At 70.5% G+C, this 54,546-nt stretch carries 57 protein-coding genes, 3 pseudogenes and 1 riboswitch (1 of these 61 only partly in view); of the genes and pseudogenes, 22 read left to right on the plus strand and 38 right to left on the minus strand.

The window, feature by feature from the left end:
* Positions 1-140: 140 nt before the first annotated feature.
* A pseudogene (gene nagE, locus ACOFKS_RS11025) lies at positions 141-1,848 on the plus strand (N-acetylglucosamine-specific PTS transporter subunit IIBC).
* A 157-nt stretch (positions 1,849-2,005) separates the two neighbouring features.
* Here the strand turns inward: nagE and nudC are convergent.
* Genes nudC through ACOFKS_RS11040 form a run of 3 tightly spaced genes read right to left on the minus strand, consistent with a single transcriptional unit; the run spans position 2,006 to position 5,261 of the window.
* The gene (gene nudC / locus ACOFKS_RS11030) at positions 2,006-2,869 is read right to left on the minus strand and encodes an NAD(+) diphosphatase (RefSeq protein ID WP_419809300.1); all 864 of its coding nucleotides are present in this window, start codon (positions 2,867-2,869) and stop codon (positions 2,006-2,008) included.
* Positions 2,870-2,877: 8 nt separating this feature from the next.
* A complete protein-coding gene (locus ACOFKS_RS11035) occupies positions 2,878-4,263 on the minus strand; it encodes a serine hydrolase domain-containing protein (protein WP_419809301.1) in 1,386 nt (461 codons plus the stop codon).
* The gene (locus tag ACOFKS_RS11040; RefSeq protein ID WP_419809380.1) at positions 4,260-5,261 is read right to left on the minus strand and encodes an A/G-specific adenine glycosylase; all 1,002 of its coding nucleotides are present in this window, start codon (positions 5,259-5,261) and stop codon (positions 4,260-4,262) included. The genes ACOFKS_RS11035 and ACOFKS_RS11040 overlap by 4 nt, the downstream gene beginning before the upstream one ends.
* Before the next feature lie 47 nt (positions 5,262-5,308).
* Here ACOFKS_RS11040 and ACOFKS_RS11045 point away from each other — a divergent pair, with 47 nt between their 5' ends.
* From ACOFKS_RS11045 to ACOFKS_RS11060, 4 genes and pseudogenes are all read left to right on the plus strand, one after another.
* Positions 5,309-5,848, plus strand: a complete 540-nt coding sequence (locus tag ACOFKS_RS11045) for a DUF721 domain-containing protein (RefSeq protein WP_419809302.1) — start codon at positions 5,309-5,311, stop codon at positions 5,846-5,848.
* A complete protein-coding gene (locus ACOFKS_RS11050; RefSeq protein ID WP_419809303.1) occupies positions 5,848-6,516 on the plus strand; it encodes a thioredoxin domain-containing protein in 669 nt (222 codons plus the stop codon). The genes ACOFKS_RS11045 and ACOFKS_RS11050 overlap by 1 nt, the downstream gene beginning before the upstream one ends.
* Positions 6,517-6,540: 24 nt before the next feature.
* Positions 6,541-7,287 carry a DsbA family protein gene (locus tag ACOFKS_RS11055; RefSeq protein ID WP_419809304.1) on the plus strand — a complete coding sequence of 249 codons (747 nt, stop codon included), beginning with the start codon at positions 6,541-6,543 and terminating at the stop codon, positions 7,285-7,287.
* Between the two features lie 280 nt (positions 7,288-7,567).
* Positions 7,568-8,276, plus strand: a pseudogene (locus tag ACOFKS_RS11060) (AAA family ATPase); the annotation flags it as partial.
* Here the strand turns inward: ACOFKS_RS11060 and ACOFKS_RS11065 are convergent.
* On the minus strand, positions 8,198-8,800 hold the full coding sequence (locus ACOFKS_RS11065; protein WP_419809385.1) for a hypothetical protein: 603 nt from the start codon (positions 8,798-8,800) through the stop codon (positions 8,198-8,200). The pseudogene ACOFKS_RS11060 and the gene ACOFKS_RS11065 sit on opposite strands and share 79 nt — an antisense overlap.
* Here ACOFKS_RS11065 and ACOFKS_RS11070 point away from each other — a divergent pair.
* From ACOFKS_RS11070 to ACOFKS_RS11095, 6 genes and pseudogenes are all read left to right on the plus strand, one after another.
* Positions 8,790-8,969, plus strand: a pseudogene (locus ACOFKS_RS11070) (hypothetical protein); the annotation flags it as partial. The gene ACOFKS_RS11065 and the pseudogene ACOFKS_RS11070 sit on opposite strands and share 11 nt — an antisense overlap.
* Positions 8,970-9,010: 41 nt before the next feature.
* Complete coding sequence (locus ACOFKS_RS11075; protein WP_419809305.1) at positions 9,011-9,553, plus strand: hypothetical protein; 543 nt, start codon at positions 9,011-9,013, stop codon at positions 9,551-9,553.
* 104 nt (positions 9,554-9,657) lie between these two features.
* Complete coding sequence (locus tag ACOFKS_RS11080; RefSeq protein WP_419809306.1) at positions 9,658-10,902, plus strand: putative DNA modification/repair radical SAM protein; 1,245 nt, start codon at positions 9,658-9,660, stop codon at positions 10,900-10,902.
* Between the two features lie 16 nt (positions 10,903-10,918).
* On the plus strand, positions 10,919-12,103 hold the full coding sequence (locus ACOFKS_RS11085; RefSeq protein ID WP_419809307.1) for a parallel beta-helix domain-containing protein: 1,185 nt from the start codon (positions 10,919-10,921) through the stop codon (positions 12,101-12,103).
* A complete protein-coding gene (locus tag ACOFKS_RS11090; protein WP_419809308.1) occupies positions 12,100-13,173 on the plus strand; it encodes an SO2930 family diheme c-type cytochrome in 1,074 nt (357 codons plus the stop codon). The genes ACOFKS_RS11085 and ACOFKS_RS11090 overlap by 4 nt, the downstream gene beginning before the upstream one ends.
* Positions 13,174-13,188: 15 nt before the next feature.
* A complete protein-coding gene (locus ACOFKS_RS11095) occupies positions 13,189-14,610 on the plus strand; it encodes a UdgX family uracil-DNA binding protein (protein WP_419809309.1) in 1,422 nt (473 codons plus the stop codon).
* 4 nt (positions 14,611-14,614) lie between these two features.
* Here the strand turns inward: ACOFKS_RS11095 and ACOFKS_RS11100 are convergent, their stop codons facing one another.
* Positions 14,615-15,226, minus strand: a complete 612-nt coding sequence (locus ACOFKS_RS11100; protein WP_419809310.1) for a hypothetical protein — start codon at positions 15,224-15,226, stop codon at positions 14,615-14,617.
* Positions 15,227-15,326: 100 nt separating this feature from the next.
* Complete coding sequence (locus ACOFKS_RS11105; protein WP_419809311.1) at positions 15,327-16,130, minus strand: aldo/keto reductase; 804 nt, start codon at positions 16,128-16,130, stop codon at positions 15,327-15,329.
* A gap of 88 nt (positions 16,131-16,218) precedes the next feature.
* On the opposite strand from ACOFKS_RS11105, the gene ACOFKS_RS11110 reads away from it, so the two are divergent.
* Positions 16,219-16,869 (plus strand): DedA family protein, encoded by a 651-nt coding sequence (locus ACOFKS_RS11110; protein WP_419809312.1) that lies wholly within the window; start codon positions 16,219-16,221, stop codon positions 16,867-16,869.
* On the opposite strand, the gene ACOFKS_RS11115 is transcribed toward ACOFKS_RS11110, so the two are convergent.
* The 13 genes from ACOFKS_RS11115 to ACOFKS_RS11175 form a co-directional block, all read right to left on the minus strand.
* Positions 16,835-17,518 (minus strand): DJ-1/PfpI family protein, encoded by a 684-nt coding sequence (locus ACOFKS_RS11115; protein WP_419809313.1) that lies wholly within the window; start codon positions 17,516-17,518, stop codon positions 16,835-16,837. The two genes, ACOFKS_RS11110 and ACOFKS_RS11115, sit on opposite strands and share 35 nt — an antisense overlap.
* Positions 17,519-17,538: 20 nt before the next feature.
* A riboswitch (ZMP/ZTP riboswitch) is annotated at positions 17,539-17,615 on the minus strand.
* Entirely contained in the window at positions 17,602-18,999 is a 1,398-nt protein-coding gene (locus tag ACOFKS_RS11120) for a hypothetical protein (protein ID WP_419809314.1), read from the minus strand. (Overlaps the previous riboswitch by 14 nt.)
* Positions 19,000-19,092: 93 nt before the next feature.
* Entirely contained in the window at positions 19,093-19,536 is a 444-nt protein-coding gene (locus ACOFKS_RS11125) for a hypothetical protein (protein WP_419809315.1), read from the minus strand.
* A gap of 11 nt (positions 19,537-19,547) precedes the next feature.
* Complete coding sequence (locus ACOFKS_RS11130) at positions 19,548-20,081, minus strand: demethoxyubiquinone hydroxylase family protein (protein WP_419809316.1); 534 nt, start codon at positions 20,079-20,081, stop codon at positions 19,548-19,550.
* The gene (locus ACOFKS_RS11135; protein ID WP_419809381.1) at positions 20,078-20,551 is read right to left on the minus strand and encodes a disulfide bond formation protein B; all 474 of its coding nucleotides are present in this window, start codon (positions 20,549-20,551) and stop codon (positions 20,078-20,080) included. Before ACOFKS_RS11135 ends, ACOFKS_RS11130 begins: the two co-directional genes overlap by 4 nt.
* 128 nt (positions 20,552-20,679) lie before the next feature.
* Positions 20,680-22,047, minus strand: coding sequence for a S41 family peptidase (locus tag ACOFKS_RS11140; RefSeq protein WP_419809317.1), 1,368 nt, complete (start codon positions 22,045-22,047; stop codon positions 20,680-20,682).
* Positions 22,048-22,119: 72 nt separating this feature from the next.
* Entirely contained in the window at positions 22,120-23,256 is a 1,137-nt protein-coding gene (locus ACOFKS_RS11145; protein WP_419809318.1) for a murein hydrolase activator EnvC family protein, read from the minus strand.
* 1 nt (position 23,257) lies between these two features.
* Positions 23,258-23,680: a 23S rRNA (pseudouridine(1915)-N(3))-methyltransferase RlmH gene (locus tag ACOFKS_RS11150; RefSeq protein ID WP_419809382.1), complete on the minus strand. Its 423-nt coding sequence runs from the start codon at positions 23,678-23,680 to the stop codon at positions 23,258-23,260.
* Positions 23,680-24,015, minus strand: a complete 336-nt coding sequence (gene rsfS / locus ACOFKS_RS11155; RefSeq protein ID WP_419809383.1) for a ribosome silencing factor — start codon at positions 24,013-24,015, stop codon at positions 23,680-23,682. The genes ACOFKS_RS11150 and rsfS overlap by 1 nt, the downstream gene beginning before the upstream one ends.
* A gap of 74 nt (positions 24,016-24,089) precedes the next feature.
* Complete coding sequence (locus ACOFKS_RS11160; RefSeq protein WP_419809319.1) at positions 24,090-24,686, minus strand: nicotinate-nucleotide adenylyltransferase; 597 nt, start codon at positions 24,684-24,686, stop codon at positions 24,090-24,092.
* The gene (locus ACOFKS_RS11165) at positions 24,683-24,967 is read right to left on the minus strand and encodes a type II toxin-antitoxin system RelE/ParE family toxin (protein WP_419809320.1); all 285 of its coding nucleotides are present in this window, start codon (positions 24,965-24,967) and stop codon (positions 24,683-24,685) included. The genes ACOFKS_RS11160 and ACOFKS_RS11165 overlap by 4 nt, the downstream gene beginning before the upstream one ends.
* A complete protein-coding gene (locus tag ACOFKS_RS11170) occupies positions 24,964-25,200 on the minus strand; it encodes a CopG family ribbon-helix-helix protein (protein ID WP_419809321.1) in 237 nt (78 codons plus the stop codon). Before ACOFKS_RS11170 ends, ACOFKS_RS11165 begins: the two co-directional genes overlap by 4 nt.
* 46 nt (positions 25,201-25,246) lie before the next feature.
* Positions 25,247-26,503: a glutamate-5-semialdehyde dehydrogenase gene (locus ACOFKS_RS11175; RefSeq protein WP_419809384.1), complete on the minus strand. Its 1,257-nt coding sequence runs from the start codon at positions 26,501-26,503 to the stop codon at positions 25,247-25,249.
* Positions 26,504-26,614: 111 nt separating this feature from the next.
* On the opposite strand from ACOFKS_RS11175, the gene ACOFKS_RS11180 reads away from it, so the two are divergent.
* On the plus strand, positions 26,615-27,679 hold the full coding sequence (locus ACOFKS_RS11180; protein WP_419809322.1) for a DUF3667 domain-containing protein: 1,065 nt from the start codon (positions 26,615-26,617) through the stop codon (positions 27,677-27,679).
* Positions 27,680-27,683: 4 nt separating this feature from the next.
* On the opposite strand, the gene ACOFKS_RS11185 is transcribed toward ACOFKS_RS11180, so the two are convergent.
* From ACOFKS_RS11185 to tsaD, 9 genes are all read right to left on the minus strand, one after another.
* Positions 27,684-28,061, minus strand: coding sequence for a hypothetical protein (locus ACOFKS_RS11185; RefSeq protein WP_419809323.1), 378 nt, complete (start codon positions 28,059-28,061; stop codon positions 27,684-27,686).
* A 227-nt stretch (positions 28,062-28,288) separates the two neighbouring features.
* Positions 28,289-30,271 (minus strand): ATP-dependent zinc metalloprotease FtsH, encoded by a 1,983-nt coding sequence (gene ftsH, locus ACOFKS_RS11190; protein WP_419809324.1) that lies wholly within the window; start codon positions 30,269-30,271, stop codon positions 28,289-28,291.
* A gap of 68 nt (positions 30,272-30,339) precedes the next feature.
* Complete coding sequence (locus ACOFKS_RS11195; protein WP_419809325.1) at positions 30,340-30,699, minus strand: hypothetical protein; 360 nt, start codon at positions 30,697-30,699, stop codon at positions 30,340-30,342.
* A 3-nt stretch (positions 30,700-30,702) separates the two neighbouring features.
* Complete coding sequence (gene tilS, locus ACOFKS_RS11200; RefSeq protein WP_419809326.1) at positions 30,703-31,725, minus strand: tRNA lysidine(34) synthetase TilS; 1,023 nt, start codon at positions 31,723-31,725, stop codon at positions 30,703-30,705.
* Positions 31,707-32,678 carry a hypothetical protein gene (locus ACOFKS_RS11205; protein ID WP_419809327.1) on the minus strand — a complete coding sequence of 324 codons (972 nt, stop codon included), beginning with the start codon at positions 32,676-32,678 and terminating at the stop codon, positions 31,707-31,709. Before ACOFKS_RS11205 ends, tilS begins: the two co-directional genes overlap by 19 nt.
* Positions 32,679-32,711: 33 nt before the next feature.
* Positions 32,712-33,524, minus strand: a complete 813-nt coding sequence (locus ACOFKS_RS11210) for a helix-turn-helix domain-containing protein (protein WP_419809328.1) — start codon at positions 33,522-33,524, stop codon at positions 32,712-32,714.
* Between the two features lie 95 nt (positions 33,525-33,619).
* On the minus strand, positions 33,620-35,893 hold the full coding sequence (ptsP, locus tag ACOFKS_RS11215; protein WP_419809329.1) for a phosphoenolpyruvate--protein phosphotransferase: 2,274 nt from the start codon (positions 35,891-35,893) through the stop codon (positions 33,620-33,622).
* Positions 35,894-36,171: 278 nt separating this feature from the next.
* Positions 36,172-37,164, minus strand: coding sequence for an NAD(P)H-dependent glycerol-3-phosphate dehydrogenase (locus tag ACOFKS_RS11220; RefSeq protein WP_419809330.1), 993 nt, complete (start codon positions 37,162-37,164; stop codon positions 36,172-36,174).
* On the minus strand, positions 37,161-38,186 hold the full coding sequence (gene tsaD / locus ACOFKS_RS11225; protein ID WP_419809331.1) for a tRNA (adenosine(37)-N6)-threonylcarbamoyltransferase complex transferase subunit TsaD: 1,026 nt from the start codon (positions 38,184-38,186) through the stop codon (positions 37,161-37,163). Before tsaD ends, ACOFKS_RS11220 begins: the two co-directional genes overlap by 4 nt.
* A gap of 63 nt (positions 38,187-38,249) precedes the next feature.
* Between tsaD and hemC the strand changes: the two genes are divergently transcribed.
* The 3 genes from hemC to ACOFKS_RS11240 are packed head-to-tail and all read left to right on the plus strand — an operon-like array spanning position 38,250 to position 40,692.
* On the plus strand, positions 38,250-39,152 hold the full coding sequence (gene hemC, locus ACOFKS_RS11230; RefSeq protein WP_419809332.1) for a hydroxymethylbilane synthase: 903 nt from the start codon (positions 38,250-38,252) through the stop codon (positions 39,150-39,152).
* The gene (locus ACOFKS_RS11235; RefSeq protein ID WP_419809333.1) at positions 39,152-39,835 is read left to right on the plus strand and encodes a uroporphyrinogen-III synthase; all 684 of its coding nucleotides are present in this window, start codon (positions 39,152-39,154) and stop codon (positions 39,833-39,835) included. Before hemC ends, ACOFKS_RS11235 begins: the two co-directional genes overlap by 1 nt.
* Entirely contained in the window at positions 39,832-40,692 is an 861-nt protein-coding gene (locus tag ACOFKS_RS11240) for a hypothetical protein (protein ID WP_419809334.1), read from the plus strand. Before ACOFKS_RS11235 ends, ACOFKS_RS11240 begins: the two co-directional genes overlap by 4 nt.
* Here ACOFKS_RS11240 and ACOFKS_RS11245 read toward each other — a convergent pair.
* Positions 40,676-41,479, minus strand: coding sequence for a DUF72 domain-containing protein (locus tag ACOFKS_RS11245; protein WP_419809335.1), 804 nt, complete (start codon positions 41,477-41,479; stop codon positions 40,676-40,678). The genes ACOFKS_RS11240 and ACOFKS_RS11245 overlap by 17 nt on opposite strands.
* A gap of 121 nt (positions 41,480-41,600) precedes the next feature.
* Between ACOFKS_RS11245 and ACOFKS_RS11250 the strand changes: the two genes are divergently transcribed.
* Positions 41,601-42,293: a PEPxxWA-CTERM sorting domain-containing protein gene (locus ACOFKS_RS11250; RefSeq protein ID WP_419809336.1), complete on the plus strand. Its 693-nt coding sequence runs from the start codon at positions 41,601-41,603 to the stop codon at positions 42,291-42,293.
* A 28-nt stretch (positions 42,294-42,321) separates the two neighbouring features.
* Here the strand turns inward: ACOFKS_RS11250 and ACOFKS_RS11255 are convergent, their stop codons facing one another.
* A complete protein-coding gene (locus ACOFKS_RS11255; protein WP_419809337.1) occupies positions 42,322-44,646 on the minus strand; it encodes a DNA translocase FtsK 4TM domain-containing protein in 2,325 nt (774 codons plus the stop codon).
* A 185-nt stretch (positions 44,647-44,831) separates the two neighbouring features.
* On the opposite strand from ACOFKS_RS11255, the gene ACOFKS_RS11260 reads away from it, so the two are divergent.
* A complete protein-coding gene (locus ACOFKS_RS11260; protein WP_419809338.1) occupies positions 44,832-46,046 on the plus strand; it encodes a UbiH/UbiF/VisC/COQ6 family ubiquinone biosynthesis hydroxylase in 1,215 nt (404 codons plus the stop codon).
* Between the two features lie 19 nt (positions 46,047-46,065).
* On the opposite strand, the gene ACOFKS_RS11265 is transcribed toward ACOFKS_RS11260, so the two are convergent.
* From ACOFKS_RS11265 to sucC, 7 genes are all read right to left on the minus strand, one after another.
* Positions 46,066-46,458 (minus strand): hypothetical protein, encoded by a 393-nt coding sequence (locus tag ACOFKS_RS11265; protein WP_419809339.1) that lies wholly within the window; start codon positions 46,456-46,458, stop codon positions 46,066-46,068.
* The gene (locus ACOFKS_RS11270; protein WP_419809340.1) at positions 46,455-46,625 is read right to left on the minus strand and encodes a Trm112 family protein; all 171 of its coding nucleotides are present in this window, start codon (positions 46,623-46,625) and stop codon (positions 46,455-46,457) included. The genes ACOFKS_RS11265 and ACOFKS_RS11270 overlap by 4 nt, the downstream gene beginning before the upstream one ends.
* A 19-nt stretch (positions 46,626-46,644) precedes the next feature.
* Positions 46,645-47,265, minus strand: a complete 621-nt coding sequence (locus tag ACOFKS_RS11275) for an LON peptidase substrate-binding domain-containing protein (protein ID WP_419809341.1) — start codon at positions 47,263-47,265, stop codon at positions 46,645-46,647.
* Positions 47,262-48,176: a tetratricopeptide repeat protein gene (locus ACOFKS_RS11280; protein WP_419809342.1), complete on the minus strand. Its 915-nt coding sequence runs from the start codon at positions 48,174-48,176 to the stop codon at positions 47,262-47,264. Before ACOFKS_RS11280 ends, ACOFKS_RS11275 begins: the two co-directional genes overlap by 4 nt.
* Positions 48,177-48,761: 585 nt before the next feature.
* Entirely contained in the window at positions 48,762-49,694 is a 933-nt protein-coding gene (locus tag ACOFKS_RS11285; RefSeq protein WP_419809343.1) for an electron transfer flavoprotein subunit alpha/FixB family protein, read from the minus strand.
* Positions 49,691-50,437 (minus strand): electron transfer flavoprotein subunit beta/FixA family protein, encoded by a 747-nt coding sequence (locus ACOFKS_RS11290; RefSeq protein ID WP_419809344.1) that lies wholly within the window; start codon positions 50,435-50,437, stop codon positions 49,691-49,693. The genes ACOFKS_RS11285 and ACOFKS_RS11290 overlap by 4 nt, the downstream gene beginning before the upstream one ends.
* Positions 50,438-50,542: 105 nt before the next feature.
* Positions 50,543-51,742: an ADP-forming succinate--CoA ligase subunit beta gene (gene sucC, locus ACOFKS_RS11295; RefSeq protein WP_419809345.1), complete on the minus strand. Its 1,200-nt coding sequence runs from the start codon at positions 51,740-51,742 to the stop codon at positions 50,543-50,545.
* Between the two features lie 96 nt (positions 51,743-51,838).
* On the opposite strand from sucC, the gene ACOFKS_RS11300 reads away from it, so the two are divergent.
* Both ACOFKS_RS11300 and ACOFKS_RS11305 read left to right on the plus strand, forming a co-directional pair.
* Positions 51,839-52,372 carry a sterol desaturase family protein gene (locus ACOFKS_RS11300; protein ID WP_419809346.1) on the plus strand — a complete coding sequence of 178 codons (534 nt, stop codon included), beginning with the start codon at positions 51,839-51,841 and terminating at the stop codon, positions 52,370-52,372.
* Between the two features lie 13 nt (positions 52,373-52,385).
* Positions 52,386-52,733, plus strand: coding sequence for a pilus assembly protein PilZ (locus tag ACOFKS_RS11305; RefSeq protein ID WP_419809347.1), 348 nt, complete (start codon positions 52,386-52,388; stop codon positions 52,731-52,733).
* A 131-nt stretch (positions 52,734-52,864) separates the two neighbouring features.
* On the opposite strand, the gene ACOFKS_RS11310 is transcribed toward ACOFKS_RS11305, so the two are convergent.
* Positions 52,865-53,797: a ribose-phosphate pyrophosphokinase gene (locus tag ACOFKS_RS11310; protein ID WP_419809348.1), complete on the minus strand. Its 933-nt coding sequence runs from the start codon at positions 53,795-53,797 to the stop codon at positions 52,865-52,867.
* Between the two features lie 99 nt (positions 53,798-53,896).
* Between ACOFKS_RS11310 and ACOFKS_RS11315 the strand changes: the two genes are divergently transcribed.
* Positions 53,897-54,151, plus strand: coding sequence for a type II toxin-antitoxin system Phd/YefM family antitoxin (locus tag ACOFKS_RS11315; protein ID WP_419809349.1), 255 nt, complete (start codon positions 53,897-53,899; stop codon positions 54,149-54,151).
* Positions 54,148-54,546, plus strand: the 5' portion of a protein-coding gene (locus ACOFKS_RS11320; RefSeq protein ID WP_419809350.1) for a type II toxin-antitoxin system VapC family toxin. Its footprint extends 18 nt past the window's final position; only the first 399 of its 417 coding nucleotides appear in the window; the start codon lies at positions 54,148-54,150; its stop codon lies off the right edge, out of view. The genes ACOFKS_RS11315 and ACOFKS_RS11320 overlap by 4 nt, the downstream gene beginning before the upstream one ends.

Consider the following 54,546-nt stretch of genomic DNA (forward strand, 5'->3'; position numbering starts at 1 on the left):
CTCTCCGCCGTCCCCGCCGCGGTGCCGGCGGTCAAGGCGGCGGTGCGCGCGACGACGCTGGCGGGTGCGGCGACGCTGGCCGAGCGCGCGCTCGCGGTCGGCTCGGGTGCCGCGGTGCGCGCGCTGATCGAGGAAGTGGCATGAGGGGCGGGACGGTACTGGCACGGCTGCAGCCGCTCGGCCGCGCGCTGATGCTGCCGATCGCGGTGCTGCCGATCGCGGCGCTGTTGCTGCGGTTGGGGCAGCCGGACATGCTGAACGTCGCATTCGTGGCGGCGGCGGGCGAGGCGATCTTTTCCAACCTCGGCCTGTTGTTCGCCGCCGGCGTCGCGGTCGGGCTGGCGCGCGAGAACCATGGCGCCGCCGCGCTGGCGGGCATCGTCTGCTTTCTGGTCGCGACCGAGGGCGCCCAAGCCGCTGCTGGCGGTCCCGCCCGACGTGATGAAGGACATGACCGGCGACGCCGCGCGCGCGCTGGCCGACGCGGCGTACCGGGCGAAGGAGATCGGCAAGCTCGGCGTCCCCGCCGGCATCGCCTCCGGGCTGATCGCGGGCGCGCTCTACAACCGCTATGCGACGATCACCCTGCCCTCCTATCTGGGCTTCTTCGGCGGACGGCGGTTCGTGCCGATCGCGGCGGGGATCGCCGGCATCGGGCTGGCGCTGGCGTTCGGCGGCGGCTTTCCGCTGTTCGAGGGCGGCATCGACGGGTTGAGCCGATCGGTGGTGGCGGCGGGGCCGTTCGGGCTGTTCCTCTATGGGTTGCTCAACCGGCTGTTGCTGGTGACCGGGCTGCATCACATTCTCAACAACCTCGCCTGGTTCGTGCTCGGCGATTACCACGGCGCGTCGGGTGACCTGAAGCGGTTCTTCGCGGGCGATCCGAGCGCGGGGGCGTTCATGTCGGGGTTCTTCCCGGTGATGATGTTCGGCCTGCCCGCCGCCTGCCTGGCGATGTACCGCGCCGCGCCGCCGGAGCGGCGCGCCGGCGTCGCGGGCTTGTTCCTCAGCCTCGGGCTGACCTCGTTCCTGACCGGCATCACCGAACCGATCGAGTTCACCTTCCTGTTCCTGGCCCCTGCGCTGTTCGCGATCCACGCGGTACTTACCGGGGTGGCGATGGTGGTGATGGACCTGATCGGCGCGAAGCTGGGGTTCGGGTTCTCGGCGGGGCTGCTCGATTATGTCCTCAACTTCGGTCTCGCGACCCGGCCGCTGCTGCTGATCCCGGTCGGGCTGGCCTATGCCGGCATCTATTACCTGACGTTCAGCTGGACGATCCGCCGCTTCGACCTGAAGACGCCCGGCCGCGACGTGGCTGCCGCGGTCGAAGCGGTGCCGGCCGACGAGCGCGCCAACGCCTTCGTGGCGGCGCTCGGCGGGGCGGGGAATCTGCTCGCCATCGATGCCTGCACGACCAGACTGCGCCTCCACCTTGCGGATCCCGCCCGATCCGATCCGCAGCGGCTTGCGGCCTTGGGCGCGCGAGGCACGCTCGACCTGGGCGGCGGCCGTGTCCAGGTCGTGGTCGGGCCGGAAGCCGACACGATCGCGAGCAGGATGCGCGCGATCGCCAAGCCGTCCGGCGGATCGCCGGCGCGATCGGACCGTCCGGACGCGCCAGCCCTGTCGCCGGACGACCGGGCCATGCGCCTGATCGAGCTGATCGGGCCGGAGTCCGGTCAGGCGACCGCGCGCGGCCGCCGTCTCATCGTCTCATCGGCGCCGCAGGCAGTGGATAACGCGTCCGGCGTTCGCACGGTCGTGAGAAACGCCCGAACGGTTCACATCCTGCTCGACTTCCCCGCCGATGCAGTGGCGCGCAGCCTCAACGGGGTGCGAAGCTGATCGCATCGGGATGTGACGACACCCGCGCCGGCTTGATGCGGCCGCCGCCTCCCGCTTGCAGCGCTCACACCGGCCTGGGGCAATGCGGCGCCGATATGAATTGCCCCCGTGCCTTGCCCTGACGCCCAGCGACGATCGCGACTACCAACCGCTGTAGCTACCCCGCCCACCGCGTCAGCAGCGTATGCGCGATCGCATGCGGCGGCGGCGCGATGAACGATCCCTCACCCCCCGCCAGCACCGCGCGCACCTCGTCGCGCGACACCCAGATCGCGTCCTCCAGCTCGTGCGTATCAAGCGTCAGCGCATCGTCCTCGGCCTGTGCGACGCAGGCGATCATCAGCTGCGAGGGGAACGGCCAGGGCTGACTGGCGACATAGCGCACGTCATGCACGCGCACGCCCGCCTCCTCGTGCAGTTCACGCGCGACCGCTTCCTCGATCGCCTCGCCCGGCTCGAGGAACCCGGCCAGCGCCGAATAGCGCCCCGCCGGCCACGCCGCCTGCCGCCCCAGCAGCGCGCGGCCGTCATGCTCCGCGATCATGATGACGACGGGATCGGTGCGTGGGAAATGCTCGGTGGCGCACGCCTCGCATTTGCGACCCCAGCCGGCACGGAACACCGTCGTCGGCGTCCCGCAATTGGCGCAGAACCGATGCCGCGCGTGCCAGTCGAGTACCGACCGCGCCGCCGCCCAGGTCGCCGCCTCTCCCGGCGCCAGCTCCGCCAGCGCCATCAACAGGCGCGGCGAGCGGAACGCGGCACCGCCCGGCTGATAGGTGATCGCCGCGACATGCGCGCGTCCGTCCGCCAGCCCGAGCAGCACCAGCTCGGCATCCTCCGGCGCCTGCGCCAGCGAGGTCCAGCCCAGCCGTCCGCCCTCGTCGACCTCCGGCTCATATCCCGGCCCCAGCACCAGCAGCCGCGTCCGCCAGTCGAGCGCCGCCGCCAGCACATCCGGGTCGTGCCGCAGCCGATCGGCGCGATCCAGCGCCCCGCCGGTAAAGCCCGGCGGACTCATCGCCGCGCTCACCGCCGGAACCGCGCCGCGTCCTTCGCCAGCGCCGCGACCAGCTCCTGACGCACCGGCCAGCGATCGGCGGGGAAGTAATTGACCATCACCGTGCCGCGGAACCGCGTCTTGGGATCGACGAACGCGATCGTCCCCGCCGCCCCGCCCCAGCCATAGGTGCCCTTGCCCGGAAAGCCGCCCGGCCCGTCCGCCAGATAGACCGAGCCGCCCGCGCCGAATCCCATCGGCGTCGCGGCCTGCGTCCCGCCGGTGGTGCCGCCGATCCCGCCGAAGGTGACGCCCGCCGGCAACAGGTTCGACATCATCGTCGCCACCGTCGCCGCCTGTGCGACGCGCACCCCGTCGACCGTGCCGCCGTCCTGCAGCATGCGGAGGAAGGTGTCGTAGTCGCGCGCCGACATCACCAGCCCGGCCCCGCCATAGGGAAAGCTGGGCGGCTGCAGCCACACCGACGTCGCCGCCGGATCGAGCGGCACCCGCGTATCGCCCGCGAAGGCATAGTTGGTCGCGAACCGCCCGACCTCGCTCTGCGGCACCGTCCAGAAGCTCGATCGCATCCGCATCGGGTCGAATACGCGGGTCTGGACGAAGCGGTCGAACGGCATCCCCGACGCGCGCTCGATCACCGCGCCCATCACGTCGAGGCCGATCGAATAGCTCCATTTCGTCCCCGGCTGTGCGATCAGCGGCAGCGTCGACACCCGCGTCGCGAACTCGCCCAGCGTGCGCGGCCGGGCGCGGCGCGCCTGCCCCTCCGTCGCCGCGCTCACCGCGCCGGGCAGGATGCCGAGCCGCTCGTACTCCTTGAGCAGCGGCCCCTTGGCGATGATGTTGTAGCTCAGCCCGGCGGTATGGGTCAGCAGGTTGCGGATCGTGATCTGCCGCGTCGCGGGCACGCTGGCGAGGCTGGTGTCGGGGCTGGTCAGCACCCGCATGGTCTTGAAACCGGGGAAGAAATCGCTGAGCGGCTGGTCGAGCCGCAGCCTGCCGTCCTGAATCAGCAGCATCGCGGCAAAGGCGGTGACCGGCTTGGTCATCGAATAGACCCGCCACAGCGAGTCCGGTCCCGCCGACGCCGCCGTCGCGCCGTCGGCGACCCGGCCGGCGCTGACGAACAGCGTCGGTCCGTTGCCGAGCCCGAACGCACCGACGATGCCCGGCATCTTGCCGGCGCGGACATAGCCGTCGAACAGCGCCTGCGTGTCGGGCAGCAGCGCGTTGGCCGGGACCGGCATCCGCGGCGGCGGCATCGTCTGCGCGGGCTGCGTTTGCAAAGGCTGCGTTTGAAGAGGCTGGGGCTGCTGCCCCGCAAAGGATGCCGCGGTCAGGCCGAGCGCGGCGGCACCGAGGACGATGGGGGTCACGAGCAGGCGCAGGGTCATCGATCACTCTCCAACAGCCGCGCGGCCTTGGCGAACACCGTCGGCAACCCCGCGCTCGCGAGGTCCGCCACCGGCCACCATTCACCGCCTTCGGCCGCGACATGCCCCTCGACCCGCGCCACCGCAAGCGCGAGTTCGAGATCGAAATGCGTGAAGCCATGCGCCACGGTGGCCGGCAGCATGTGCCAGTCCGCCACAATCGGGGCGGCTTCGATGCCCGGCATCGCGTCGGTCCACGGCCCCGTCGGCAACGCCCGCATCCCGCCGAGCAGGCCACGGTCCGGCCGCCGCACCAACAGCACCTCGCCGCCACGTTCCAGCCAGAACACCGTCCCGAACCGCTGCGGCTTCGCCCGCTTCGCCTTCTTCGCCGGAAACGCCTCGGGCGTCCCGCTCGCGAACCCGGCACAGGCCGCGCGCAACGGACACAACAGACAGCGTGGGTTGCGCGGCGTGCAGATCGTCGCGCCCAGGTCCATCATTGCCTGCGCGAAGTCCCCTGCCCGCGCCGCCGGCGTGATCGCGTCCGTCGCCGCGCGGATCGCGGCCGGGGTCGCGACCGGCATCGCGCGCAGCCGCGCCACGACGCGCGAGACGTTGGCGTCGACCACCACCGCGCGCCGCCCGAACGCGATCGCCGCCACCGCCGCGGCCGTATAGTCACCGAATCCTGGCAGCGCCCTGAGCGCCGCCTCCTCACCCGGCAGCACACCGCCATGCTCGTCGGCGATCGCCCGCGCCGCCCGCACCAGATTGCGCGCCCGCGCATAATAGCCCAGCCCCGCCCAGGCGGCCATCACCGCCGCCTCGTCCGCCGCCGCCAGGCTCGCCAGGTCCGGCCACCGCGCCACCCAAGCGGTAAAGCGCGGCCGCACCGTCGCCACCGTGGTCTGCTGAAGCATCACCTCCGACAGCCACACGCGATACGGGTCCGCCACCTCACCCGGCCGCGCCCGCCACGGCAGGTCGCGGCGATGCCGGTCGTACCAACCCAGCAACGTGTCGGCGACGGTCAGGGGCTTTGCGGGCACGGGCGCGCTATGGCATGGAGCCGGCAGTGAGCAAGCGTCCGCCCAAAAATCCCGTCCGGCCACCCCAGCCCGAGCCGCAGCGCGCGAATCGCTCCCGCGCCGTCGCCGAGCTGCTGCCCGCGATCGGCGGCGCGGCGTTCCGGCGCTTCGGCTTCGTCCAGTCGGCGATCGTCAGCCGCTGGCCCGACATCGTCGGCGAGCGCTGGGCCAATGTCTCCCGGCCCGAGTCGCTCCGCTTCCCGATCGGCGAAAAGCGCGACGGGACGCTGTCGCTGATCGTGAAGGGCGCGCACGCGCCGATGATGCAGCATATCGTGCCCGAGATCGCGGAACGGGTGAACCGCTTCTTCGGCTACACCGCCGTCGCCCGCGTCCAGATCCGCCAGGGCGAGGTGAGCGCCCGCGAACCCCGTCGTGCGCCGCCATCGCTGAAACCCGCGCCCGCCGAGATGAGCGGTGGCCTGCGTACCATCGCCGACCCGGAGCTGCGCGCCGTGCTCGAATCGCTCGCCGCCGGCGTCGCCGCGTCGGCCGGCGTGCCGAGGATCGGCTGATGCGTTTCCTGCTCGCCCTGTCCGCGCTGCTCCTGCTCGCCGCCGCCGCCCCGCGTCAGGGGCTGGACTGGACGACGCAGGCACAGCCGACCGCGACCGGCTATCTGATCGGCAACCCCAACGCGCGCGTGAAGCTGGTCGAATATGGCAGCTACACCTGCTCCCACTGCGCCGCGTTCGCCAATGAATCGGAAGCCGAGCTGAAGGGCCGGATGATCCGCACCGGGTCGATCAGCCTCGAATACCGGCATTTCTTCTTCAACGCGCTTGACCTGGGCGTCGCGGTGCTCGCGCGCTGCACCGGACCGCGCCGCTTCGCCGCCACCACCGCCTTCATCTATCGCACCCAGGACGACTGGCTCGCGCGCGGTCAGCAGTTTCAGGAGACGAACGGCGCCCGCCTCAACATGTATCTCCCGATTGCCCGGCTGCGCGCGCTGGTCGACGGCAGCGGGCTGACCGCGGCGGTCGTCGCGCGCGGGCTGACGCCGGCGGCGGTCGATGCCTGCTTTGCCGATCAGGCGGCGATCGACCGGCTGACCGCCGGCATGAACGCCCTCCCGGCGGGCGTGACCGGCACGCCCACCTTCTTCCTCAACGGCCGCCTGATCGCGCACGTCACCTGGGCCGACCTCGCGCCGCAGCTGCGCGCGGCGCTGGCGCGCTGATTCCTTGCAATGGAGCGTAACCCCATGAAGTTCGTCGCCGCGATCACCCTCGCTCTCGCCGTCGCCGCCTGTGGGGGGGGATCGAGCGGCGGCAACACCGTCGCCGCGACGCCGGTCGCGGGCGCCACCCCGCCCGCCGGACAGGACTGGACGCAGACGGTCAGCAAGACCGCCGAAGGCTATGTGATGGGCAATCCCAACGCCCCGATCAAGCTCGTCGAATACGGCTCGCGCCTGTGCCCGACCTGCGGTGCGCTGGCGAACGAAGGGTTTCCGACGCTGACCGGCACCTTCGTCAAGTCGGGCAAGGTCTCGTTCGAGTTCCGCGAGTTTCTGGTCCACGGGCCGATGGATATGCCGCCCGCGCTGATCGGCACCTGCGTCGGCACCGAGCCGTTCTTCCCGCTGCTCGAACAGATGTTCCAGAACCAGCAGCAGTTCGTGAATGGGCTCCAGGCCGCGCCCGCCGCCGTACAGCAACAGATCCAGGCGCAGATGCAGAGCAAGCCGATCGAGGCGTTCCGGTCGATGGCGACCGCGATGGGGCTGATTGAGTTCGTCAAGGCGCGCGGCATTCCGGAGGCGAAGGCGCAGGCGTGCCTGGGCAATCAGGCGGAGATCGACCGGCTGACCAAGCAGACCAGCGACAACGGCCCCGGCGGCACCGGCATCGTCACCGGCACCCCGACGCTGCTCATCAACGGCCGCGCGGCCGAGGGCGTCATCACCTGGCCGGCGTTGCAGACGGCATTGAAGAACGCGGGCGCCTAGCTTTCCTCCCCCGCTGTGCGAGGGAGGGGGACCGCTCGGCAGAGTCGAGCGGTGGAGAGGGTGACCACGTCACAGCCATCGCTCCCTCCGTCACGCACTATGCGCGCGCCACCTCCCCCGCTCAGCGAGGGAGGATAGTAGCCCTGTCCGAAACGCGCGCCGCATGGCATGATCCCGCCATGGCGCCCCTCCCGGCCAGTTCTCGCCCACCTCGTCCTGCCCTCGCACGAACCCGCTTTCGCGACGGACGTGGTGTGAAGATCGTGAAGTTCCGCGCGCGATGAGGATCAAGCGCCCCCGGATCGCCGGCTTCAAGAGCTTCGTCGACCTTGTCGACCTGCCGATCGCAAGCGGACTGACCGGGGTCGTCGGACCCAACGGCTGCGGCAAGTCGAACCTGCTCGAAGCGCTGCGCTGGACGATGGGCGAGAACTCCGCGCGGTCGATGCGCGGCACAGGGAGAGACGACGTCATCTTCGCGAGCGCCGCCATCCGGCCGCCGCGCGACTTCGCCGAGGTGTCGCTGCTGGTCGAGGTGCCAACCGACGAGAGCCCCGACGAGCGATAGGTCGTTCGCCGGATCGAGCGCGACGTGGGCTTCGCTTAACGCCTCGACGGTCGCGACGTCCGCGCCCGCGACGTCCAACTGCTCTTCGCCGACGCCGACCGGCGCGCACTCGCCGGCGACGGTCAGCCAGGGGCGAAACGGCGCGATGATCGCGGCCAAGCCCACCGAGCACCGCCAGATGCTGGAGGACGCCGACGGCAGCTACGCGGCAGGTGCGACGGCGGACCGCTATCGCACGCTGTCCGAGCGCATCCGCGTCGCGGATGCGCGGCTGATATACTCCCGTTGGCGCGATGCGGCGGACGTGGACGCGGCGAAGACGGACGCCGCCACGACCGACAGTCAGGTCGCCACCGCGACGACCGCCGAAACCGCGGCGGCACACGCGCAGGCGATGGCCGCCGGCCGGACGATCGACGCGGACCGCGGCGCACCGCCCGCCGTGCGCTCGCCGACGCCGATGATGCGGATCGCGCCGGATCGGCGGGACGCGACGATGCCGCGATGCGGCAGGCGGCGGTGCGCGCGGAACTCGCCGCGCACGACGATGGCGCGAACGGGAGGTGATCGTCTGCTCGACCATCTCCGCTCCCAACCGGGATGGGAGCGCGCGCTCGCGGCGGCGTTGAACGACGATCTCGACAGGCGCGATGGCCACACCCGCCGACCCCGCCCCACCGTCCGGCATCGCCCGGCACCGCCCTCGCCGCGACGCTCGCGACGGCGGAACAGGTCCACGCCGCCGCCGACGCCGCCGTACAGCGCGCCCGCACCGCCGCCGACGAGGCCCGCCGGTCTCTCGCCCGCGTCGACGCCGCGGTCCGTGACGCGGCGCAGGCCGAGGACCGCGAGACCGCCGCGCTGGAAGGCCTCACGACGCAAGCCGCCGACCTCGACGCGCGTGACGCCGGGATCGCAGTGGAGGCGGACGAGGCTCGACCGCATGGCCGGGGAGACCGACACGCGCTACCTGATCGTCACGCACAACGCGGTGACGATGAGCCGGATGCACCGGCTGTTCGGCGTAACGATGATCGAACTCGGGGGCAGCCGGCTGGTATCGGTCGACCTGCAGGACGCGAAGCGGCTGTTGGCGGCCGAATTGCGCTCGTGATATGGCAAGTCGCCGTGGGGACGGCTTGGGGGAGAACGACGATGCGTGCCTTTGCGATACTGCCGCTGCTGCTGGCGCTTACCGCCTGCTGGGGCAGCAAGGACGCCTTCTACACCCCCGATCCGCGCGCACCGGCGCCGATCCAGCCCGGCCGCTACACCGATCCCGCCGCCCCGGCGCAGGTGGTGCGCTTCACCCGCCGCGCCGACGGGCGCTACATCGTCGCGGAGGTTGGCAAGGAGGATAAGGCGGTGCCGGTCGTCTTCGCGCCGCTGGCGATGCCGGGTCGCAAGCTGTTCGTCACCCAGGCGTTCTTCGACCTGCCGCAATGGCATTCGACGCTGTACGAGCTGGTCGAGCAGAAGCCGGACGGCACGCTGCTGCTGGCGGTGCTGAAATGCGAAGGCAGCGAGCGGCTGGCGCGTCAGGCGGGCGCAACCGTAACCAGCGATCCGCAGTTCAACGGCGGCAAGCCCAGCTGCCTCTTCCCGACCCGCGCCGCGCTCGAAACGGCGGTGCGCGCCTATGCCCGTGCCCACGATCCGTTGCCGGCCGAGGGGACGCTGCGCCGGATCGGCGCATGACGCAGGTTACCGGCGACGCACTAAGTTGCCGGTTTACAAGCCGAAACCGTTCGTGATCCTCCGGCCGCCTTGTTGATGCGACCTGGAACGGATATGGAACGACGATGGCGCAGCTGGACACGCGGGAGAAGCTGGCGATCCTTGCCGACGCCGCGAAGTACGATGCTTCCTGTGCGTCATCGGGCACCGCCAAGCGCAACAGTCGAGACGGCAAGGGGCTCGGGTCGACGGAGGGCATGGGTATCTGCCACGCCTATGCGCCCGACGGCCGCTGCATTTCGCTGCTCAAGATCCTGCTGACCAACAGCTGCATCTTCGATTGCCATTATTGCATCAATCGCAAGAGCTCGAACGTGCGGCGCGCGCGCTTCACGATCGATGAGGTGGTGCAGCTCACCCTCGCCTTCTACCGGCGCAATTATATCGAGGGGCTGTTCCTCTCGTCCGGCATCATCGCCTCGTCCAACTACACGATGGAACAGCTGGTCGAGGTCGCGCGATCGTTGCGCGAGGACCATCATTTCCGCGGCTATATTCATCTCAAGACGATTCCCGACGCCGACCCCGAACTGGTCAATCAGGCGGGGCTGTATGCCGATCGGGTGTCGATCAACGTCGAGCTGCCGACCGTCGCCGGCCTGAAGCGGCTCGCGCCGGAAAAGGACGGTGGCCGCATCGAGGGCGCGATGGGCGCGGTGAAGGCGGCGATCCTCGACGCGAAGGACGCGACGAAGCGCTACAGGTCCGCCCCGAAGTTCGCCGCCGGTCAGTCGACGCAAATGATCGTCGGTGCCGATGCCGCGACCGACGGCGACATCATCGGCCGCGCGTCCGGCCTGTACGACCGCTTCGGTCTGCGGCGGGTCTATTATTCCGCGTTCAGCCCGATTCCCGACGCCAGCGCGGTGTTGCCGCTCAGCCGGCCGCCGCTGATGCGCGAGCACCGGCTGTATCAGTCCGACTGGCTGATGCGCTTTTACGACTATCGCCCCGACGAGGTGGTCGCCGCCGCCGACGACGCGACGGGAATGTTGCCGCTGGACATCGATCCGAAGCTCGCCTGGGCGCTGAAACACCGCGCGCGCTTTCCCGTCGACGTCAACCGCGCCCCACGCGAGGAGTTGCTGCGCGTGCCGGGGCTTGGCGTGAAGGCGGTCAACGCGATCCTGACCAGCCGACGCTGGCGACGGCTACGGCTCGATGACGTCGCGCGGCTGACGGTGTCGGTGGCGAAGATCCGGCCCTTCGTCGTTGCGGAGGACTGGCGTCCCGTGGCATTGGCGGACCGCGCGGAGCTGAAGCCGCTGATCGCGCCGAAGAAACAGCAGCTTGAACTGTTCGCGGCATAGGAACGGGAGACGGTCGATGAAGACGGCGTTTGCACTGTTGGCATTGACCCTGGCCGTGCCCGCGGGCGCGCGGACGATCACCGTTGCGACCGGCGCGGACGCGCAGGAGAAGCTCCAGGAGGCGCTGCTCGACGCCAAGCCCGGCGACACGGTCCAGATCGCCGCCGGCCGCTTCGAGCTGACCGACGGCCTGTCGCTCGACGTCGACCACGTTACGGTGCGCGGGGCCGGTCAGGGCCGCACGGTCCTGTCGTTCCGCAACCAGCAGGGTGCCGGCGAAGGGTTGCTCGTCACCAGCGACGACGTGGTGCTGCGCGACTTCGCGGTAGAAGACGCCAAGGGCGACGGCATCAAGTCCAAGGCCGCGAACCGCATCGTCTATCGGGCGCTGACCGTGCGCTGGACCGGCGGGCCGAAGGCGACCAACGGCGCCTACGGCATCTATCCGGTCGAGAGCCGCGACGTGCTGATCGACGGCGTCACCGTCGAGGGTGCGTCGGACGCGGGCATCTATGTCGGGCAGTGCGAGAACATCGTCGTGCGCGACTCGACCGCGCGCATGAACGTCGCCGGGATCGAGATCGAGAACTCGCGCCACGCCGACGTGCACGGCAACCTCGCGACGCACAACACCGGCGGCATCCTGATCTTCGACCTGCCCAACCTGCCGCGTGGCAACGGCGGCGACGTGCGGGTCTTCGCCAACCGCGTGATCGACAACGACACGCCCAATTTCGCGCCGCCCGGCAACATCGTCGCCAGCGTCCGGCGCGGCACCGGCGTGCTGGTGATGGCGAACGACACCGTCTGGGTGCGCGGCAACACGCTGAGCGGCAACGCCACCGCCAACGTGATGATCGTCAGCTATCGCAACAGCTTCACCGACACCAAATACAACCCCTTCCCCCGCCACGTGCAGGTCAGCGGCAACACGCATGGGCGCAGCGGCTTCGAGCCGCAGCTGCCCGGCGGGCCACAGTTGCTCGCTGCGTTCGGCGGGACGTTGCCGGCGGTGCTGTGGGATGGCGCGGGCGCCGACCTGGGGCTCCGCGTCGCGGACGCGAAGGTGCTGAGCCTCGGCATGGCGCAGGGTGCGGCGGAGAGCACCGCCAGGCCCGTGCCCGCCACGCTCGACGCGCCGGCGATGCCCGAGCGCGCGGCGGTGGTGCTGCCGCCGGCGATGGAGCTGGCCGCGAAGTGAGCCGCCGCGCCCGCCGGCCTGCGTCATCGCACCTGCACCTCGGCCTCCGCCGGGGTGGGCTGGTCGCGTTCGCCGTCGCCGCGCTGGCGTTTCTGACCGCCGCGCTCGACCGCCCCGCCGGCGTCAACGACGCCGCGATCGCCGCCGAAGCCTATCCCGCCACGCTCGGCGAGTACGGCTTCTTCGCGGACCTGCGCGCGCGCACGCCGGCCGCGCGCGTCACCTCGTACAAGCTCAACACGCCGCTGTTCTCCGACTATGCGGAAAAGCAGCGCTACCTGTACCTGCCGACCGGCGCGCGGGCGGGGTATCAGCCGGAGACGGTGCTGGATCTCCCGGTCGGCGCGGCGCTCATCAAGACGTTCGGCTACACGATCGACGGCAGCTTCAGGGCGCTGGAAACCCGCGTGCTGCTCCACCGCGCCGGCGGCTGGGTGGCGCTGCCTTACGTCTGGAACGCCGATGGCTCCGACGCCGTGCTGAAACGGGCTGGCGCGCGCATCCCGATCACCTTCACCGATCCTTCCGGCACCGCGCAATCGATCAACTATCAGGTGCCCAACCAGAACCAGTGCAAGGATTGCCACGCGCTGTCGGGCCAGATCACGCCGATCGGTCCCAAGGCGCGCAACCTCAACGACGGGCATCAACTCCAGGCGCTGCTTGCGGCGGGGCTGCTCGATCGGCTCCCCGCGGATGCGCCGCGGCTGGCGCGCTGGGACGATCAGTCCGCCCCGCTCGCCGCGCGCGCGACCGCCTATCTCGAAACCAACTGCGCGCACTGCCACAACCCACGCGGCGCGGCGTCGAACTCCGGGCTGTTCCTCGACTGGCAACAGGCGGACGCGACCGCGCGCGGGATCGGCAAGCATCCGGTCGCCGCGGGGCGCGGCTCGGGCGGGCGACTGCTCGACATCGCGCCGGGTCATCCCGACGATTCGATCCTCGCCTATCGCATGGCCTCGACCGAGCCGGGGATCGCAATGCCCGAACTCGGCCGCAACCTGCCGCATACGGAGGGCGTGGCGCTGGTCCGGCAATGGATCGCGGCAGGCGCACCTCAGCACTGAGTGTCGGCGACTGACATGAGGGTCGTCACCCTCCCCGCCCCGGACGATTTCGACGCCTGGCGCGACGCCGCCCGTCCGCTCGCGGCGGCGGACGTGCCACCGGAGGATGTCGTCTGGCAGGTCGGCGACACGCCCACCGACCTGTTCGCGGGGCAAGCGGTCGCGCACGAGAGCGCGCCGTCGCCCGGCTTTACCGTGCCCCGCCCGTTCATCGATCTCGCCCGCAACGCGCTGCTCGCGACCGATCCCGAGCGGTTCGCGCTGCTCTATATGCTGCTCGCCCGCCTGCGCCGCGAGCCGAAACTGGTCGAGGATCACGCCGACCCGCTCGTCCGCCGCCTCGAAACACTGGCCAAGAACGTCCGCCGCGACATCCACAAGATGCGCGCCTTCCTGCGTTTCCGTGAGGTGACCGACGATGCCGGCGTCAGATACGTCGCGTGGTTCGAACCCGAACACCACATCGTCCGCGCGAACGCCGCCTTTTTCGTCAACCGCTTCGCGTCGATGCGCTGGTCGATCCTGACGCCCGACGTCTCGCTTCACTGGGACGGCAAGGCGCTCAGCGAAGGCCCGGGCGCAACCAAGGCCGACTCGCCGGAAGGCGACCCGATCGAGGCGGTGTGGAAGACCTATTACGCCTCCATCTTCAACCCCGCGCGCGTCAAGATCGGCGCGATGCTGAAGGAGATGCCGCGCAAATATTGGAAGAACATGCCCGAGACTGCATTGGTCCCGCAGTTGATCGCCGGGGCGCAAGCAAGGGAGGCGAGCATGATCGCGACGGCACAGACCAACCAGCGCGGCGACGTCGGCGGCAACAGCCAACTCGCCTGGGAGGCATTACGCGACGAGGCCGCATCCTGCACCCGCTGCCCGCTCTACAAGCCCGCGACGCAGACGGTGTTCGGCGAAGGCCCGGTCTCGGCGCGGCTGATGTTCGTCGGCGAGCAGCCCGGCGATCAGGAGGACCTCGCCGGCAAGCCCTTCGTCGGCCCCGCCGGTCAGGTCTTCAACCGCGCGCTCGCCACCGCCGGGATCGAGCGCGACACCGTCTACGTCACCAATGCGGTCAAGCACTTCAAGTTCGAGCAGCGCGGCAAGCGTCGTATCCATGCCAAGCCCGGCGCGGGCGAGATCGACGCCTGCCGGTGGTGGATCGAACAGGAACAGATGCTGATCCGTCCCGCCGTCAGCGTCGCGCTCGGCGCCACCGCCGCGCGCTCGCTGTTCGGCCGCGTCGTCACCATCGGCAAGGAGCGCGGGCGCGCGCAGCAGCTGCCCGGCGGCGGCGAGGCGTGGATCACCGTCCACCCCTCCTACCTCCTCCGCATCGACGACAAGGCGCGCGCCGAGGACGAGTTCGCGCAGTTCGTCGAGGATTTGAAGAAGGTCCGCGCCGCCGTCGCGGCACAGGATACGGTTCTCGCCGAATAAGCGGCTAGAACGTGCCGCCGGCCCGCAACATGATGCTCAGCCCCTTCGGGTCCGTCCCCGGATTGTCCTTGTTGCGATAGTCGAACGTCAGGCCCATGCCGAACGCCGCCTTGCCCGGCTCCGCGCCCGCGATCTTTCCCACCGCGCTCGCCGCCTCGCCGATCGCCTTGGCATCGTTCTTGTGGAGGCGCAGGAACTGCATCGGGTTGCTGGGCGCCGACGCGATGTCGGGCCAGGTCCGCCCGGCCGCCGCCCACGCGCTGTTGAACACCGGCTCGAACATCGCCGGCGCGGGCAGCGGGGCGGCACCATAGCTCAGCGACAGGCCGAACGAGGTCTGCGTCGCCTTCGCCGTCGCATTGAAATCGAAGCCCTTGTAGGTCAGCTGCCCCGACATCGCCGGGTCAAGCGTCAGCGTCAGGCTCTGTCGCGGCCCCGCCATCGACGCCTCCAGCGCGCCGCCGTAATTGTACTTGAGCTGCGTGACGAGGATGCCCGGCTGATACGCGATCGACACCGCGTCGGTGTCGGCATCCAGCCCCAACGCCCATAGCTTTAGCTGCAGGTGCGGCGGCAACAGCGCCAGGTCGAACACCTTGCCGGTCGGATCTGTCATGGCGAGCGCCCCCCTCAGCGCGAGGTGCACGGCTTGATCTCGCCCGATCGCATCGTCCAGCGCTCGCCGACCAAGAGTCGGCAAAGCCTCGACGAAACCGCTACATCGACAGCGGGTCCGGCCCGATCCGCCCGTCAGGCTCGTCGAGCGCATCGATCGCCGCCATGTCGTCCGCGTCGAGCGCCAACGTGCCGGCCGCCAGGTTCTCGCGCAGATGCGCCGGGTCGCCCGCCTTGGGGATCACCGACAGGCCGTGCGCCAGATGCCAGGCGATCACCGCCTGCGCCGGCGAGCAACCATGCTTGGTAGCCACGGCGACGATCGCCGGCTCCGCCAACAACGCGCCGCCCTGGCCGAGCGGGCTCCAGCTCTGCGTCACGATGCCGTGCTGCCGGTGATAGTCGCGTAACGCACGCTGCTGGAACCGCGGGTGTAGCTCGATCTGGTTGACCGCCGGCGCGACTCCTGTTTCGGTGGCGATCGCGTCGAGATGCTCGGGATTGAAATTCGATACCCCGATCGACCGCGCCAGCCCTGCCTCGCGCAGCCCGATCATCGCCCGCCAAGCGTCCACGATCCGGTCGTCGGCCGGGCACGGCCAGTGGATCAGGTACAGGTCGACCGCCTCCAGCCCGAGCAGCGCCAGGCTTTCGTTCAGCGCCGCCTCGGCATCGCCCTGACGGTCGTTCCACAGCTTGGTGGTGACGAACGCATCCGCGTCGCGCAGCCCGTCGCCGACACCGCGCTCGTTGCCATAGATCGCGGCGGTGTCGATCAGGCGATAGCCGACGTCCAGCGCATCGCGCACCACCGCCGCCGCCTGACCGTCGGGCAGCCGCCAGGTGCCAAGCCCCAGCTGCGGCATGATACGGTCGTCGTTGAGCGTCAGGGTGAGGTCGGGCATCGCGTTTCAACCGGCGTCGAACGGCCCCGGTTCCATGCGACCGCCGGCAGAGCTTTGCCCCCGCGCCGCCGCCCGTTAGGACGCCTGCATGATCGAACACATCCTGTCCGTCCTCGCCTCCTTCGTCATCGCGGTAATCTCGGCCGGCGGCTATCTCGGCATTACCTTGCTGATGGCGATCGAGAGCGCGTGCGTGCCGTTGCCGTCGGAACTCATCATGCCGTTCGCGGGCTACCTCGTCTCGACCGGGCGGTTCGACATCTGGCTGGCCGCGACGGCGGGGGCGCTGGGGTGCAATCTGGGATCGGTCGTCGCCTATGAGGCAGGCAAGCGCGGCGGGCGGCCGTTCGTCGAGCGTTGGGGCAAGTATCTGCTGATCGGCACCGACGAGCTGGACGCCGCCGATCGCTTCTTCGCGCGCTGGGGCAGCTGGGCGGTGCTGATCGGGCGGCTGATTCCGGTCATCCGCACCTTCATCGCCTTTCCCGCGGGCGTCGCAAGAATGCGGCTGCTGCCCTTTCACCTCTACACGTTCGTCGGCTCCTGGCCGTTCTGTTTCGCACTGGCGCTGGTCGGGCGCGAGCTCGGCGAGCGGTGGAACAGCGATCCGCGGGTCAAGGCGCTGTTCCACCGTGCCGATCTGGTAATCGGGATCGTGCTGGTACTGCTGATCGGGCTCTACGTCTGGCACCGCGTCAACGGCATCAGGAAAAGCCGCGTCGCGCCGCCGCGACCCTGAGTTCCGCCGCGCGATCGGGCGCCAGCTTGTCGGCGCGTCGCCGATACGCCTCGATCAGCACCTCGCCCGCGGAGTCGGGAGACCCGGCGTCGAACGGCGGTTGCGGGTCGTATTCGAACCCGAGCTGAAGCAGCCGCGCATGGTCCTCGCCCCGCAGCAGCGCGGTCAGCGTCAGCGCGAAGTCGATCCCGGCCGTCACGCCGCCGCCCGTGACCCGGTTGCGGTCCACGACCGTGCGCGCCCGCACCGGCTCGGCCCCGAACAGCGCGAGGTGCTCATGCCAGGCCCAGTGCGTCGTCGCCCGATAGCCGCGCAACAGCCCGGCCGCGCCGAGGATCAGCGAGCCGGTGCAGACGCTGGTGACCCAGGCCGCGCCCCCGCCGACGCGCTCGACCCACGCCATCGCCGCCTCGTCCTCGATGACGCGCGTCACCCCCATGCCGCCCGGCACGCAGAGGATGTCGGCGGCGGGCACGTCCGCAAACGTCGCGGTCGGCACGATCGAGAAGCCGGCGTCGGTCGGCACCGGGACCAGGCTTTTCCATACCAAGTCGAGCCGCGCGTCGCCTCCGAGGCGCGACAGCACCTGCGCCGGCCCGGTCAGGTCCAGCTGAGTGACGTTCGGAAACAGAAGAAAGGCGATCCGCATCGGGCATGCTCCGGCTGGTCAGAGGATGCCCAGGCGCGCGGCGTTCCCGTCCGCGCTCCCCTGTGGTTACCCACTGGCGCCAGTCACGCGGACGTGATCAGGCTAACCCGTGGCCCCGCCGGGTGCAACCGCGCCGCGCGCCCGAGCCAGGCCAGCATCGGCAGCGCCACCGCCGCCCACACGAGCAGCCCGGTCCACTCCGGCCAGCGCCACCAGTCGCCGGCGACCGACGTGATGTCGCCCGGCCGGAAATGCTGCGTCCACACCCAGTGCAGCGCCCACGGGTCGGTCGGCGGCGCGAACACGTCGCACGCCGCGATCAGCAGGTTGATGCCGACCGACAGCACCAGCAGCGCCAGCACCGCCGCCCGCCCGGCCGCGCTCGTCAGCCTCGCCCAGAACGGCGCCAGTCCGAGCGCCAGCAGCCCGATCGCGGGCACCGCATGGCGCGGCCCGGTCGAGTTGCCGCCGTCCCAATAGACATAGCCTGCGTTGACCAGCAGCACGACCAGCGCCGCCGCCGCGACCGTCCAGGCCAGCCGCTGCTGCCGCGCCCCGAGATCGCGCAATCCCAGCGGCGCGAGCAGCAGCACCGGTGCCACCCACAACAACCCGCGCCTGGTGCCGACGATCACCTCCAGCAACACGCGCGGGTCCGGCCAGCTCAGCCCGAACAGCCCCCGGTTCATCCCCTCGAACCCGACCACACCCTGATAGCCGAGCTTGAACGGCGTCCCATAGGCGATGAGATTGTAGGCAAGGAGCGGCAGCAGCGCGGCGACGCCGCCCGCCACCGCCGCGCAGATCAGCCGCCAGCGCGCGGTGCCGGGCCAGGCGCGGATCGCCCCGAACAGCGCCAGCACCGTGCCCGCCAGCACCGCCTGATATTCGACCACCACGGCCCAGCCGAGCGCCGCCCCCGCCAGCGCCATCAGCCACGGCCGCGCCAGCCCGCCGGTCGCCCGCCAGATTCCCCACAACGCGACGACATACAGCGCCGCGACCACGGCATGGCCGAAGATCGTCGTCGACCACCCCCATATCGGCGACCCCAGCGCAAAGCCGAGCGCCGCGACCAGCGCGCCGTTGGCACTACCCGTCAGCCCCAGCGCCAGATCGAACAGCAGCGCCGCCGCGATCGCGGTCAGCAGCGCCGGCCCGGTCGCCACCGCCAGCCGCAGCCGGGTGCGGAGGAAATGCTCCATGTCGGGCGCGCCGGGCAGCTTGGAGATTGTAGCCGAGCGCCGGCCGCTCCACCAGTCGCCGAACGCTACCGCTGGCAACGCCATCAGCGTCATGCCCGGCGCCTTGTCGAGATAGTAGTGCTCACCGAACTGCGCCTTGTCGATCGTCAGCGGGGCGAACTCGTCGATCGTCGCGTCGCCGTCCTCGACCAGGCTGATCGCCGCGAACAGCCGCGTCGCGTTGTTGGGATTACCCTCCCACGACCCGAACCAAGCGCACGAAAACCAGACCAGCATCGCCAGCACGAGGGCGATCGGGCGATGGGAAGCACGGGACGGCACGCGGCCTGTTAGGGGTGCCAACGGGACGGACGCAAGCGTTCGGTCGAATCAGGGAACCGCCCGCTCCTGCGCCGCCCGCGCCTGATTGGTCGCGCGGTTGTTGCGCGACTGCTGGATGAAGCAACCGGTCTGACCACCGGGGCCCACCGCCGAACAGCTGCCGATGCTGTTGACGCCTTCGCCTGCCGCCAGCGTTCCCTGCGCCTGGCGGGCCCAGCTCTGGTTCTCCGGCGTGACGACGAACTCGCGCAGCTCCTTCGGGACGCGGAACTGCTCGCTGGCGGAGCGATACTCGCAGACGATGACCTCGTTGCCCTCGCGGTCGGTCGGGCAGCGCTCGTTGCCGTAGAGAACGAGCACGCCGCCGATCGGCGCGCGCTGCGGGACGGTGCCCTGCGCCTGTCCGGCCGGCGGCCGCGTCACGCTGGGGCCGGCGACCTGTGCCGCCGCCGGGCTCGCCACGATCAAGGCCGCGATCACCAGCCCGCGCATGTCCATCTCCCTCAAATCCGTTTCGACGTCGCGATGGCCACCTTGCACCCAAGGCGGATGAACGCGGACAGAACGGGGTAGCCGAGCACGCTCTCGGCCCCCGCCGACAGCGCGTGCTCCTTATGCTCAAGCTCTTCCGCCTGAAAGTCCGCGATGGCGGCGGACAGCGTCGGATCGGAGTCGCCGAGCTGTTCCAGCTGCTCCTGATAATGGAGGTCGATCTCGGTCTCGACCGCCGCGGTACACGCCATCGCCGCCTCTGGCGAAATCGCGGCGGTAACGGCGCCGAGCGCGAAGCCGGCGATGTTCCAGAACGGCTGGAGCAGCGTCGGGCGGACGCCGCGTTCCGCGATCAGGCCATCGAAAAAGGCGCGGTGCCGCTCCTCCTGATGCGCCATGTGGCTGATCGCGCGCGACGCCGGATGGCGGTCGCCGAGCACCGCCAGTTGGCCGGCATAGATGCGCGTCGCGCCATATTCGCCGGCCTGATCGACGCGGATCATCGCGTCGGTGCTCTCGCGCCGGTCGCCGGGTCTCGGGGTCATCGCGTCCTCCTCGTCAGCAACGCCGCGATCACCGCCGCGCCGCCGAGCGACACCAGCGCGTTCAGCCCGGCGAGCGACACGCCGGCGATGCTCCACTGCGGCGCGTCACAGCGCACGATCGGCTGGTTCATCAGGTTGGCCAGCCGCTCCGCCGCCGTCCGCCCCGTCAACGCGACCGGCGAGGTGCAGGCGGTGAAGCCCTGCCACCAGTGATATTCGACCCCGGCATGCGCCACCCCGACCGCGCCGGACGCCGCGATCAGCAGCGCCGCGAGCGCCACCAGCACGACGCGCGTCCGGCCCTCCGCCCAGAAGGCGAGCGCCGCGACGGGCAGCGCCGCATAATGCGGCCACCGCTGCCAGTGGCACATCTCGCACGGATACAGCCCGCCGATCAGCTGGAACCCCCACGCACCCGCCAGCAGCGCGGCGGGGACGAGCAGCGCGATCAGATTGGCTTGTCGCAACATGCGCGCTTTACGCTCCAATTGATAAGCCGCGATCACCGCGAGCGTGTACTGTCCCTCTTCCGTTTCGGGATCGTTAGACCACAGCTGGCTCGCCACAACGTCGTTCCTTGACAGGCCACGTTTGGTCGTCAAGGTCGTGCCGGAGCTGGGGCCGGCGGCGCGGTGCCGATTGGCGGCCGGGTCGCCGCCGCGACCTGCGCCGCGCCGCCCAGCCGGGCGACGGTCTTCAGCGCGTACCAGAGCTGAAAATCGTTGATCCCGCGCGCCTTGAGGCTATCGGGCGTCGCGGCGAAGCGTGGATCGGGCGTGGTATCCTCCTCCAGCGCTCGATTGTCGGCCTTCAGCTCGTTGACCAGATGCCGCGCCAGATCCGCCTCGCGGAAGGTCCGCCTGCTCTTAAAGTCGGGGTCCGACAGCTGCGGCACCGCGATGTCCGGCTCGATCCCGCCCTCCTGCACGCTACGCCCAGACGGCGTGAAGTAGCGCGCGGTGGTCAGGCGCAGCTGCGTCTGCGGCCCGAGCGGGATCAGCGTCTGCACCGACCCCTTGCCGAACGAGCGCGTGCCCATGATGAGTCCGCGATGATGATCCTGCAGCGCGCCGGCGACGATCTCGCTCGCCGACGCGGTGCCGGCGTTGGTCAGCACCACCACCGGCAGGCCGCGCGCGTCGTCACCGGGCCGCGCGAAATAGCGCTCGATGTCGGTCCGCTCGCGCCCGCGCTGCGACACGATCTCGCCCGACGCGAGGAACGCGTCCGACACCTCGATCGCCTGGCTCAACAGCCCGCCGCCATTGTCGCGCAAGTCGACGACGTAGCCGAGCGGCTTGTGCCCCAGCGACTTGTCGATCGCCATGATCGCGGCGCGCGTGTCGGCGCCGGTCTGTTCGGAAAAGGTGTTGATGTTGATATAGCCGACCTGGCCGTGGACCTCCCACTTCACCGGCTTTTGCACGATCACCTCGCGCGTCAGCGACACGTCGAGCGGCTGGTCGCGGCCGGCGCGGACCAGCGTCAGCGCGATGCGGGTGCCGGGCCGCCCGCGCATCTGCGTGATCGCCTCGTCCAGCGACTGGCCGAAGATCAGCTTGCCGTCGATGTGCGTGATATAGTCGCCGGCCTTGATCCCGGCGCGGAACGCGGGCGTGTCCTCCTGCGGGGCGATCACCTTGACGGCGCCGTCCTCCATCGAAACGGTCAGCCCGAGGCCGCCATAAGTGCCTTCCGTCATGATCCGCATATTGTCGAAATCGACCGCGTCGACATAGGAGGAGTGCGGGTCGAGGCTGGCGAGCATGCCGTCGATCGCGCCCTTGATGAGCTTCTGGTCGTCGACCTTGTCGACGTAATCGGCCTTGATGCGGTTGAAGACCTCCAGAAAGCGGTCGAACTCGCGATAGTTGCCGGTGTCGGCGGCGGCCATCGCCCCGGTCGCGAGCGGGACGAGGCACAGCGCGCCGACCAGCGCGACGGGGGCAAGCAGGGAACGACGCATACGAGAGTCCTGGATCGGGGCTTGTTGGCGTTCTAGCGGGTTATGGACGGCGGGCAAAGCTCGGCCTCGGGCTCAGCCGACCAGCGCCGCGAGGTCGGCGGGGCGGCCCCGGCGGCGCAGTTCGACGGTGACCCGCGGCTCGTCGCCAGCGGCGGCGCGGCCCACCGGTGTCCCCGACCGGACCGACTGGCCGGTGTGGACCCCGGTGGCGGCGAGGCCGGTGAGCAGGGTGCTCCAGCCGTCGCCATGATCGATCACGACGATGATGCCATAGCCGCGAAACGCGCGGGCGTAGCGCACCGTGCCACCGGCCGGCGCGACGACCGGCGCACCGGGCGCGACCGCGAAGGTCAGCCCGCGCGCGCGCACCCCGGCGGGAGAGACCTCGCCGAACCCGGTCAACAGCCGTCCCGCGACCGGCAGCCGATAGGCGCCCTGCGCGCGCAGCGGCACGATACCGGGTGCCAGCGGGCGCGGCAGCGGGCCGGCAAGCGGTGCCAGCTCGGCGACGGTCGCGCTCGCCTGGCCCTGTTCGGTCATGCGGTCGACCAGGTCGCGCGCCTGCTCGCCGAGCGCCAACGCCCGGTCCGCCTCTCCGATCGCGCGTTCGCCATAGGACTGCGCCTGGGCGCGATGCCGCGCCTCCAGTTGCGCCAGGGCGACGCGGTCGTTCTCCAGCCGCGCCCTGCCGTCGCGCAACGCCTGCGCGGCGAGCGCCGCATCCGCCTGCAACCGCCGGACCTCCGCCAACTCCGCGCGGACGCCGGCCGCGCGGGCGCGGACAACGGGCAACTGCGCGCCGAGCAGCGCGCGAACGTGGACCATGTCGTCGACCGAACCGGGTTGCGCGATCGCGGCAACGGTGGGGCGACGCGCCATCGCGGTCAGCGCCGCCAGCAGGTGGGCGGTCGGTGCCTGCGCCGCCGCCAGCCGGGCCTGCGCCTGCGCCTGCGCCGCCGCGACCAGGGCGACGCGCGCCTCCGCCGCCTGCACGCCCGCCTGCGCGGCGGTGACGCGCATCGTCAGCGCCCGCTCCTGTGTCCGGGCACGCAGGGCCGCGTCGGTCTCGCGCGAGGCGGCGGCGGTCAGGCCGTCGGCGCGGACGCTCGCCGCGCCCGCCTCGCGCTTGGCGTCGGCGAGGCGCTGGCGCTCGTCGGGCGGTGCGGCACCGAGCAGCAGCACGGTCGCGACGAGAAGCAGCCGCCGCACCTCAGCCCTCGCGATGATAGGGATGGTTGGCGAGGATGCTGGTGGCGCGGAACAGCTGTTCGGCGAGCATCGCGCGGGCGAGCAGATGCGGCCAGGTCGCGCGGCCGAACGAGAGCAACAGGTCGGCCTCGCCCCGCGCCGCGTCGTCGAAGCCGTCCGCCGCGCCCAGCTCGAACCGCGCCTCGCGCACCCCGTCGTCGCGCCAGCGGCCGAGCCGCTCGGCGAACGCGAGCGACGGCAGCGCCTCGCCCTTCTCGTCGAGCAGCACCCGCCTGGTCTGTCCCTCGATCGGCGGCACCCGCCCGCCGCGATCGGGCAGCTCGGTCACGCGGGTCGGCCAGGCGATGCGACCGAGGTAACGATCGACCAGATCGGCCTCCGGTCCGCGCCCGATCCGGCCGCGCGCGACGATGTGGAGCAGGATCAGGCCTGCTCCGGCGCCGCGCCTGCGACCGGCGCGGGCGCGTCGCCGAACGCCCACATCCGCTCCAGATTATAGAAAGAGCGGACCTCCGGGCGGAACAGGTGGACGATCACGTCGCCCGCGTCGATCAGCACCCAGTCGGCGGCGGGCAGCCCCTCGATGCGCGGACTGCGCCCGCACTCCGCCTTGATCTTCTCGGCCAGCTTGACCGCCATCGACGCGACCTGCCGCGTCGAGCGACCCGACGCGATCACCATGTGATCGGCGATCGAGGTTTTGCCGGCGAGCGGGATCGAGACGGTCTCCACCGCCTGATCGTCGTCGAGGCTCTGCATCACGAGGCGATGCAGCGCCTCGACTTCGGCGGGATCGGTGGGACGGATGGCGGGTGAAGCGGGCAAGGGGGTTCCTATGGTCCAGCGGTGAAGCGGCGCGCCCAGTCGGGATCGGCCGCGCGAATGGCCGTGGCGGAGGTGGGGTCGGGACGGAAGCGCAGCAACACGAGGGCCGGCAAACTCCACGACGTCCAGCGTAACGCCTGGTCCGGGCGCCGCTGATAGCGCCTGAGCCAGCCCATCGCGGGGGCCGCGAGGGCGTCCCCGTTATAGGACGGCCGGGCGATCACCGCAATCGGCACCATCCGGGCGATCCCGCGCCAGTCGCGCCAGCGGTGGAATTGCGCGAGGTTGTCCGCCCCCATCAGCCAGACGAAGCGCACCGCCGGATAGCGGCGCACCAGCGCACGCAGCGTATCAACCGTGTAGCGGGTGCCGAGCCGCGACTCGATCACGGTGGCGCGGATCGGCGCATGCCCGGCCATGCGCCGGGCCGAAGCGAGCCGCGCGGCGAGCGGGGCCATGCCGGCCTGCGGCTTCAGCGGATTGCCGGGCGACACCAGCCACCAGACCTCGTCCAGCCCGAGCTTCCGCATCGCCGCGAGCGTGATCCGCCGGTGCCCCCGATGCGCGGGGTTGAACGATCCGCCGAGCAGGCCAATGCGCTTCATCGTCGAGACTGATCTTGAGCGTGGTGGAGCACCCGCAGAACACGGACATGATCGCCAGTCACGCGATAAAACAGGTTGTAGGGCGTTCCTGCGACACGACGCTTTCGCCTCGTTCCATACAGCTCGATCGGACCGGCAAGCGCATGATCGGAGAGCAGGCGAGTGGATGATACGATGCGGTCCAGCATCTTCGCCGCCAGCTCTTGGTCGACGCCGCGATACCACCGTTCGATCGCTTCAACATCATCCGTAGCGAGCTTCGCCCAGCGGATGTCCTTCAACCTGGCTGCGCCTGCATCCCGCGAACGGCGAACATCGCCTCGACCTGCTCTTGCGTACTGTACTCGCCGCGATCGATTTGCGCCTCGGCTTCCTCCAGCGACCGATAGAGCTCCAGTTCATCTGCAACGAAGCCGGCAATCGCCCTTTCGATCAGCCACGCACGACTACGTTCGCGCCGCCCGGCCAATTCGTCGAGATCGGCCGAGAGCTGCTCATCGATGCGTGCAGTCACAACCGACTTCCTCATCATTGCAGAGTATCAAACGTATACAGGCGCATCAACCCCGCACCTGCCCCGTCCCGCGCCCGACCCATTTATAGGTCGTCAGCCCCTCCAGCGCGACCGGGCCGCGGGCGTGGAGGCGGCCGGTGGCGATGCCGATCTCCGCGCCCAGGCCGAACTCGCCCCCGTCGGCGAATTGGGTGGAGGCGTTCCAGAGGACGATCGCGGAGTCGACCGCCGCCAGGAAGCGCTCGGCGACCGCGGCATCGCTCGCGACGATCGCGTCGGTATGGTGCGAGCCGTGGCGCGCGATGTGCGCGATGGCGCCGTCCACCCCGTCGACGATCGCGACGGCGGAGATCGCTTCGAGATATTCGGTATCCCAGTCCTCCTCGGTCGCCAGGCCCACGGCCGTGTCGAGCGCCTGGACGGCGGTGTCGCCGCGCACCTCGCATCCCGCCGCCCGCAATGCGGCCACCAGCGCGCCCGCGTCAGAATAAGCGCGATCGATCAGCAGCGTCTCCATCGCACCGCAGATGCCCGTACGCCGCAGCTTGGCGTCGAGCACCACCGCCGCCGCCATCGCCGGATCGGCCGAACCGTCGACATAGACATGGTTGTTGCCGTCGAGATGCGCGAGCACCGGCACGCGCGCCTCCGCCTGGACGCGCGCGACCAGGCCCTTGCCGCCGCGCGGCACGACCATGTCGAGCACCCCCGCGCCCGCCAGCATCGCGCCCACCGCCGCGCGGTCCTGCGTCGGCACCAGCTGGATGGCGTCGGCTGGCACACCCGCCTGTCCCAGCCCCTCGGCGAGCGCAGCGTGGATCGCGCGGTTGCTCCGCACCGCCTCGCTGCCGCCGCGCAGGATCGCGGCGTTGCCCGCCATGACGCACAGGGCGGCCGCGTCGGCGGTGACGTTGGGGCGGCTTTCGTAGATGATGCCGATGACGCCGATCGGCACGCGGACACGCTGGAGCCGCAGGCCGTTCGGACGCTCGGTCGTGTCGATCACCTGCCCGACCGGATCGGGCAGCGCCGCCACCGTCTCGACCGCCGCCGCAATACTCTCCAGCCGCGTCGGATCGAGGCGCAGCCGGTCGCGCATCGCGGGGGAGAGGTCGGCGGCAGCATCCATGTCCGCCTGATTCGCGGCGAGGATCGCCGGAGTACGGGCACGCAGCGCGGCGGCGGCGGCACGCAGCGCGGCGGCCTTTCGCTCGGTCGGGAGGCTCGCCAGCACCCGTGCCGCCGCACGGGCGCGCGCGCCCATCGCGCCGATCAGTGCCCCCGGATCGATCGTGTCCAGCATCGCCTCGTCTCGCATCGATCACCCCAGCCCACCAATTGGGACCGACCTTGGCAGATACCGATCGTACAGGACACCGTAGCGGCGCGCGGGGCGCGTTGCTATCGTCGGGCCATGAGCGGGGCATTCGAAACAGCGGGCGACATCGCCACGGGATCGGTATGGGCGCGCGTCGCCGAGCCGCCGGCGGGCGAGGGTCACGCCGCCGGCGTGCATGGCCCCTGTCTCAACTGCGGCACCGCCCTGACCGGCCGCTATTGCCATGCCTGCGGTCAGAGCAGCCATGTCCACCGCACGCTGATGTCGATCGTTCACGACCTGTTGCATGGCGTGTTCCATTTCGAGGGCAAGATCTGGCGGACGATCCCGATGCTGGTGCTGCATCCGGGGCGGCTCACCCGCCGCTACATCGATGGCGAGCGGGCGAAGTTCGTGTCGCCGCTGGCGCTGTTCCTGTTCACCGTCTTCCTGATGTTCGCGACATTCTCGACCTTGGCCACATCCGATCTGGGTGCCGGCTTGGTCGACGGGCTGGCGGGTGCCAATCCGCAGGTCGAGCGGGTACGCGCTGACATGGCCAAGGAGGTGACCGCCGCCGAGCAGGCGCGGGCGAAACTCGTCGCCGAGGGGCGGCCGACGCTGCAGATCGACAGCCGCCTTGCCGTGCTGCGTAACAACGTGGCCTCGATCGACACGGTACGCGAGCGGCTGAGCCCGACGAGCGGCACAGTCAAGGTGCATAGTTCGTTCGGCTGGCTCGACGAGGGGCTGCAGCGGGCACGACAGAATCCGGGACTCGTCGTCTACAAGGTACAATCCGCCGCGTACAAGTTCAGCTGGGTGCTGATCTTCCTGTCGACGCCGTTGCTGGCGCTGCTGTTCCTGTGGCGGCGACGGTACGGGATGTATGACCACGCCACGTTCGTCACCTATTCGATCAGCTTCATGTCATTGCTGGTGATCGCACTGGAACTCGCCGCCGCGGCCGGCGTGTCGGAGGTGGTGCTGGTGCTGGCGATCGTATTCGTGCCGCTCATCCACATGTTCGCGCAGCTACGTGGCGCCTACGGGCTGAGCGTGTTCTCGGCGCTGTGGCGCACGGTGCTCCTTCACGCCTTCGCCGGCATCGCGCTGCTGACCTTCGTCCTCGGGGTAATAATGGTCGAGGTCGCGCACTGAGCGTTCAGCGGCAGGGAAAGCGGCGCGCGATCACCTTGGCGTAGCCGTCCTTGAGCGGCAGGCGCTGGTCGGCGGCGGGAAGGGCCGCGAGGCCGTCCAGCATCTCCAGCATCCCGATCGACTGGCCGGCGGGCGGACAGGCGATGGGCGGCTTGCCGGCCGCGCGCCGCGCCTCGCGTTCCGCCTTGAGCTGTGCGGCGGCGGCCTGTGCCTCCGACCGGAGCGTCGCGAAATCGGGCGAGGCGATCGCGGTCAGCGGATTTGCGCGCAGGACGCTCGCCCTGGTGACGAAGGCGCCGACGGTCATCGCGGCCGATGCCGGCGCAGCGATGAGGACGGCCGCGACCGGAGTGGCCGCGAATGCGAAAAGAAGACGACGCATGGACAAGCTCCTGATTTCAGACGCTTGTGACGCCCAAGGACTGAACCGCTGCTGACCCGGCCGGCCAAAGGTGAGCAAAGGTAACACCAAGACGCCGTTTTCCCGAGGCCCTGTTCCGGCCGCCTGCCCGCAGCCGGGCACAGACATCAAGAAGCCGGGCTCGTTTGGCACGAACCCGGCTCCGTAGGACAGCGCTTCCGAGCACCCCATCGGGGCGGCGGCGGCGTTCAGGCACCCATCGGCGACGGCGTACCGAACGGCCCCGAGGGGCGGCGCGTCTTGGGGATCGAGGTGCCCGCCTTGGCGACCGCAGGCGCGGCCGGGCCGGGGTTGTTGCGGCCGATATCCTCGCCCGCGACGATCCGCTTGATCTCGTCGCCGGTGATCGTCTCGAACTCCAGCAGCGCGCCGGCGATGGCGTGAAGCTGATCGAGATGCTCGGCGATGACCTCGCGCGCGCGCTTCAGCCCGTCCTCGACCAGCCGCTTGATCTCGTTGTCGATCAGCAGCGCAGTCTCGTTCGACATGTTGTGCCGCTGCGTCTGCGAGTACCCTAGGAAGGTCTCGCCCTGCTTCTCTTCCAGCTCGACGGGTCCGATCGCGTCCGACATGCCCCATTGCGTTACCATCGCACGGCCAAGCTTGGTTGCCTGCTTGATGTCGCCGCTGGCGCCCGACGACACCTTGTCGTGGCCGAAGATGACCTCCTCTGCGACGCGTCCACCCATGGCGATCGCTAGGTCGGCGAACATCTTGTCGCGGTGGTAGGAATAGCTGTCGCGCTCCGGCATCGACACGACCATGCCCAATGCGCCGCCACGCGGGATGATCGTCGCCTTGTGGATCGGATTCGCGGCGGGCGAGTGCGCGTTGAGCAGCGCATGACCGGCCTCGTGATAGGCGGTCATCCGCTTCTCGTCGTCGGTCATCACGAGCGACTTCCACTCCGTGCCCATGATGACGCGGTCCTTGGCCTGCTCGAACTGCTCCATCGCAACCAACCGCTTGCCACGCCGCGCCGCCATCAACGCCGCCTCGTTGACGAGGTTCGCGAGATCGGCACCGGCCATACCCGGGCAGCCACGGGCGATCGTGCGCGCGTCGACGTCGGGCGCCAGCGGCACCTTCTTCATGTGGACCTCGAGGATGCGGACCCGGCCCTCGATATCGGGCAGCGGCACCGTCACGCGCCGATCGAAGCGACCCGGCCGCAGCAGCGCGGGGTCGAGCACGTCGGGGCGGTTGGTCGCCGCGATGATGATGATGCCCTCGTTCGCGTCGAAGCCGTCCATCTCGACCAGCAGCTGGTTGAGCGTCTGTTCGCGCTCGTCGTTGCCGTTGCCCAACCCGGCGCCACGATGCCGACCGACCGCGTCGATCTCGTCGATGAAGACGATGCAGGGCGCCGACTTCTTGGCCTGTTCGAACATGTCGCGGACGCGGCTGGCGCCGACGCCGACGAACATCTCGACGAAATCGGAGCCGGAGATGGTGAAGAACGGCACGCCCGCCTCACCCGCGATGGCGCGGGCGAGCAGCGTCTTGCCGGTGCCGGGCGAACCGACCAGCAACGCGCCCTTGGGAATCTTGCCGCCCAGCCGCGCGAACTTCGACGGGTCCTTCAGGAACTCGACGATCTCCTGCAATTCCTCGCGCGCCTCGTCGATGCCGGCGACGTCGTCGAAGGTGACCTTGCCCTCCTTCTGCGTCAGCATCTTGGCGCGGCTCTTGCCGAAACCCATCGCGCCGGAGCCCGTGTTCTTCTGCATCTGGCGCAGCACGAAGAAGGCGATGCCGAGGAACAGCAGGAACGGCAGCGACTGGACGAGCAGATACTGCCAGATCGAGGGGCCATCCTCCGGCTTGCCCGAGACGGTGACGCCCTTCTCCCGCAGGTGCTGAACCAGCGTCGGGTCGGCCAGCGGATAGGCGCGGAACTGTTCACCGGTCTTGTACTTGCCGGTAATCATATCGCGCGAGACGTTGACGCTCTGCACCGCGCCGTCGTCGACCTTGTCGAGGAACTGCGAATAATCGATCTGGGTGCCCGGCGGCGTCGTGCTGCGCCCGCCGATCACCGTCACGAACAGCGCCAGCCCGAGCAGGATGGCGACCCACATCACGAGGCTCTTCATCCAGGGATTGACACCGGGTCCGCCCCCGTCGTTCGAACCATTGGGCCCGGAGGGCTGCTTGTCGTGGTCGCTCATGCCGACAAGATAAGCACAGCCGGGTTAATGGCAATGGAACGGATCGGCGGAATCGCGTGGGCGTGGCGTCAGTGCGACGAGGCGGAGCCGGGCCGGGGAATCCAGATGGTGCAGGAGAGACCGTCGGTCGCGGCGGTGCCGTCCGGGTTGCGCGTCCGCTTGAAGCAGGCACCGAGCGGAAAGGCGCGACCCAGCCAGCGACCCTCGACCACATCCTGCGTCCAGGTCGGGATCTTCGCGGCGGCTAACCAGTCCCAGAGGCGCTCCGCCGGCGCGTCGCTGCAGATGTATTTGTAGCTGTCCTGCACCTCGTCCTCGCTGACCTCGCCGGTGGCGATCGACGCGCGGATGCAGGACTCGATCATGCCCGGCACCCGCTCGGGGAACGGCGCGTCCGGAGCGGCGGCGAGGAGCAGGGCGAGGAACATCGGTCAGGCTTTCTCGGTGGGACGACGGGGCGGGGCAAGGCGGAAATGCCAGTGGCCCGGCAGGGCGCGGGCCTGGACGTCGGCGACCGTGCCGCCGCGCGCGGATCGGAGGCCGCGCACCAGGTCGGGCACGGCGGTCACGCGCCACCGGTCGAGCAGGCCCGCGCCTTGGCGCACGGCTTCGATCGCGCGCAGCGCCAGACGGCGTTGCAGCTCGAACGGCAGGTCGGCGGCGTCGAGGCGGACGCCGTCAGGGTCCTCGACCAGCCGCACGTTCGCCTCTCGCCAGACGAGCCACTCCATCGCGTCCTCGACATCGCGCAGGTTGGTGGCGGCGCGGGCGAGGCCGGCGGCGGGCAGGTCCGGGTCGGCGAGCAGGCGGCGGATGCGGGCGCGATCGAAGCGCGGGTCGGCGTTGGCGGCGTCCTCCACCGGCTCGATGCCGGCGGCGCGGACGATCCCGGCGAGTGCCGCGCGGGTCCAGCCGAGCAGCGGGCGGACGAGGAGCACCGCCGCGTCGCCGAGCGCGCGGGTGTCGGGCATCGCCGCCAGGCTGCGGACGCCCGCACCGCGCGCGGCGCGCATCAGGAAGGTCTCGGCGACGTCGTCGCGCTGGTGGGCGGTGGCGAGAAACGCGATGTCGCGCCGTTCCGCCCAGCGGCCGAGACAGCGATATCGTGCGGCGCGGGCCCAATCCTGGATGTTGCCGCTGGCGGGTGGGCGCGCGTCGGGGCGGAGCAGATCGTGCGGCACGCCGCGATCGCCGCAGAGACGGGCCACGAATCGCGCCTCTCCGCCCGCCTCCGCGCGCAGGCCATGGTCGACGGTGGCGGCGGCGACGGCACCGGGCCAGGCGGCGGTCGCCAACAGCAGGAGGGCGAGGCTGTCGCCGCCGCCCGACACCGCCAGCCCCAATCGTCGGTCGGGCGCGGGCGGCTCGCCGGTCAGCCGTTCCAGGTCGGTGCGGAAGCGCGCGACGACCCCGAGATCGATCGGCGCCGCGTCGATCAGCGGCCGGCCGGGCACCGCGCCGCGAGCCGGCCGGCGGCGATGTCGGCGCGCATCCGGGTGGTCAGCCTGTTGGCGTAGACGTCCGACAGCTCGTCATAGACCTTGCAGGCGTCGCCGTTCTTGTTCAGCCGCTGCAACGCCTGGCCGAGGTAATAGAGGCTCTCCGGCGCGCGTTCGCCATCGGGCGCCTTTTTGTAGTTCTCATAGAACGCCATGGATGCGAGGCTGGGCTTGCCGTCGTCGAGATAGGCGCGGCCGAGCAGGTTCTGCGCGAAGGTATAGCGGCGGTTGGCTGGGCCGGTGGCGGCGGCGAGCTTCAGCTGCGCCTGCGCCTCGGTATAGAGCTTCGCCTGCCACAGGCGATAGCCATAGGTATAGGCGTCCTCGGTCGCGTTGCCGGTGTCAGGGCGCGGCACGGCGGCGACGCGGGCGGGGTCGCTGGGCGCGCGCGTCGGCGTGTTCGCGGCGGGCGCGGGGCGGGTGACGCCGGTGCTCGGGCGCGTGGCGGCCGGGCGCGGGCTGGGTGCGGGGGCGTCGGTTTCGACCGTCGGATCAGCGGGCGGGCGGTCGCCGACGACGGGCGCGGGTCGCGACCCGGCCTCCAGCGCGCGCAGGCGGTCGTCGGTGCTGCGCTTGTAGGCGTCGAACGCCTCCTGCACCTGGCGCGTGCGATAGCCCGCCTGCTCGATCTGGCCGGTCAGGCTCGCCATCTGCCCTTCCAGCGAGGCGACGCGCGCGGTCAGATCGGCGACCGCGCTCTGCGCCGGCGAACCGGGGAGCGTGCCCTGCGGCGCGGCGGCCTCGACCTCGGGCTGGAGATACTGACCGCCGGGGAAGACCTTGCGCTGCACCGCGCGCATCTCGCTCTCCAGCCGGGTGACGCGGCCGTCGACGCTGGTCTGCGCCGGGGCAGCGCCAGCGGTGCCGATGAGAAGAACGATTGCAACGGCGGTCAGACGGCTACGCATGGGCACTCCCGGAACACGAAGAAGCTGGCATCCTTATCGACCATCGCCGGTCGCGGTGGGAGACGAGGCGGGGGCCGGGGCGACCCGCGCCGCGAGCGCGGCGGCGCTGACGCGGACGTCCTTGATCGGGGTGCGGCCGAGGTCGAGGCCCTGCAATTGCGCGCCGTTGACGGTGATGCTGATCTTGTCGGGCCGGCCGACGTTGATCATCGGGTCCTGCGCGTCGGCGGGAACGTCGAACCGCTCGCCCTGCTTGAGCGTCCCCTGATGCAGCGTCTTGCCGTTGGCGTCGTAGATGCGGACCCAGACCTCGTCGGTCGCGGTGACCAGCACCTGGCTGATCGTCGGGGTCGGCGACGGGGCGGGTGCGCGGCGCACGACGGGCGGCGCGGTCGTCGCTTCCGGCGTGGCGGGTCCGAACCCCCGGCGGAACCCACCCGTGCCGAAATACAGCCCCGCCAGGATCAGCACCGCCAGCGCCACGCCGAGCGCGACGATCGCGACGCCGCGCGAGGGCACGCGCGCCGGATCGGGGGCCTCGTAGGGCCGGTATTCGGGCGTGGCGCGGGTGACGCCCGCCAGGTCGCCGCGCACGACCCGCGCGATCTCGACCTCGTCGGCGCCAACTGCGCGCGCGTAAGCCTTGGCGAACCCGGTGGCGTAGGTCGTGCTGGGCAGGCCGGTGTAATCGCTGGCCTCGATCCCCTCCAGATGGCGCAGCGGCACGCGGGTGCGCGCCGCGACCTCGGGCAGCGACAGGCCGAGGCGCTCGCGCGCCGCCCGCAGCATATCGCCGGCCCGCTCGGGCCGGGCGGGAACGGCAGGGGCTGACGCGACGTCGTCCATCGATCCTCCAGGCTTCAGACGCGGTGCGGCCTGCCCCGTTCCTTTCAGAGCACACAACCCAAGTCAATTCGGTCGTCTTCCGGCTCGTCGGCGGATCAGGCCAACTCGACGCCTTCCGCCCCCGCCCAGGCGGTCAGCACGCCGCGCATGTCGCGCTCCGGCGTCGCCAGCCACGCCCGCATCCGCGCCTGCAACGCCGCGCGATCGAGCGAGCGGACCATCGCCTTGACCGGCCCGATCGCGGCGGGGGTGATCGACAGGCGATCGATGCCCAGCCCGATCAGCGCCATCGCCTCCAGCGGCCGTCCGCCCATCTCGCCGCACACCGCCACCGGCACCCCCGCCGCCTGCGCCGCGCCCTGCACGCGCGCGAGAAAGCGCAGGATCGACGGCGACAGCCAGTCGTAACGCTCGGCGAGCTTGGGATTGGCGCGGTCGGCGGCGAACAGGAACTGGGTCAGGTCGTTGGTGCCGATCGACAGGAACTGGAGCCGGGGCAGCAGCACGTCCAGCTGCTCGGCCAGCGCCGGCACCTCCAGCATCGCACCGTAGCGGACCTCGGTCGGCAGGCGGCGGCCGCGCTGCTCGACCCAGGCGCGCTGCGCCTCGAACAGCGCGCGCGCGTCGTCGAACTCCCACGGTTCGCTGACCATCGGGAACATGACGTTGAGCGTCCGCCCCGCCGCGGCCTCGATCAGCGCCCGCGCCTGTGCCTTCATCAGCCCGTCGCGTTCCAGGCTGAGGCGGATCGCGCGCCAGCCCATCGCCGGGTTCTCCTCGTCGGCGCCATGCTGCTTCAGATAGGGCAGCGCCTTGTCGCCGCCGATGTCGACGGTGCGGAACACGACCGGCCGATCGCCGGCGATGTCGAGCACGTCGCGATAAAGCCGCTGCTGGCGCTCGCGCTGCGGCAGGGTCGCGGAGACGAGGAACTGGAACTCGGTGCGGAACAGCCCGATCCCATCCGCGCCGGTCAGGTCCAGCGCGGCGACGTCGTCGCGCAGCCCGGCGTTGACCATCAGCGTAACGCGATGGCCATCGGTGGTGACAGGCGCGGCGTCCTTCATCGCGGCAAAGGCGGCGCGACGGCGCTGGCGCAGTTGCAGCCGCCCCTCGAACGCCTCCTCCATCGCCGATGTCGGACGCGCGAAGCAGCTGCCCTCGGTCACGTCGAGCAGCAGCAGGTCGCCCTCGCCGACCTGACGCCGGATGTCGCGGGCGCGGCCGAGCACCGGCACCCCCATCGCGCGCGCGACGATGGTGACGTGCGCCGTCAGCGACCCTTCCTCCAGCACCACGCCCTTCAGCCGGCGGCGGTCGTATTCCAGCAGCTCCGCGGGGCCGAGATTACGCGCGATCAGGATCGTGTCCTGCCGCAGCCCCAGCTGCGCCGCCGTCCCCATCTGGCCCGACACGGTGCGGAGCAGGCGGTTCGCCAGGTCCTCCAGGTCATGCATCCGGTCGGCGAGCAGCGGATCGTCGATCTGGCGCATCCGCTGGCGGGTGCGCTGCTGGACCCGCTCGATCGCGGCCTCGGCGGTCAGGCCGCTGTCGATCGCCTCATTGATGCGACGGCTCCAGCCCTCGTCATAGGCGAACATCCGATAGGTCTGGAGCACCTCCTCGTGCTCGCCGCCGACCCCGAACTCCGCCTGCGCGGCGATGCGGTCGATCTGCTCGCGCATCTTGGCGAACGCGGCATAGACGCGCTGGCGTTCGGCATCGATGTCCTCCGCGACGGTGTGCTCGACGACGATTCGCGGCTGGTGGAAGACGGCGTAGCCCGCGGCCATGCCCTCGACCAGCTTCTGCCCGACGATGCGGACGGCGGCGGTCGGCTGCGCGCGCTGGCCGCCTTGCGCGGCGGTATCGATCAGTCCGGCATTGGCGATCAGCTCGGACAGCACCATCGCCACCGTCTGCAACGCCTCGATCTCGACATCGGCGTATTTGCGCGGGTCGGTATGCTGGACGGCGAGCACCCCGACCGCGCGCTCGCGGCGGATGATCGGCACGCCGGCAAAGGAGTGGTAACGGTCCTCGCCGGTTTCGGGGCGATAGGCGAAGTCGGGATGGCTGGCAGCCTCGTCCAGGTTGAGCACCTCGACCTGATCGGCGATGATGCCGACCAGCCCCTCGCCCAGCGCCAGCTTGGTGACGTGCACCGCCTCCTGCGCCAGCCCGCGCGTCGCGAACAGCTCCAGCACGCCTTCGCGCAGCAGATAGACCGAGCAGACCTCGCTGTCGGTGGTCTCGCCGATGATGTTGACCACCGCGTTGAGCTTCGCCTGCGGCGGCGTGCGGCCGGCCATCACGTCGTGGAGCCGGGTCAGGATTTCTCGGGCGGAGGCGGCGGCCGTGGCGGGCATCCTCCAACCCTAGCAGCTTGTTCAAGGCTGACCATGCAAGATTAGCGATGCCGGCACGGCTGGGACGATGCGCGCCAGCGCGTCCGGATGCCCGGTGTCCGGTCCCACCATCGACGCGTCGATCCATTCGTCGAACCGGCATGAGGTGGTCAGGGACAGCCCGAGCACGCCGTTCGAGCAGGGATGCCGCGCCGCTCGCGACCTCGGTGTGAAAGCTGGCCTCCGGAACCGGGCACGCCCATCGTCGGCCCCGTCCACCAGAAGCCCGGCTCGAACGGCTAAGCCCCTTCGCCGCGCAACGGCCGCCCCAGCAACCCGGCGATCACCTCGCCCGCCGCCGCACCCTGCAACAGTCGGCACACCGCCTCGGTCACCGGCATCTCGACGCCCGCCGCCAGCGCCGCCGTCGCCAGCACCGGCGCGGTAAACGCGCCCTCCGCGATCGTCCGGCGATCCGCCAGCAGCTCGGCCGCCGGACGCCCCTGCCCAAGCCCGACGCCCAGCGAATAGTTGCGGCTCGACGTCGACGAGCAGGTCAGCACCAGGTCGCCCAAACCAGACAGCCCCGCCAGCGTTTCCGCCCGCGCGCCGCGCGCCAGCCCGAACCGCGTCATCTCCGCGAACCCCCGCGCGATCAGCGCCGCACGCGCGTTCTGGCCAAGCCCCGCGCCCTCGACGACGCCGCACGCGATCGCGAGCACGTTCTTGACCGCGCCGCCGATCTCCGCGCCGACCACGTCGGTGGAGGTATAGGGCCGAAAGCTCGGTCGCGAGATCAGCGCCGCGATGCCGGGCGCGCAGCCCCCCTCTTCTCCATCGGCGTCCTCGCACGCCAGCGTCACCGCGGTCGGCTTGCCCGCCGCGACCTCGTGCGCGAAGGTCGGGCCGGACATCACCGCCACCGGCCCGCTCGCGATCTCGCGCGCGACCTGATGCAGCAGCTTCAGGCTCCCCGCCTCGATCCCCTTGGAACACAGCACCAGCGGCGCCCCGCCGCCCGGCAGGTCGCGCAGCACCGCGCGCATGTGCTGCGCGGGCGTGACCACGAAGATCAGCGCCGCCGCACCGACCTCGGCCAGATCGGCGGTGGCGCGGATGCCCGGTGACAGCGCGATGCCGGGCAGGAACGCGCTGTTCTCGTGGCGGTCGTTGATCGCGGCGACGACGTCCGGCTCGCGCGCCCACAGCGCCACGCTGCGCCCGTCCGCCGCCATGACCTGCGCGATCGCGGTGCCCCACGCGCCGCCGCCGATGACCCCGAAGTCGCTCATGCCTTCACTCCCGCCCCACGCACCGCCTCGGCCGCCGGATCGAGCGGCCAGCGCGGACGTGCCGCCACGTCGAGCGGATCGGTCAGCCCGGCGGCGAACCGCTCCGCCCCTGCCCAGGCGATCATCGCCGCATTGTCGGTGCACAGCCACAACGGCGGCGCGACGAAGCGCAAGCCATGCTCGCCCGCCAGCGCCTGCAACGCCGCCCGCACGCCCCCGTTCGCGGCGACCCCACCGGCGACGACCAGCGCGGTGACCTCGCCCCCGGTGCCCAGCGCCTTGCGCGTCCGGTCGACCAGGCAGTCGATCACCGCCTGCTGGAACGACGCCGCGATGTCGGCCGGCTCATACTGCCCGACCACCCGCGCCACCGCCGCCTTCAGTCCCGCGAACGAGAAATGCGGCTCGGCGGAGCGCAGCAGCGGACGCGGCAGCGGCACCGCGCGCGCATCGCCCTCGGCGGCCGCGCGCTCCACCGCCGGCCCGCCGGGAAAACCCAGCCCAAGCAGCTTCGCCGTCTTGTCGAACGCTTCGCCGGCGGCATCGTCGATCGTCGTCGCCAGCCGCCGATAGCGCCCGACCCCCTCGACCAGCAGCAGCTGGCAATGCCCGCCCGAGACCAGCAGCAGCAGATAGGGGAAGTCGAGGTCGGAATCGCTCAGCCGCGGGCTCAGCGCATGGCCCTCCAGATGGTTGACCGCGATCAGCGGCCGCTGCGCCGCGTGCGCCAGCGCCTTGCCGGTGACCAGCCCGACCATGACGCCACCGATCAGCCCCGGCCCCGCCGTCGCCGCGATCGCGTCCACGTCCGCCAGCGTCACGCCCGCGTCCGCCAGCGCCGCCTCCACCAGCGGCCCCAGCGCCTCGACATGCGCGCGCGCCGCGATCTCCGGCACCACGCCGCCATAGGGCGCGTGCGCCGCTTCCTGCCCGGCCAGCCGATGCGCCAGCACCCGCCGGTCGCCGGTGACCAGCGCGGCGGCGGTCTCGTCGCACGAGGATTCGAGGCCGAGGATCAGCACGTCCGGGCTCTAGCCGTTCGCGCCGCCTTCCTCTACCCGTCCCCGTCCTCTACCTGCCTGCCCATGACCTTCCGGCTCGGCACCCGTGGCTCCCCGCTTGCGCTCACTCAGGCGGGCATGGTCCGCGACGCGCTGTGCGCCGCGCACGGCTGGGCGACGGAACGGGTCGCGCTGGTCGTGATCCGCACCACCGGCGACCGGGTGCAGGACCGCGCGCTCGCCGAGATCGGCGGCAAGGCGCTGTGGACCAAGGAACTGGACCGCGCGCTGCTGGCGAACGAGGTCGATGCCTGCGTCCACTCGATGAAGGACGTCGAGACGGTGCGCCCCGATGGCATCGCGATCGCAGCGATGCTGCCGCGCGCCGACGTCCGCGACCGGCTGATCGGTGCCGCCTCGATCGAGGCACTCCTGCCCGGCGCGATCGTCGGCACCAGCTCGCCGCGCCGCCGCGCGCAGCTGTTGCGGCGGCGCCCCGACCTCCGCATCGTGCTGTTTCGCGGCAACGTCGACACGCGGCTGGCGAAGCTTGCGGCGGGCGAGGCCGACGCGACGCTGCTCGCCGCCGCCGGCCTCGACCGGCTGGGACGCGGCGACATCGGCGTGCCGATCGCGCTCGACGCCATGCTGCCGGCACCCGCGCAAGGGGCGGTGGGCATCGAGGTGCGCGCCGATGACGCCGCCGCGCGACGGACGATCGCGGCGATCGACGATGCCACTACTTCGACCTGTGTCCTCGCGGAACGCGGCCTGCTCGCCGCGCTGCATGCCGACTGTCACTCGCCGGTCGCGGCGCTGGCGCGGCTGGGCGACGACGGCCTGACGCTGGCGGCGGAACTGCTCGACGAGGACGGGACGGCGCATGTCGTCGGCCAGGTGACGGGCGCGAACGACCCCGGCGCGGACCTCGCCGCCGACCTGCTCACCCGCGCGCCGGTCGCGGTGCGGCGGCTGTTCGGCGCCTGATGCACGACGCGCTCGTGCTCCGGCCCGAGCCGGGCAACGCCCGCACGACCGCGCGCCTGACGGCGGCGGGTGTGACCGTGCGGTCCTGCCCGTTGTTCGCGGTGACACCGGTCGCCTGGCAGGTGCCCGACCCTGCGGCGTACGACGCGCTGCTGTTCACCAGCGCCAACGCCGTGCGCCAGGGTGGTGCCGGCCTCGCCGGGCTGACGGGCCTGCCGGTGATCGCGGTCGGCGAGGCGACGGCGGCGGCGGCGCGGGACGCGGGGTTCGTCGTGTCGCTGACGGGGAGCGACGACGCGACGGCGGTGATCGCGGCTGCGCCGGATCGCCTCCTCCACCTCGCCGGACGCGATCGCCGGGCGTTGACCGGCATCGACGCGATCACCGTCTATGCGAGCGACGCCCTGGCCATGCCGGCCGGCGCGACGCGGGCGTGGGCGGGGTGCGTCGCGCTGCTCCATTCCGAGCGCGCGGCCGGCCGTTTCGCCGATCTGGCGGCCCGCGACGACGCCGATCGCGCGGCGATCGCCATCGCCGCGCTGAGCCCGGCGGTCGCGACGGCGGCGGGCGATGGCTGGGCGACATGCGCCGTCGCCGCCGCCCCGACCGACGCGGCCCTGATCGCCGTCGCCGTCGCGCTGATTGACCGGGCGGACACCCCGGCGGATAAGCGGCCGCGATGAGCGACATCCGGTCTTCCTCGCCGCCACCCTCGCCAGGCATGCGCGTCGGCATCGTCTCAGTGTTCGTGCTGATCGCTTTCCTCGTCGGGCTGGCGGTGGCGGTCGTGCTCGTCCGCCGCCAGATCCGGCAGGACGGCGGCGTCGCGGCGACGACCGTGGCCCCGCCCGCCGCCGCCGCCGTCACGCCACCGCCGCAGGCACCCGCCGCGACGCCGGTGCTTCTCGCCACCGATCCGGTCACGCTGGCGACGCGCGAGGCGGTGCTGGCCGGGCAGATCGCGGTGCTGGAAGCGCGCACCGCCTCGCTCGCCGCCAGTGCCGAGGGCGCGAGCGGGCAATCGACGCGCGCCGAGGCGCTGCTCGCCGTCATCGCCGCGCGGCGTGCGATCGACCGAGGACTGGGCCTGGGTGCGCTCGACGGCCAGCTCCAGTCGCGCTTCGCGGCGACGCTGCCCAATGCGGTCCGGATCGTCCACGGCGCGTCGCGTCAGCCGGTGACGCTGGAGGACCTGCGGCAGGGGCTCGACGCGATCGGTCCCGCCGCCGCGTCGGGGGTCAGCGGCGGCTGGTGGGGCACGTTGCGGCGCGAGGTCGCCGGACTGGTCGTGCTGCGCCGCGCTGGCACGCCGTCGCCGCGTCCCGCCGACCATCTCGCCCGCGCGCGCCGGCTGCTCGACATGGATCAGGTCGACGCCGCGCGTGCGGAGGTGGCGCAGCTGCCGGGTGCGGACGATGCCGCCAACTGGCTGGACGCCGCACGACGCTACATCGTCGCGCGCCAGGCACTCGACCTGCTGGAAAACGCCGCGCTGGCGGGACCCCCGCCGGTGCCGGTGCCGCCTATGCCGGCGCGTTGAGCCGGGCGAGCAACGCCTGCGCCCCGGCCGGTGCGCGCAGCTTGGCGCCGTTGATGAAGAACATGAACGTGTCGCGCGGCTGGTTCGGCGGCGGCGCGGCCTCGACATAGGGCAGCCCCTCGGGCCGCCCGCCGGCCGCCCAGAGCCGCGCGGCCTCGGCCCAGCGATCCAGCGCCGCATCGGTGTAGCCGTGCGGGTTCGCCTCCTCCGCCAATTCCAGCCGGGCATAGACGAACGGCCCGGTCACATCGGCGATCGCCGGATAGTCCGCCGAATCGGCATACACCACCGCCACCCCCGCCGCCCGCGCCATCTCCACGAACTCGCCGCAGGCGAAGCTGTCGTGCCGCACCTGCACCGCATGGCGCAGCTTCACGCCCGCTTCCCCGGCGGGCAGCAGCGCCAGAAAGGCGCGCATGTCGTCGGGCTCGAACCGCTTGGTCGCCATGAACTGCCACAGGATCGGCCCGAGCTTCGGCCCCAGCTCGACCAGCCCCTGTCCCACGAACCGCGCCACCGACTCGCCAGCCTCCGCCAGCACCTTGCGATTGGTGCAGTAACGCGACGCCTTGACCGCGAACACGAAGTCGTCGGGCACCGTCTCCCGCCACCCTGCCCAGCTCGCCGGCTTGAAGGTCGAATAGTATGTCCCGTTGATCTCGATCGCCGTCACATGCCGACTGGCATATTCCAACTCGCGCTTGTGCGGCCATTTGGCGGGATAGAAATTGTCCCGCCACGGTTCGTAGGTCCAGCCGCCGATCCCGACCTTGAGCGCTCCTGTCATGATTCAACTCCTCCGTTGCCCGGTGCCATCGCCCGAGTCCCTGATCGGGGCATAGAGACCTGGTGACATCGCGGGTTTTTCCATTAATCGCTCGGCCAGATACACAAAGGGGAAGTTCACCATGACCATTACCGTTGCAGGACGTTTCAAGAGCATTGCGGTCGCAGCAGGATTGCTGTTCGCGTCGGCGGCGCACGCCGACAACGTGCCGGGCGTCTACAGCACCGGCTTCGGTCCCGGCGGCGCGGCACTGAATGCGGGCAATGGGCAGGCCGATGCCAACTACGTCCTGACCGCCACCACCGGGCCGGCGCCGACCGGCACGCAGGCGGTCACCTTCTACAACCCCAACTATGTGGCCGACAGCGCCACGTCGCGCTGGATCTCGTACACCGCGGATACGACCAAGATGTCGTATAACGCCCTCTTCACCTTCACGACGACCTTCGACCTGACCGGCTTCGACGCGGGTAGCGCCAGCCTGTCCGGGCTGCTCGGTGCCGACAATGAGGTGACGGTGCTGCTGAACGGCACGAAGATCGGTGGACTGTATGGCTATACCCGCGAGACTTTCAATCACCTGACGACGTTCGGCACCACCGACGGTTCACTGTTCGTGAACGGCGTAAACCGGCTGGACGTGGAGCTGCATAACATCGACCTGATCGCCGCGGTACGGGTCGACCAGCTGGTGGTGAACGCCAGCCTAGCTGGCGTGCCGGAGCCGGCGACCTGGGCCCTGATGGTCCTGGGGTTCGGCGCGATCGGCGGAACGCTTCGCCGACGTCACCGGCAGGTCGCCGCGCTAGCCTGACGATCGTTTGCGAAGGGGCATGCGGCAATCAAATCGCATGCCCCTCAGCATCGCGTAGTACTTCGCGCCTGCCGACATGATCCGGACGTCCGACGATGCCGTCCTTCTCCATCCGCTCGATCAGCCGGGCCGCGGAGTTGTAGCCGATGCGGAGCTGGCGTTGCAGCCAGCTGGTCGAGGCCTTGCCCGATTCGCAGACCAGCTGGATGGCGGCGCGATATTGCTGGTCCTCCGCCGTGTCCTCGCCGGTCGGTGCGCCTTCCAGTTCGAAGCTTTCCTCCGGCTCTTCGGTGACCGACGAGATGTAGTCGGGCACGCCCTGCGCGCGCCAGTGGTCGGCGACCGCGCGGACCTCGTCGTCCGACACGAACGGCCCGTGGACGCGGACGATGCCCTTGCCGCCGGGCATGTAGAGCATGTCGCCCTTGCCCAGCAGCTGCTCGGCCCCCTGTTCGCCCAGGATCGTGCGCGAATCGATCTTGGACGTGACGTGAAAGGAGATGCGCGTCGGCAGATTGGCCTTGATAACGCCGGTGATGACGTCGACCGACGGCCGCTGCGTCGCCATGATGAGGTGGATGCCCGCCGCGCGCGCCTTTTGCGCCAGCCGCTGGATCAGGAACTCGACCTCCTTGCCCGCCGTCATCATCAGGTCGGCCAGCTCGTCGACGATCACCACGATCTGCGGCAGCACCTGATAGTCGAGCTGCTCCTCTTCATAGATCGGCTGGCCGGTCTCCTGGTTGTAGCCGGTCTGGACGCGGCGGCCGAGCCGCTGCCCCTTCGCCTTGGCGGCGCGGACCTTGTCGTTGAACCCGGCCAGGCTGCGGACGCCGACCGAGGACATCTGGCGATAGCGATCCTCCATCTGCTCGACCGCCCATTTCAGCGCACGCACCGCCTTGGCGGGGTCGGTGACGACGGGGGAGAGCAGGTGCGGGATGTCGTCGTACATGCTCAGTTCGAGCATCTTCGGATCGATCATGATCATTCGGCACTGCTCGGGCGTCAGCCGATAGAGCAACGACAGGATCATGCAGTTGAGCCCGACCGACTTGCCCGAGCCGGTGGTGCCCGCGACCAGCAGATGCGGCATCGGCGCGAGATCGGTGATGACAGGATCGCCGGCGATGTTCTTACCCAGGATCAGCGGCAGCTGCGCGTTCTGGTCGGCGAAGTCCTGGCTGCCGACCAGCTCGTGCAGCGCCACCGCCTCGCGCCTGGCGTTGGGCAGCTCGATGCCGATCACGTTGCGGCCGGGGATCACCGCGACGCGGGCCGACACCGCGCTCATGTTGCGGGCGATGTCGTCGGCCAGCGCGACGACGCGGCTCGCCTTGATGCCGGCGGCAGGCTCCAGCTCGTACATCGTCACGACCGGGCCGGGCCGGACCTCGTTGATCGCGCCCTGCACCTTGAAATCGTCGAGCACGGTTTCGAGCAGGCGCGCGTTGCGCTCCAGCGACGCCTTGTCGATCTGCGCCTTGGGCGAGGGCGGCGCCTCCGTCAGCAGCGCCAGCGGCGGCAGGGCGTAGTTGTGGCCGAGGTCGAGCTGCGCCTGCGTCGGCTTCGATCGCGCGGCCGACGGCGCCGTCGGGCGCTCGGCGATGACCGGGGCGGGGCGCTGGTCGGGCGCGGCGAGCGCGCGCGGTTCCGGGCGGGGCTCGACCGGCTTGCGCGTCAGCGTCAGCGGCTCGTCGTCCTCGACGATCGGCGCGGGCAGCGCCAATCGCGGCAGCCGGCGCCAGCGCAGGTCGGCCCACTCGATCTCCAGCGCCTTCGCCCACACCACGACGCCCGCGGCCCCGGCGAGCAGCGCCGCCGCGCGCGTGCCCCATAGCGACAGCGCCGGATTGTCGGCCAGCGCCAGCGAGGCACCAACGCCGTTGGCGGCGAGCAACCCGATCGTGCCGCCCCATCCGCCCGGCAGCTTGAGCACCGACTCGCTCGACACCAGCGCCAGCGCGGCGCCCATCAACATGACGCCGACGATCGCGTTGCGGAGCGTCCGCACCCACGGTCCCGCCGCCTGCCCCCGCCACAGCCGCAACGCGACGGTGGCCGGCACCGGCAACAGCAGCGCGACGGCCGGGCCGAACAGCAGCAGCAGCAGGTCGGCGGTCCAGGCACCCGGCGCGCCGATCAGGTTGCGCGTGGCCTCGCCACCGGCGGTGTCGATCGCGGCATCGCGTCCGTCGAAACTCGCCAGCGCCAGCGCCAGCAGCACCGTCAGCAGGAACAGCGCGCCCGCGCCGACCAGCGCGCCGGAGCGCACCGCGCCCGCGCGCACCGTCTCGCGCCACAGGCCCGGCGCTTGGCCCCCAATCTGGCCTGAGTCAGCCCGGCTAGCCATCGTCCACCCCCCGCGCCGAAGCGCGTCGATCCGTGTCCAAAGCTGGCTGGGACCGCCCCCCGGCGATCAATCCCGTCCAACCCGTCCGCCTGCACCGGCGAACGCGGATGTGTCATCGGCGCTGAGGGTTACGACGTCAAGACAGCGACCTTGGCGCGGACCCTTGCGCGGCGTACAGCGACGGCATGGAGCGAGACGTCATCATTCTGGGCGGCGGGCTGGTCGGCGCGACGCTGGCGCTGGCGCTGGCGAAACACGGGCTGACCGCCACCGTCGTCGATCCCGCCGATCCGGCGGTGACGCTGGCGCCGGGGTTCGACGGGCGGGCGTCGGCGGTGGCGAGTGCCAGCGGGCGGATGCTCGACGCGATCGGGCTGGGCGACAAGCTGGCGGGGCTAGGCTGTCCGATCGGCGCGATCCGGGTCAGCGACGGGCTGCGCCCCGGCGCGCTAGACTTCGTCCCCGATGCACAGGACGGCGCGCTGGGGGTGATGTACGAGAACCGCCAGCTCCGCCGCATCCTGTTCGAGGCGGCGAGCGACGCGCCGGGCATCGACCTGCGGATGACGACGCGCGCGGTCGCCGTCGAGCGCGGATCGACCGGGGTGGTCGCGACGCTGAGCGACGGGGCGACGGTGAGCGCACGGCTGCTGATCGCGGCGGAGGGGCGGCAGTCGCCGACGCGCGAGGCGGCCGGTATCCGCGTCGCGCGGTGGGCCTACGATCATGCCGCGATCGTCGGTGCGTTCCATCATGAGCGGCCGCACCGCAACGTCGCGTTCGAGATCTTCTACCCCGCCGGTCCCTTCGCGCTGCTGCCGCTGCTCGACGACGACGAGGGGCACCGCTCCGCGATCGTGTGGACGGTCGATGCGGCGGCCGGGCCGGCGATGCTCAAGCTCTCCGACCGCGCTTTCCTGCACGAAGCCGAGAAGCGGATGGGCGGGCTGCTCGGCGCATTGTCGGGGGCGAGTCCGCTTGCGACCTATCCGCTCGGCTTCCACCATGCCGCGCGGATCACCGCCGAGCGGCTGGCGCTGGTCGGCGACGCGGCGCACGGCATTCATCCGATCGCGGGCCAGGGGCTCAACCTCGGCTTCCGCGATGTCGCGGCACTGGCGGAGGTGCTGGTCGAGGGCAAGCGGCTGGGCCTCGATCTCGGCGACGCGCAGCTGCTCGCCCGCTACGAGCGCTGGCGGGGGCTGGACACCTTCGCGGTGGCCTTTGCGACCGATACGCTGACGCGGCTGTTCGGGGTGAAGGGCCGGGCCGCCAGCGCGGTGCGGCGGTTCGGCATCTCGGCGGTCAACGCGATCCCGCCGCTCAAGGAGCGGTTCATGGCCGAGGCGCGCGGCGAGAGCGGCGCGCTGCCGAAGCTGTTGCAGGGGATGGCGGTCTAAGAAGGCGCGCCGGACGATCTCACGACGGCGGCACCGTCTCCGCGACGCGCGACACGGCACCCACGTCCGCTTCTCGCTCGCGGACCATGATGAACGTCCCCGACCAGACCCCCGCGATCGTCCAGCGACCGGCGATCTCCCGCCCGTCGGGGTCGACGCTGCCGTCATAGGCGACGGTGTCGTAGGCGACGTCATTGTCCTCGTAGAGTTTAACGAAAGTCACGGCCGTGCCACTGCGGCGGCCGTCCAGCCGGGCGGCGATGGCGCTGCCGCCGTGGAGATTGGGCTCGACGGTGTGACCGCTCAGCGCGCCGTCGGCATCGTTCAGGAACGCCGTGAACGCGGTCGGCGGATTGCCCCTGGGATAGTTGAAGATGCCCCGCCACTCGCCGGACAGGTCGTCCGCGCTCATGCCAGGCGCCGCGCCTTGTCGGCGAGCAGCACCGGCACGCCGTCGCGGATCGGATAGGCGAGACCGGCGGCGTCGGAGATCAGCTCCTGTGCCGTCTCGTCATAGCGAAGCGGGCGGCGGGTCAGGGGGCAGACCAGCTTGGCGAGGAGCCAGGGATCGAGCGTCATGCCGGCCCCACCCCGGCCGTCACTGCAAGGTCACCCGGTCGTCGCCGTCGTGGCGGCCGAAGAAGGTGAGGAGCTGGATGATGAGTTCCGCGCGCGCCTCCAGATCGGATGCTTCCAGCAGGGCCTGCTTGGCGGCGGCGTCGAACGGGGCGATCTGGGCGATGCCGTTGACGAGGCTCTCGTCGTCGAGGCGGCCGACCTGGTCCCAGTCGACCGCATAGCCCTGCGCCTCGGCGAAGCGGCGCGACTCGGTCTCCAGCGACGCGCGGCGGCCGAGCGACAGCGTCTCGTCGGCCGTCACGGGCAGCAGTTCCGCCTCGACCTGGCGGAACGCGGTCGCGACATCCAGCTCGCGGAGGACGCGGAACAGCGCCACGCCCTGCAGGATCAGATTGTAGCCGCCGTCGTCGAGCGCCTCGACCTCGGCGATCCTGCCGACGCAGCCGAGCTCGAACAGCGGCGGCTTGCCCTCGTCGCGCGCGAACACCGGACGCGGCTGGATCATCCCGATGCGGCGGTCGCGCACCATGGCGTCGCCGACCAGCGCACGATAGCGCGGCTCGAAGATGTGCAGCGGCAGGTGCATGCCCGGAAACAGCAGCGCGCCGGGCAGCGGAAAGATGGACAGGCGCGTGCTCATCCGAACAGCAGCGCCGACAGCCGTCGCCGCTGCGCCGAGACCCAAGGGTCCATCAGCCCGACCACCTCGAACAGCTTGAGCAGCTGCGCGCGGGCCGCGCCGTCGTTCCACGCCTTGTCGACCGCGACGATATGGAGAAACCCGTCCGACGCCGCATCGCGGTCGCCGCTCGCCATCTGTGCGTTCGCCAGATCGAAGCGCGCCTGCAGGTCGTCGGGCGCGGCGTTCACCTTCGCGACCAGCGGCGCGAGATCGTCGACCGGGGGCGCGGACTGCGCCAGCGCCAACGCGGCGCGCGCACGCTCGATCTCGGGCGCCTTGGCCCCGTCGGCCGGCAGCGAGTCGAGCACCGCCTGCGCCTCCTCCACCTGCCCGCCCGCGACCAGCGCGCGGACCAGGCCGGACACGACCTGCGGATGCTCCGGCGCCATCTGTCCGAGCTGATGGAAGATTGACAGCGCGCGCTCGGCGTCGCCCTCCGCCAGCACCTGCTCGCCCATCGCGATCAGCGGCTCCAGCTCGGCCTCGGCATCCGCCGCCGCCGACGGGATCGGCAGCTGCTTGAGCAGCTGGTCCAACGTCGCCTTGAGCTGCGATTCGGTGCGCGCGCTGGTCAGGTCCGCGACCAGCTGGCCACCGAACATCGCGTAGACGGTCGGGATCGACTTGATCTGGAATTGCTGGGCGATGAACTGGTTCTTGTCGGTATCGACCTTGGCCAGCACCACGCCCCGATCGGCATAGGCGGCGGCGACCTTTTCCAGCAGCGGGGTCAGCGCCTTGCACGGCCCGCACCACTCCGCCCAGAAGTCGATGATGACGAGCGCCGTCATCGACGGCTCGACGACGTCGCGGCGGAACGCCTCCACGGCGGCTTTCTGGTCGGCGGATAGTCCTAGCGTGCTGGCCAAATCGGCGCTCCTGTTCAGTCGGTCGCTATGTGGGGCCCCGCGCCGCGCACGCCAAGCCTTCGTGCGTCGCTGCCGCCGACGGGGACCGCCAAAGGTAACGAAAGGTAACACCAAAACGCATCGTCGCGATCGTTGCCGCCTCCGCTGGCGTCACGATCGGGCATGCCCCCGTCCCCACTCCCGTCCGATGGCACCGGACGGCGATTGTAGGACAGCAGGATCGGCGCGCGCCGCTGGTCGACTGGCCGGCCATTACGGCCGCCCCCGTCAGAGGGGACCCTTTGCCGATAGATCGGCGCCTGCCGATCCTCGACCGGACGAGTGCCCGGTTCGTGCCGGGCGTCCTGTCGAACAGGACGGCGCGAACCACCCGTGCGCGATCGCCGAGCGTCCCGGCGGCGATGCGACCGATCGGACCGGCGGGCGCAAGCAGGGGCGCCAGCCCGGTCAGCGCGTGCAGCCGAACGCCGGCGCGCTCCGGCTGGACATGGACATGGACGGCGTTCAGCTTGGCCAGAACCGCAAGGGCGGCGCCGGCATGCAGCGCCGCCCCATCGCGGCCGAGTTCCAGGCCCGCAGCTTTCGTCAGCCCAGCTTCTGCGTCAGCTCCGGCACGAGCTTGAACAGGTCACCGACCAGTCCGAGATCCGCGACCTGGAAGATGGGCGCGTCCTCGTCCTTGTTGATGGCGATGATGGTCTTGCTGTCCTTCATCCCCGCCAGATGCTGGATCGCGCCGGAGATGCCGACCGCGACATAGACCTCGGGCGCGACGATCTTGCCGGTCTGGCCGACCTGATAGTCGTTGGGCGCATAGCCCGCGTCCACCGCCGCGCGGCTGGCGCCGACGCCCGCGCCCAGCGCGTCGGCGAGCGGGTCGATCAGCGCGTGGAACTGCTCGGACGACCCGAGCGCGCGGCCGCCCGATACGATGACCTTGGCGCTGGTCAACTCGGGACGCGCGTTCTTGGCGATCTCCGCGCTTTCGAACGTCGACAAGCCCTTGTCGCCCGCCCCGCTCACCGCCTCGATCGTGCCGCTGCCGCCGTCCGCCGCCGCCTTGTCGAACGCGGTGCCGCGCACGGTGATGACCAGCTTCTTGTCGCTGGTCTGCACGGTCGCGATCGCGTTGCCGGCATAGATCGGCCGCGTGAACGTGTCCGGCCCCTCGACCGACAGGATGTCGCTGATCTGCATGACGTCGAGCAGCGCGGCGACACGCGGCGCGACGTTCTTGCCCGTGGTGGTGGACGGCGCGACGAAGGCGTCGTGATGACCCATCAGCTCGACGACCAGCGGTGCCACGTTCTCGGCTAGCGCATTGGCATAGGCCGCGTCGTCGGCGACGTGGACCTTGCCCACGCCCGCGATCGTCGCCGCCGCCTGCGCGACGCCGTCGACGCCCTGACCGGCGACCAGCAGATGCACCTCGCCCAGCTGCGACGCGGCGGTGACCGCCGACAGCGTGGCGTCCTTGACGGCGGCGCCGTCATGCTCGACCCAGACCAGCGTCTTCACTTCTTGATCCCCATCGCAGAGAGCTTCATCACCAGTTCGTCGACATCGGCGACCTTGACGCCGGCGGTGCGCTTGCCCGGTTCGACGACCTTGAGCGTCTTGACGCGCGGGGTGACGTCGACGCCGTAATCGGCGGGCGTCTTCTGCGCGAGCGGCTTGGACTTCGCCTTCATGATGTTGGGCAGCGAGGCGTAGCGCGGCTCGTTGAGACGCAGGTCGGTGGTGACGACCGCCGGCAGCTTGAACAAGTCGGTCTCCAGCCCGCCGTCGACTTCGCGCGTCACCGTCGCGTTATCGGCGGTCAGCTCGACCTTCGACGCGAACGTCCCCTGCCCCCAGCCGAGCAGGCCGGCGACCATCTGGCCGGTCTGGTTGTTGTCGTCGTCGATCGCCTGCTTGCCGGTGATGATGAGGCTGGGCTGCTCCTCCTCGGCGATCTTGGCGAGGATCTTGGCGACGCCCAGCGGCTCGACCTTTTCCTCCGACACGACCAGGATCGCGCGGTCGGCGCCCATCGCGAGCGCGGTCCGCAGCGTCTCCTGCGACTTCGCCTCGCCGATCGAGACGACGACGATCTCGGTGACGCCCTTTTCCTTCAGACGGATCGCTTCCTCGACGGCGATCTCGTCGAAGGGATTCATGCTCATCTTGACGTTGGCGAGATCGACGCCGGAGCCGTCCGCCTTCACGCGGGGCTTCACGTTATAGTCGAGCACACGCTTGACGGGGACCAGGACTTTCATCGCAAACCTCTCTTCTTCGTCATGCCGGACCTGATCCGGCATCCCGCTTCTCTTCTGGCGAAGAAGCGGGACCCCGGCTCAAGGCCGGGGTGACGGGTTGTGGCATCACGCCGCCTTTTTCACCTCGGCGACGATCTTCTGCGCGGCGTCGCCCAGGTCGTTGGCGGGAACGATCGCCAGGCCGGAATTGGCGAGGATCGCCTTGCCCTGCTCGACATTGGTGCCTTCCAGCCGGACGACCAGCGGCACCTGCAGGTTCACTTCCTTCGCCGCCGCGACGATGCCGTCGGCGATGATATCGCAGCGCATGATGCCGCCGAAGATGTTGACCAAGATGCCCTTCACGTTCGAATCGCCGAGGATGATCTTGAACGCCGCGGTCACCTTTTCCTTGTTGGCGCCACCGCCGACGTCGAGGAAGTTCGCCGGGAACATGCCGTTGAGCTTGATGATGTCCATCGTCGCCATCGCCAGCCCGGCGCCGTTGACCATGCAGCCGATGTCGCCGTCGAGCTTGATATAGGCGAGGTCGTATTTGGACGCTTCCAGCTCGGCCGGGTCCTCCTCGGTCTCGTCGCGCAGCGCGGCCAGATCCTTGTGGCGGAACATCGCGTTGCCGTCGAAGGCGACCTTCGCATCGAGCACCATCAGCTTGCCGTCTTCGGTCACGGCGAGCGGGTTGATCTCGATCTGCTCGGCGTCGGTGCCGAGGAACGCATCGTACAGCTTCGACGCGACGTTCGCCGCCTGCTTGGCGAGGTCGCCGGTCAGCTCCAGCGCGCCCGCGACGGCGCGGCCGTGGTGGGGCATGAAGCCGGTCGCCGGGTCGATATCGATCGAATGGATACGCTCCGGCGTGTCGTGCGCCACCGTCTCGATGTCCATGCCACCCTCGGTCGAGGCGACCATCGAGATCTTGCCCGACGCGCGATTGACCAGCAGCGCCAGGTAGAACTCCTTGGCGATGTCAACGCCGTCGGTGACGTAGAGGCGGTTGACCTGCTTGCCGTGCTCGCCGGTCTGGATCGTCACCAGCGTGTTGCCGAGCATGTCGGTCGCCGCCGCGCGGACCTCGTCGGCGGTCCTCGCCAGCCGGACGCCGCCCTTGGCGTCGGGGCCGAGTTCCTTGAACTTGCCCTTGCCGCGGCCGCCGGCATGGATCTGCGCCTTGACGACGTAGAGCGGTCCGGGAAGCTGGCCGGCGGCCGCGACCGCCTCGTCGACGGTCATCGCGGCATGGCCGGCGGGGACCGGGACGCCGAACTTGGCCAGCAATTCCTTGGCCTGGTATTCGTGGATGTTCATGGGGCGGACGACGCCTTTTCGAAGATCGGGGATGATCGTGGACGGATGGCCTAAAGCATAGGCGGGCACCGGAATCCACCCTATATGCCCGGAACGATGACCTGGGCGTTCGGCATCCTCCTGTTCCTACTCACCGTCGCGGCGATGGAGGGGGTGGCGTATGTCGCGCATCGGTGGATCATGCACGGGCCGGGCTGGTTTCTCCATCGGAGCCACCATCGGCCGCGCACCGGCAACTGGGAGCTGAACGACCTGTATGCCGCGATCTTCGCGGTGCCGTCGTTCGTGCTGCTGCTGGGCGGGGTGCAGCTCGGCTGGTGGCCGGGCTGCGCGTGGATCGGGGCGGGGATCGCGGCTTATGGCGCGATCTATTTCGGCTTCCACGACGTCATCGTGCATCAGCGTATTCCGACCCGCTATCTGCCGCGATCGACCTATATGAAGCGGATCGTGCAGGCGCATCGGCTGCACCATGTGGTCGAGACCAAGAGCGGGACGGTCAGTTTCGGCTTTCTGGTCGCGCCCCGGCCGGAGGCGCTGAAGGCGACGCTGAAGCAGCGCCGACGCGCGGGCGTGCGGGCGCCGGTGGGCGCGGCGGCGGACGGAAGCGGGGGCTTAGGGAAAGAGTAACCAATTCCGTGTCATGCGGCTGGCCATGGACCTGCCGCGCTTCAAGTTCCCCTATGAGCCGCTGCCGAAATACGGCGACCATCGCCGTGCGCTACGCAAGGGCGTCAAGATGCGCGCGCACCTGCGCGATCGCGGCCAGACCAAGTTCGAGATCGACGTCGTCGACCTGTCGCGGTCGGGCTTCCGCGCGGAGACCAGCTTCACCTTGTGGCCCGGCACGGTGGTGTGGCTGACGCTACCCGGCCTGGCGGCGCTGGAGGCGGTGGTCGCCTGGCGCGACAAGTTCAAATATGGCTGCGCGTTTGCGAAGCCGCTGCACCCGGCGGTGCTGGATCACATCGTAGCGCTGAGCCAACGGTAGGCGCGGCCACGTCCGCGCCGGTGCGCCACAGGCGCAACCTGCAGGCCGGCCGGCGGGTCGGCCCTGCCGAACCCGTCCGACGACGCGGCTTTGCCGCGGCGCCCTCCCGGCAGCCCAGCGACCTAGCGACCCTAATCGAACAGCGACGACACGCTCGACTCGTCCGCGATCCGCTTGATCGCCTCCCCCAGCAACGGCGCGATCGGCAGGTGGCGGATGCGCGCAGACGCATCGACCGCTTCGCTGGCGATGGTGTCGGTGATGACCAGCTCCGACAGCACCGAGCCCTCGACCCGCGCGACCGCGCCGCCCGACAGCACGCCGTGGCTGACATAGGCGACGACGTCCTCCGCGCCGGCCTGCTTCAGCGCCGCCGCCGCATTGCACAGCGTGCCCGCCGAATCGACGATGTCGTCGATCAGGATGCAGAACCGCCCCTCGACCTCGCCGATGATGTTCATCACCTCCGACTCGCCCGCGCGCTCGCGGCGTTTGTCGACGATCGCGAGCGGCGCATTGCCGAGCCGCTTCGCCAGCACGCGCGCGCGCACCACACCCCCGACGTCGGGCGACACGACCATCAGGTTGCGACCCGAGAACCGCGCGTCGATGTCCGCCGACATCACGGGCGCGGCGTAGAGATTGTCGGTCGGAATATCGAAGAAGCCCTGGATCTGACCCGCGTGCAGATCGACGGACAGCACGCGATCGGCACCCGCGACGGTGATGAGGTTGGCCACCAGCTTGGCCGAAATGGGCGTACGCGGGCCGGGCTTCCGGTCCTGCCGCGCATAGCCGAAATAGGGGAGCACCGCCGTGATCCGCCGCGCCGACGCACGCTTCAGCGCGTCGATCATGATGAGCAGCTCCATCAGATTGTCGTTGGCGGGATAGCCGGTCGATTGCAGCACGAAGACGTCCTCGCCACGGACGTTCTCGTTGATCTCGACATACACCTCCTCGTCCGCGAAGCGACGGACGCTGGCGTCGGTCAGCGGCAACCCGACATAGGAAGCGATCGCCGCCGCGAGCGGGCGATTGGCGTTGCCGGTCATCAGTTTCATCGTAGGTCCCCGCGCTTGCAGCTTCCCATAGCCCGCCACCACGGCGATGCAATTGCAGCGGCATGCAAATCCGGCTAATCTTCTGGCCGGAGAACAGCCATGCGTCACGTGCCGATCGCCGAGTTCAAGGACAAGCTGTCCGAGATCGTCGCCGCCGCCGAAGCGGGCGAGGATATCGTCATCACCCGTCATGGCCGCGATGTCGTCCGTCTGAGCGGGGTGGAAGCCGACCGGCGTGAGCAGCGGCGGGCGGCGCTGGAAGGGCTCGTCCAGTTCCGTGACGACCTGCGGGGAGAGGGCGTGCGGGTCACATCGGACGAATGGATCGCCTGGAAGGAGGAGGGCCGCCGGTGATCGTTCTGGACGCTTCGCTGGTCGGACCGATCTGCATCCCCGACGAGGCGGCGGACCTCGGCCCGGCGGCCTGGGACGTGATGCTCGCGAACCCGCTCTGCGTACCCGGTCACTGGCGACTGGAGGTCGCCAACATGCTGCGGTCCGCCGTGCGTCGCGAACGACTGACACCGGCGCAGCGGGACCTGGCCCTGCGAAGACTGCGGCAACTGCCGGTCCGGCTCGATCAGAACGGGTGGGATACGGCGTGGGATCGCGTGATCGCGCTGTCGGAGGCGCACGACCTGACTCCTTACGACGCGAGTTATCTCGAACTGGCCGCCCGCCTCGGCACCCCGCTGGCGACGCGAGACCGGAAGCTGGCACGGGCCGCCGAGGCCTGCGCCGTCGTCACG

The sequence above is a fragment of the Sphingomonas sp. genome (assembly GCF_965200135.1).
Classification (GTDB): domain Bacteria; phylum Pseudomonadota; class Alphaproteobacteria; order Sphingomonadales; family Sphingomonadaceae; genus Sphingomonas.

Coding starts and splice junctions, on each gene's coding strand:
- nudC (WP_419809300.1), bottom strand. CDS start 2,869: ATGAGTCCGCCGGGCTTTACCGGCGGGGCGCTGGATCGCGCCGATCGG.
- ACOFKS_RS11035 (WP_419809301.1), bottom strand. CDS start 4,263: ATGACCCTGCGCCTGCTCGTGACCCCCATCGTCCTCGGTGCCGCCGCG.
- ACOFKS_RS11045 (WP_419809302.1), top strand. CDS start 5,309: ATGGAGCCGGCAGTGAGCAAGCGTCCGCCCAAAAATCCCGTCCGGCCA.
- ACOFKS_RS11050 (WP_419809303.1), top strand. CDS start 5,848: ATGCGTTTCCTGCTCGCCCTGTCCGCGCTGCTCCTGCTCGCCGCCGCC.
- ACOFKS_RS11055 (WP_419809304.1), top strand. CDS start 6,541: ATGAAGTTCGTCGCCGCGATCACCCTCGCTCTCGCCGTCGCCGCCTGT.
- ACOFKS_RS11065 (WP_419809385.1), bottom strand. CDS start 8,800: ATGCGGTCGAGCCTCGTCCGCCTCCACTGCGATCCCGGCGTCACGCGC.
- ACOFKS_RS11075 (WP_419809305.1), top strand. CDS start 9,011: ATGCGTGCCTTTGCGATACTGCCGCTGCTGCTGGCGCTTACCGCCTGC.
- ACOFKS_RS11080 (WP_419809306.1), top strand. CDS start 9,658: ATGGCGCAGCTGGACACGCGGGAGAAGCTGGCGATCCTTGCCGACGCC.
- ACOFKS_RS11085 (WP_419809307.1), top strand. CDS start 10,919: ATGAAGACGGCGTTTGCACTGTTGGCATTGACCCTGGCCGTGCCCGCG.
- ACOFKS_RS11095 (WP_419809309.1), top strand. CDS start 13,189: ATGAGGGTCGTCACCCTCCCCGCCCCGGACGATTTCGACGCCTGGCGC.
- ACOFKS_RS11100 (WP_419809310.1), bottom strand. CDS start 15,226: ATGACAGATCCGACCGGCAAGGTGTTCGACCTGGCGCTGTTGCCGCCG.
- ACOFKS_RS11105 (WP_419809311.1), bottom strand. CDS start 16,130: ATGCCCGACCTCACCCTGACGCTCAACGACGACCGTATCATGCCGCAG.
- ACOFKS_RS11110 (WP_419809312.1), top strand. CDS start 16,219: ATGATCGAACACATCCTGTCCGTCCTCGCCTCCTTCGTCATCGCGGTA.
- ACOFKS_RS11115 (WP_419809313.1), bottom strand. CDS start 17,518: ATGCGGATCGCCTTTCTTCTGTTTCCGAACGTCACTCAGCTGGACCTG.
- ACOFKS_RS11120 (WP_419809314.1), bottom strand. CDS start 18,999: ATGCTGGTCTGGTTTTCGTGCGCTTGGTTCGGGTCGTGGGAGGGTAAT.
- ACOFKS_RS11125 (WP_419809315.1), bottom strand. CDS start 19,536: ATGCGCGGGCTGGTGATCGCGGCCTTGATCGTGGCGAGCCCGGCGGCG.
- ACOFKS_RS11130 (WP_419809316.1), bottom strand. CDS start 20,081: ATGACCCCGAGACCCGGCGACCGGCGCGAGAGCACCGACGCGATGATC.
- ACOFKS_RS11135 (WP_419809381.1), bottom strand. CDS start 20,551: ATGTTGCGACAAGCCAATCTGATCGCGCTGCTCGTCCCCGCCGCGCTG.
- ACOFKS_RS11140 (WP_419809317.1), bottom strand. CDS start 22,047: ATGCGTCGTTCCCTGCTTGCCCCCGTCGCGCTGGTCGGCGCGCTGTGC.
- rsfS (WP_419809383.1), bottom strand. CDS start 24,015: ATGCAGAGCCTCGACGACGATCAGGCGGTGGAGACCGTCTCGATCCCG.
- ACOFKS_RS11160 (WP_419809319.1), bottom strand. CDS start 24,686: ATGAAGCGCATTGGCCTGCTCGGCGGATCGTTCAACCCCGCGCATCGG.
- ACOFKS_RS11175 (WP_419809384.1), bottom strand. CDS start 26,503: ATGCTGGACACGATCGATCCGGGGGCACTGATCGGCGCGATGGGCGCG.
- ACOFKS_RS11180 (WP_419809322.1), top strand. CDS start 26,615: ATGAGCGGGGCATTCGAAACAGCGGGCGACATCGCCACGGGATCGGTA.
- ACOFKS_RS11185 (WP_419809323.1), bottom strand. CDS start 28,061: ATGCGTCGTCTTCTTTTCGCATTCGCGGCCACTCCGGTCGCGGCCGTC.
- ftsH (WP_419809324.1), bottom strand. CDS start 30,271: ATGAGCGACCACGACAAGCAGCCCTCCGGGCCCAATGGTTCGAACGAC.
- ACOFKS_RS11195 (WP_419809325.1), bottom strand. CDS start 30,699: ATGTTCCTCGCCCTGCTCCTCGCCGCCGCTCCGGACGCGCCGTTCCCC.
- ACOFKS_RS11205 (WP_419809327.1), bottom strand. CDS start 32,678: ATGCGTAGCCGTCTGACCGCCGTTGCAATCGTTCTTCTCATCGGCACC.
- ACOFKS_RS11210 (WP_419809328.1), bottom strand. CDS start 33,524: ATGGACGACGTCGCGTCAGCCCCTGCCGTTCCCGCCCGGCCCGAGCGG.
- ptsP (WP_419809329.1), bottom strand. CDS start 35,893: ATGCCCGCCACGGCCGCCGCCTCCGCCCGAGAAATCCTGACCCGGCTC.
- ACOFKS_RS11220 (WP_419809330.1), bottom strand. CDS start 37,164: ATGAGCGACTTCGGGGTCATCGGCGGCGGCGCGTGGGGCACCGCGATC.
- hemC (WP_419809332.1), top strand. CDS start 38,250: ATGACCTTCCGGCTCGGCACCCGTGGCTCCCCGCTTGCGCTCACTCAG.
- ACOFKS_RS11235 (WP_419809333.1), top strand. CDS start 39,152: ATGCACGACGCGCTCGTGCTCCGGCCCGAGCCGGGCAACGCCCGCACG.
- ACOFKS_RS11240 (WP_419809334.1), top strand. CDS start 39,832: ATGAGCGACATCCGGTCTTCCTCGCCGCCACCCTCGCCAGGCATGCGC.
- ACOFKS_RS11245 (WP_419809335.1), bottom strand. CDS start 41,479: ATGACAGGAGCGCTCAAGGTCGGGATCGGCGGCTGGACCTACGAACCG.
- ACOFKS_RS11250 (WP_419809336.1), top strand. CDS start 41,601: ATGACCATTACCGTTGCAGGACGTTTCAAGAGCATTGCGGTCGCAGCA.
- ACOFKS_RS11255 (WP_419809337.1), bottom strand. CDS start 44,646: ATGGCTAGCCGGGCTGACTCAGGCCAGATTGGGGGCCAAGCGCCGGGC.
- ACOFKS_RS11260 (WP_419809338.1), top strand. CDS start 44,832: ATGGAGCGAGACGTCATCATTCTGGGCGGCGGGCTGGTCGGCGCGACG.
- ACOFKS_RS11265 (WP_419809339.1), bottom strand. CDS start 46,458: ATGAGCGCGGACGACCTGTCCGGCGAGTGGCGGGGCATCTTCAACTAT.
- ACOFKS_RS11270 (WP_419809340.1), bottom strand. CDS start 46,625: ATGACGCTCGATCCCTGGCTCCTCGCCAAGCTGGTCTGCCCCCTGACC.
- ACOFKS_RS11275 (WP_419809341.1), bottom strand. CDS start 47,265: ATGAGCACGCGCCTGTCCATCTTTCCGCTGCCCGGCGCGCTGCTGTTT.
- ACOFKS_RS11290 (WP_419809344.1), bottom strand. CDS start 50,437: ATGAAAGTCCTGGTCCCCGTCAAGCGTGTGCTCGACTATAACGTGAAG.
- sucC (WP_419809345.1), bottom strand. CDS start 51,742: ATGAACATCCACGAATACCAGGCCAAGGAATTGCTGGCCAAGTTCGGC.
- ACOFKS_RS11300 (WP_419809346.1), top strand. CDS start 51,839: ATGACCTGGGCGTTCGGCATCCTCCTGTTCCTACTCACCGTCGCGGCG.
- ACOFKS_RS11305 (WP_419809347.1), top strand. CDS start 52,386: ATGCGGCTGGCCATGGACCTGCCGCGCTTCAAGTTCCCCTATGAGCCG.
- ACOFKS_RS11310 (WP_419809348.1), bottom strand. CDS start 53,797: ATGAAACTGATGACCGGCAACGCCAATCGCCCGCTCGCGGCGGCGATC.
- ACOFKS_RS11315 (WP_419809349.1), top strand. CDS start 53,897: ATGCGTCACGTGCCGATCGCCGAGTTCAAGGACAAGCTGTCCGAGATC.